Genomic DNA, 56,800 nt, shown 5'->3' on the forward strand with positions numbered 1-56,800 from the left:
CGTACCGGCGCACGGAGTTCTTCGTCCTGCCCGGAGCGGCGGCGAAGCTTCCGGATCTGCTGCGCGCACTCGGCTGGACGGCGTCGTCGCTCGACCTGGTCGTCCTGGGCGAGGGCTCGTACGTGGTCGCGCCGCCGACCCGGGTCGGGCGGCACGGGGCCGTGCAGTGGGCCCGCCGGCCGACCCAGGAGAACCGCTGGCTGCCGGACGCGGGGGAGCTGGTGCCGTCGCTGGCGTACGCCTGCGGCCGGGACCGGTGACGGGAGCGCCGCCCCGCTCCCCGGGCCCTCGTACCGAGGTCCGCCCCCCGTAGGCTCGGGAGTTGACGGAGGGAGACGTGGTGGGCGCTGTTGCCGTACGCGTGCAGGGGCTGTGGAAGCGGTTCGGGGAGCAGGTCGCCGTCGGCGGGATCGATCTGGAGCTGCCCGCGGGGCGGTTCATCGGACTGGTCGGGCCGAACGGCGCCGGGAAGACCACCACCCTGTCCATGGTGACGGGGCTGCTCCGCCCGGACCAGGGCACCGTCGAGATCGCCGGGCACGACGTGTGGCGCGACCCGGTGCAGGTGAAGGCCCGGATCGGTGTGCTGCCGGAGGGACTTCGCCTGTTCGAGCGGCTGTCCGGGCGTGAACTGCTGGCCTACACAGGCCGGTTGCGCGGGCTACCCGGCGAGGAGGTCGACAAACGGGCCACCCAGCTGCTCGACGTGCTCGACCTGGCGGGCGCCCAGCACAAGCTCGTCGTCGACTACTCCACCGGCATGCGCAAGAAGACCGGTCTCGCGGCGGCGCTGCTGCACAACCCCGAAGTACTGTTCCTGGACGAGCCGTTCGAGGGCGTCGACCCGGTGTCCGCGCAGACCATCCGGGGCGTCCTGGAGCGCTACACCGCCTCCGGCGCGACGGTGGTGTTCTCCTCCCACGTCATGGAGCTGGTCGAGTCGCTGTGCGACTGGGTGGCCGTGATGGCCGCCGGCCGGATCCGCGCCCACGGTCCGCTCGCCGAGGTGCGCGGCGACGCGCCGTCCCTGCAGCGGGCGTTCCTCGAACTGGTCGGCGCGGACAGCCGCGACGCCGGCTCCGACCTCGACTGGCTGGGCGGCGGTGCCCGGTGAGCGCGCCCGCCCTCACCCCGGTCGTCGTCCGGCTGAAGCTGTCCCTGTTGCGCAACGGCCTGCGTCAGTCCGGCGGCCGCCGCGCCGCCTGGATCGCCTCCGCCGTCGTCGCGTTGCTGTTCGCCGCGCTCCAGGTGCTCGGCCTTGTGGCGCTGCGCGGCGTCGACGGCGCGGAGTCGCTGGTGGTGCTGCTGGTGGCGGTGCTGGCGCTGGGCTGGGCGGTGATGCCGCTGTTCTTCCCCGGCGGCGACGAGACGCTCGACCCGACCCGTCTGGTGATGCTGCCGCTGAGTCCGCGGCCGCTGGTGCGGTCCCTGCTGGTGGCCTCCCTGGTGGGCATCGGGCCGCTGTTCACGGTGTGCCTGCTGGCCGGTTCGGTGATCGCCGTCGCCCGCGGCGCGGCGGCGTGGACGGTGGGCGCCGTCGCCGTGCCGCTGGCGCTGCTGGTGTGCGTGGCGCTCGCGCGGGCGGTGGCCGCGGCGAACGTACGGCTGCTGACCAGCCGCAAGGGGCGTGACCTGGCGGTACTCAGCGGCCTGGTCGTCGCGATCGGCGCTCAGGTGGTCAACTTCGGCGCGCAGCGGCTGGGTTCGGGGGGCCTGGACCAGCTCGACCCGGTCGCGGACGTGCTGCGCTGGCTGCCGGGCGCGTCGGCGATCGGCGCGGTGCACGCGGCCGGTGAGGGGGCGTACGGGGTTGCGGCGGCGCAGCTGGTGGTGAGCGCGGGGGCGCTCGTGGTGCTGCTCGCGCTGTGGTCGCGCACCCTGACCCGGCTGATGACCGCGCCCGACGGCTCCACCCTCCAGGCGGGCGACTTCACGGTCCGCGACCGCCCCTCCACGGGCCTCGCGCGCCTGCTGCCGCCGGGCAGGACCGGCACGGTGATGGAGCGCAGCCTGCGCTACATCTGGCGCGACCCGAAGACGAAGGCCGCGTGGGTGACGTCGCTGGCGATCGGCCTGATCGTGCCGGTGTTCAACGCCTGGCAGGGCACCGGCTCGGTGTACTTCGCCTGCTTCGCGGCCGGGATGCTCGGCATCCAGATGTACAACCAGTTCGGGCAGGACACGTCCGCGTTCTGGATGGTCGCGATGACCATCTCCTCCGCCCGCGACGCCTACGCCGAACTGCGCGCCCGCGCTCTGGCGCTGCTGCTGATCACCCTCCCGTACGCCACGCTCGTCACGGTGCTGACGGCGGCGATGCTGGACGACTGGGCGCGGCTGCCGGAGGCGCTGGGCCTGTCCTTCGCGCTGCTCGGCGCGATGCTCGCCACGGGCGCGTGGACCTCGGCGCGGTTCCCGTACTCCATCCCGCAGGAGGGCTACAAGAACGTGGCCCCCGGCCAGGTGGGCCTGGCCTGGATCTCCATCTTCGGCGGCATGATCGCGGCGGCCCTCCTCTGCCTCCCGGTCATCGCCCTCACCATCTGGCTGAACCTCGACGAGTCCGGTGAGACTCTCCGCGGGCTCCTCCTCCCCGCCGGCGCGGCCTACGGCGCCCTCCTCACCCTGGGCGGTCTCCGCCTGGCCGCCCCGCGGACGGCGGCCCGCCTGCCGGAGATCGTCACGGCGGTCAGCAAGGGGTGAGGGCCCCGGCGGCGACGGGGCTCCGGGGCTCACTCCCCGTCGAGGGCGTCCAGGAACGGTTCGATCGCGGCGAGCCAGGCCTCGGGCTGGTCGTAGTGGATGAGGTGACCGGCGTCGGCGACCTCGGCGTACCGGCCCCGGGGGAGCACGCGGACCATTTCCTGGGCCTCGGCGCGGCCCAGCTCGCCGTCGAGGCCGCGGACGACCAGGGCGGGGCAGCGGACCTGGGCCAGCTCCTCCCAGTGGGCGTCGTGGACCCAGGTCTCGCGGGAGCGGAGCATCTGGCCGGGGTCGAAGACGGGGCGCCAGCCGTCGGGGGACTCGGCCATCACCTCGGCGTAGAACTCGCCGCGGGCCGGGTTGGGGCGCTCCACCCAGGGGTCGTCCTCGCCGAACCACTTCCGCACGTCGGCGAGGGTGGCGAAGGGGAGCGGCCAGGACGTGAACCACTCCGCCCACTCGCGCTGCGAGGCGCCCCCGAGGGCGGAGGCCCGCATGTCGGAGATGACCAGGCCGCGGACCAGGTCGGGGCGTTTGGCTGCCAGCTGCCACGCGGTCAGCGCGCCCATCGCGTGGCCGATCAGGACGGCGGGGCCGAGGCCGAGCTGCTCCAGGGCGGCTTCCGCGTCGTCGACGTAGGCGTCGCGGGTGAAGGCGCCTTCCGGGGGCTTCTCGCTGCGGCCGTGGCCGCGCTGGTCGAGGGCGACCGCGCGGTGCCGCGCGGAAAGGCGGCGGGCGGTGGACGCCCAGTGCGAGGCGCGGCCCATGAGGCCGTGGAGTAACAGCACGCCGGGCGCGTCCGGCGCGGCCGCCTCCCCCGGGTCCGGTCCGGCCTTGGCCGGGTCGCCGAACTCCCAGGCGGCCAGGCGTACGCCGTCCGCCCCCGTCACATCGGTGCGTCGCGCCATGGTCTGGCACCCCCCAAGCTCGCTGCCTGCCCACTGCCACTGCCTGCCGCCGGTGCTCCGGCCCGTGCCGGCCGCCGGTCTCTGTCCCGTGCCACTGCCGCACGCTATCGAATGCGTATTCGAGATTGCTCTTCTGCCCGGCAACACCCCTCGTTCGAGTGACCCCGCGCGGGGATTGACCGGCGCGACCCGGGGGAGATCTTCAGTGGGAGGCGGACCGCTCGGGGAAACCGGTCCGAGGGGAATGACCCTGAGAGCTCGGGGCTCCGGGTCAGCACAGGGGAGGACAGGCCCCGGTGCCGTGCGGCGCCGGGGCTCCTCACATGGTCACGGCACATCGTCCCGCCCCTCCCCGGCCCGGGCGGCCTCCGCGCCACCGGGCCAAGAACCCCTCAGGTCATATGCCTCACGCGACAGCCTCGCACGCCGGCCGGGCGAACGCTGCGATTCGGCGCAACGCCGGCCGCGGCGGAGCCCGATTCGGCGCGTTCGCGTCCGGCGGGCGGAAAGCGTTCGCCCCCTGGGTCCCGGTGCCCCGCGGCCGCCGGCGTCAGGGCTTGGCGACGAAGACGTGCGAGGCGACCTCCGACTCCAGCTCCGCCGCCTCGCCGCTGCTGCCCACCAGCACCCCGCCCGCGGACTCCGTCACGCTCACCACCGAGCCGGGCTGCACGCCCGCCCGGCGCAGCGAGTACATCAGCTGCGCGTCCGTCTGGATGGGCTCGCCGATCCGGCGCACCACGACCGTCTTGCCCTCGGCGCCCGGGTCGAGGTCGGCCAGCGACACCATGCCCTCGTCGAGGAACGGCACCGAGCCGTCCGTCTCGCCCAGCTCCTCGAGCCCCGGGATCGGGTTGCCGTACGGCGACTCGGTCGGGTGCCGCAGCAGCTCCAGGACGCGGCGCTCGACGGCCTCGCTCATCACGTGCTCCCAGCGGCACGCCTCGGCGTGCACCTGCTCCCACTCCAGGCCGATCACGTCGACCAGGAGACACTCGGCGAGACGGTGCTTGCGCATCACGCGGGTGGCCAGCCTGCGGCCCTCCTCCGTGAGCTCCAGATGGCGGTCCGGGGCGACGGACACCAGGCCGTCGCGCTCCATCCGGGCCACCGTCTGGCTGACCGTCGGCCCGCTCTGGTCGAGCCGCTCGGCGATCCGGGCGCGCATGGGGACCACACCTTCCTCCTCCAGCTCGAGGATGGTGCGGAGATACATCTCCGTGGTGTCGATCAGTCCGGACATACGTGCCCCTCGATGAGATCTGCGGATTGGCTCTGCCGGAAGGCTGGACGGCTCACCGGCGTGTGCGCTGGCCCGAGACTCAATTCTTACGCATACGACGGACAACCGGGCCGTGCTCCGCAAACGCGCGGCCCGGCAGGGCGGCGCGGCGGCGTCCCGGACGCCGTATTGACACCGCAGTGGTCCAGACCGCACGGTGATCCGCGACATGTCCGCCCCGAAGGGAGCCGCATGAGCGACCGCACGCCCGCCGGTCAGTTCCTCGACGCCGCGATCGGGCTGCTGCGGCGGCTCCGCGACGAGGAGGCCGGGCCGATCGCGGCCGCGGGCACGATGATCGCGGACACGGTGGCCGGCGGCGGACGGCTCTTCGCCTTCGGCGCGGGCCACTCCTCGCTCGCCGCGCAGGACCTCGTCTACCGCGCGGGCGGGATCGCCCTGATGAACCTGCTCACCGTGCCGGGGGTCGTCGGCGTCGACGTCCGGCCGGCGACGCTGGGGTCCGCGCTGGAGCGGGTGGAGGGGCTGGCGGGCACGGTGCTGGACTCCTCCCCGCTGCGGGAGGGCGACCTCCTGGTGATCGTCTCCCTGTCCGGGCGCAACGTGATGCCCGTGGAGATGGCGACGAAGGCGCGCGCCAAGGGGGTGAAGGTGATCGGCGTCACGTCGGTGGCGTACGCGTCGCGGACGTCGCCGCGGAACCCCTCCGGGACGTTCCTCAAGGACCACTGCGACCTGGTGCTGGACTCCGGCATCGCGGTCGGCGACGCGGAACTGACCTGGGAGGGCGTGTCCGCACCGTTCGCGCCCGCGTCCACGGTCGTCACCTCGGCGCTGCTCCAGGCGGTCATGGCCACCGCCGCGGCCACCCTCGCCGGCCGCGGCATCGAACCGCCCCTGCTGCGCTCGGGCAACGTCGACGGCGGCCACGACTGGAACACCCACGTGATGACGGAGTACGGCGACCGGATCTTCTACCAGCACTGAGCCCGGTACGACCGCGGGTCGCCCCGGGCAGTTGCCCTCCGTGCCGGGCGCGGACGTCGGCTGCGGGTCCGTGGTGGTCGTTCGCGCAGTTCCCCGCGCCCCTTGAGGGTGACGGTGGGGCCGCATCCCCAGGGGCGCGGGGAACTGCGCGCCCCGCCCCCGCCGGGCCGCGGACAGAGTCGCGCGGCGCGGCCTCGCCTGCGATCGGTTCGCGGAGGGCGACGCCTCGGGGCACCCGCGCCCCGGCACGGCCGGCCCTCACCCCTCCTGGGGCAGCAGCGCCGCCAGGTCCAGCGCCGTGGCGATGTGCGCGGCCACGTCCTCCGCGTACATCGCGTCGGCGCGTTCGAAGGCGGTGCGGTTGGAGGTGCGCAGAAACGTCACGGCACCGAGCGTGCGGCCTCGGCTGCGCAGGACCGTGCACAGGGCGTGGACCGTGTCCCGCGGCCACTGGCGGGCCAGCGCCCACTCGCGCGCCGCGTCTCCCTTGAGCGAGCCCGCGCCGGCCCGCACCGATCCGGCGCGCTCCACGCACTGCAGGGCAGGGTGCCCGTCGGCGTACAGCACCGGGAGGCCCGCCCGGCCGTCGAGGCGGCTGGGGCCCGGGGCGCCGGAGGGGGTCTCGGCGATCCGCACCAGCCGGACCCGGCCGGTGTCCGCGCCGCCCTCGGCGACCCGGTCGATCAACGCGTGGTCGGCGAATCCGGCGAGCGCGAAGTCCAGGTGGACGGTGGCCGCCTCGGCCGGGTTCTCGCACTCCGCCGCCGCGCGGGCGGCCCGGTGCAGCTGCTGGGCGCGGAACCGCAGCAGCGACGCCTCCTGCTCGCCCTGCCGTGTGTCGGTCACGTCCTGGAACAGCCAGCCCACCCCGAGCGGCACCGGCTCCTCCGCGAGCGGCGACGACAGCCGCACGAACCCGTTCCGCCAGCAGCGCCTGCGCTCGCCCTCGGGCGTCCGCACGGTCACCCACAGCTCGGCCGGCGCGGGCGGGGCGCCCTCGGCGAGCACATGGGTGAGCGCGCTCTCCAGTTCCTCCACGCCCTGCGTCAGCAGCTCCCCCAGCGGCCGCCCCAGCACGGACGTACGGCCCGCGCCGAGCGCCCGCGCGGCGTACGCGTTGACGACGGCGGGCCGCAGGTCGGCGTCGACGAGGACGACGCCCCAGCCGGCGTCCTCCAGCAGCGCCTCGCTCAGCGCGATGGAGCGTTCCAGGTCGATCTGCGCGTGGACCTCGCTGAACGCGCAGTAGACCCCGGCGGGCTTGCCGTCGGGACCCCGTACGGCGGCGGACTGGGTGCGCACCAGGACCCGGCGGCCGTCCTTGGTGAGCAACGCGAACTCGTTGACCTGACGGCCGGGCGCGTCCATGGCCGACATCAGCCGGGCCTCGACCTCCTCGGCGTCCGCGCTGCGCACGGCCCATCCGGCGAAGCCGGCGCGGCCGACCGCCTCCTCGGCGGTCCAGCCGAGGACGCGCTCGGCCTCACGGTTCCAGTGGGTCACCACGCCGTCCGCGTCGAAGGCGCACAGGGCGGCGTCCATGCCGTCGAGCAGCGCCGCGAGCAGGTCGGAGCCGGCCGGCCCCTCCCGCTCGGGCTCGGGCCCCTCCGGGCCCAGCTCGTCGGTGGCCCCACTACGCCGGGATGCACTCACCTGAACCCCCTGCAGGCTGTGTCCGCACGTACGGCACGACGATTCGCTCACCAACAATCATTCAACTTGAACGTGACCCAGCGCACATCGAGTTCCCGACAAGATTGTGGGAATTGTTGCCTGCCCCTGGTACCCACCCTTTCCCGAGGCAAAAGACCTCATGCGGCGGCCGGGGGCACGGCGCGGACCGGCGAGGGGTTGAGGCGGGCGAACCCCTCCTGCCGCTGGTACGGGAAGTACGGGTACGGCGCCGCCTTCGCGCTCGCCGCGTCGAGCTTCGCCATGTGCTCGGGGTCGAGGGTCCAGCCGACGGCGCCCAGGTTCTGCCGGAGCTGTTCCTCCGTGCGGGCGCCGACGATGACGGACGAGACGGTCGGGCGCCGCAGCAGCCAGTTGAGGGCGATCTGCGGGACGGCTTTCCCCGTCTCCTCCGCGATGTCGTCGAGCGCGTCGGTCACGCGGTACAGCAGTTCGTCGTCGACGGGCGGGCCGTAGTCGGCGGTGCGGTGGAGCCGGCTGCGGGCCGGCAGGGGCCGGCCGCGGTGGATCCGGCCGGTGAGCCGCCCCCAGCCCAGCGGGCTCCAGACGACGGCTCCGAGCCCTTGGTCGAGGGCGAGCGGCATCAGCTCCCACTCGTAGTCGCGGCCGACGAGGGAGTAGTACACCTGGTGGGCGACGTAGCGCGGGTACCCGCGCCTCTCGGCGGTGGCGAGGGACTTCATGGCCTGCCAGCCGGAGAAGTTGGAGATCCCCGGGTAGCGGACCTTCCCGGCGCGCACCAGGTCGTCGAGCGCGGACAGCACCTCCTCGACCGGGGTGCCCGCGTCGAAGGCGTGCAGCTGGAACAGGTCGATGTGGTCGGTGCCGAGCCGGCGCAGCGCGTCCTCACAGGCCGTGATCAGCCGCGCCCGGGAGGTGCCGGCCTCGCCGGGGCCATCACCCATCGGCAGCCCGGTCTTGGTGGACAGGATCACCTGGTCCCTGCGGCCCTTGATCGCGGCGCCCAGCACCTCCTCGGACGCGCCGGCGGAGTAGACGTCGGCGGTGTCGAACATCGTGATGCCCGCCTCCAGGCAGATGTCCACGAGGCGGCGCGCCTCGCGCGCGTCGGTGTCGCCCCAGGCCCCGAACAGCGGCCCGCTGCCGCCGAAGGTGCCGGCGCCGAAGCTCAGCACGGGTACCTCGAGTCCGGACGCGCCCAGTCGCCTGTATTCCATGACCGCTCCTCCATGTCACCGTCGGCATGACTAATGGGCCTACAGTTCCATTAGCCTGAGGCGTGTCACGCTAGCAGGCATGGGTCGTTAATGGAACGGGAGTACCGTTATGAATACCGAGCCGGGAAGCGTACGCCCGGGAGGCCGCACGGCGCGGGTCCGGGCGGCGGTGCTGCGCGCGGCCGGGGACGTGCTGGCCGAGCAGGGGTTCGCGCACCTGGACCTCGCGGACGTCGCGCGCCGCGCCGAGGTCGGCAAGACCACCGTCTACCGGCGCTGGGGCACGGTGACCGGCCTGGTGGCCGACCTGCTGGCGGACATGGCCGAGCAGTCGCTGCCGCGCGCCGAGACCGGCTCCCTGCTCGGCGACCTCACGGCCAACGCCCGGCTCGTGCGGCGCACGCTCGCCGACCCGCGGCAGGGCGCGCTGTTCAAGGCGGTGATCGCTGCCGCCGCCTGCGACACCAGGACCGCCGAGGCTCTGCACCGGTTCTACGAAATTCGCGTCGCGGAGTGGGCGCCCTGTGTCGAGCGGGCCGTCGAGCGGGGCGAGGCGCCCGAGGGCACCGACGCCCACGAGGTGATCCGCGCGGTGTCGGCGCCGCTGTATTACCGCCTCCTGACCACCGGCGCGCCGCTCGACGAGGCGTCCGCGGACCGGGCGGCGCGGGCAGCCTCGGCCGCCGCGCGCGCCGGGGTGTTCGTGGCGCGCGGCTGAGGCGCGCCACGGCCGCCGGAAGGCCGGCACGGAAAAGTGGTTGATCCGGCGGCGGGCGGTTCTTAGGCTGGCGGTACTTCGGAAAGGAGGTGGTTCGGCAGATGTATGACAACCGGACGGAAGAGGTGGCTGCGGGCTAGTGGCCCGCCGCCGTACTCGGTTCGGCGCCGGACCGGCGTGCGCGAGACGCACGCGACCGGCCCAATCCAACGCAGTCACCCGACCCGCGAGTCGCCGGTAACGTCCGGCCGGCTCCCCCGAGGGGGAACCAGACTCGCGGGTCGTCTGCGTTTCAGCGGGCGAGGGACGCGTAACCCTCGACCTCGCGCGGGTCGCGCGGGCCCGGGCCCACGTAGCGGGCCGACGGGCGGACCAGCCGGCCCGTGCGCTTCTGCTCCAGGATGTGCGCCGACCAGCCCGCGGTGCGGGCGCAGGTGAACATCGAGGTGAACATGTGGGCCGGCACCTCCGCGAAGTCCAGCACGATCGCGGCCCAGAACTCCACGTTCGTGGCCAGCACGCGGTCCGGGCGGCGGGCGTGCAGCTCGGCCAGGGCGGCCTTCTCCAGCGCCTCGGCGACCTCGAAGCGCGGCGCGCCCAGCTCACGGGCGGTGCGGCGCAGCACGCGGGCGCGGGGGTCCTCCGCGCGGTAGACGCGGTGGCCGAATCCCATCAGGCGCTCGCCCTTGTCGAGGGTCTTCCGGACGTACGCCTCCGCGTCCCCGGTGCGCTCGATCTCCTCGATCATGTGGAGCACCCGCGAGGGCGCGCCGCCGTGCAGCGGGCCGGACATGGCGCCGACGGCCCCGGACAGGGCGGCCGCGACGTCCGCGCCGGTGGAGGCTATGACGCGGGCGGTGAACGTGGAGGCGTTCATGCCGTGCTCGGCGGCCGACGTCCAGTACGCGTCGACGGCGGCGACGTGCTTGGGGTCGGGCTCGCCGCGCCAGCGGATCATGAAGCGCTCGACGACCGACTCGGCCTTGTCGATCTCGCTCTGCGGCACCATCGGCAGCCCCTGGCCGCGCGCCGACTGGGCGACGTACGACAGGGCCATGACGGCGGCGCGGGCGAGGTCCTGGCGGGCCTGCTCGGCATCGATGTCGAGGAGCGGTTTCAGGCCCCACACGGGGGCCAGCATGGCGAGCGCGGACTGCACGTCGACGCGGATGTCGCCGGAGTGCACGGGAATGGGGAACGGCTCGGCGGGCGGCAGCCCCGGGGCGAACGCCCCGTCGACGAGCAGCCCCCAGACGTTGCCGAAGGAGATGTGACCGACCAGGTCCTCGATGTCGACGCCCCGGTAGCGGAGGGCGCCGCCCTCCTTGTCCGGTTCGGCGATCTCCGTCTCGAACGCGACGACTCCTTCGAGTCCGGGTACGAAGTCGGACATCAGGCGGCTCCCTCGATAGGTGGGTGACAGATGGTGTTGTGGGGTGGGACGACCATGTGTCGTGGCGCGGTCGGCGTGGGTCCCGGGGATCCGCGGTCGGCTCGTGGGACTCGCGGTCCGGACGTCACCCCTGTGATGCCCGGCTGGCGGTCACCCAACCGGATCAGTGCCAGCACGATATCCCTGAGTGCCAGTTTTGGGGAGGGTTCGCGGCACTGAGTGCCACCAGTGAGGTTGGGCACCGGCTGTCTGTGACGTGGGCCACCACGCCCTCGGGGCCTGGGCGGATACGGCAGGATGACGGCGTGACCGACCGAGACGCCGTTCCCCTCGATCTCGCCTCGATGCGCAAGCACTACCGGACCGAGGGGCTCTCCGAGACCGACCTCGCCGCCACCCCCGTCGAGCAGTTCGCGCGCTGGTTCGCGCAGGCCGCGCGGGAGGGCGGGCTGTTCGAGCCGAACGCCATGATCGTGTCGACCGCGGACGCGGCGGGCCGGCCCAGTTCGCGCACGGTGCTGCTCAAGCACTTCGACGCGGGCGGGTTCGTCTTCTACACGAACTACGAGTCCCGCAAGGGCCGTGACCTGGCCGAGAACCCGCACGTCTCGCTGCTGTTCCCCTGGCATCCGGTCGCCCGGCAGGTCATCGTCACCGGCACGGCCCGCCGCACCGGACGCGACGAGACGGCCGCGTACTTCCGCACCCGGCCGCACGGCTCACAACTGGGCGCGTGGGTCAGCGGCCAGTCGTCGGTGATCGCGTCCCGTGCGGAGCTGGACACGGCGTACGCCGAACTGGCGGCCCGTTACCCGGAGCACGAGCGGGTCCCGGTCCCCCCGCACTGGGGCGGTTTCCGGGTCGTCCCGGAGACGGTGGAGTTCTGGCAGGGCCGGGAGAACCGCCTCCACGACCGCCTGCGGTACATGGCCCTGCCGGGCGGGGGCTGGAGGGTGGAGCGGCTGGCGCCGTGAGGGCGGGCGTTCCGCTCGCGGCGCGGCCGTCGGTGAGCTGAGCCGGGGCCCCTCAGCCCAGCGCCTCGTCCATGAGGTCCGCCCACTGGGTGACGACCCGCTCGCGGCGGGCGGTGTCGTCGGTGAGGAGGGTGGCGAGGCCCAGGCCGCGGGCCATGTCGAGGAAGCCCTGGACCGTCTCCCGGACGCCGGGGCGGGACTCGTCGGCGCCGAGGAGTTCCACCGCGATCCGGTGCGAGTCGCGTCCGACCCGCAGCTCCAGCTCGGTCACCCGCGGCCGCAGCTGCTCCTCGTTGGAGGCGGCCACCCACAGGTGCAGGGCGGCACGGAAGAGGGGGCCGGTGTAGAGGCCGACGAGCGCGGCGACCACCGCCCGGCGGTCGTGGGCGGCGGCGCCGTCGGGGAAGAGGGCGCGCAGCGCGGTGGAGCGTTCCTCGGCGACGTACTCCACGGCGGCCGTGAACAGGTCCTCCCGTGTGGGGAAGTGGTGCTGGGCGGCGCCCCGGGAGACGCCGGCCCGTTCGGCGACGACGGAGACCGTGGAGCCCGCCCAGCCGTGTTCGGCGAGGCAGGCCACGGCGGCCTCCAGCAGCCGCTGCCGGGTGGCCCGGCTGCGGTCCTGCTTGGGGACGCGTCCGGCACGCTCGGCCGTGCTCACCTCACCCATGCCGCGCTCACACCACCCATTCCGGATCCCGTCGTTCGAGGAACGCCGTCATGCCCTCGCGCGCGGGCGCGGAGGCGAAGAGGCGGGCCGAGAGCGCGGTCAGGGCGTCCGCGTCCCGGTCGAAGGTCTCCAGCACCTTAGCCGTGAGCAGCCGCTTCGTCTCGGCGAGGGCCTCCGGGGCGGACCGGCGCAGTCCGTCGAGGACGGGCGCGAGGGTGTCGTCGGCGTCGTCACCGGCCACGGTGAGCAGGCCGATGCGGGCGGCCTCGTCGGCGTCGAAGCGTTCCCCGGTGAGGTAGTAGCGGGCGAGGGCGCGCGGGTCGGTGCGGGGCAGCAGCGGCAGGGAGATCACCGCCGGGGCGACCCCGATGCGCACCTCGGTGAAGGCGAACGTCGCCGCGCGGGAGGCGACGGCGATGTCGCAGGCGGCGAGCAGTCCGAGGCCGCCCGCGCGGACGTGCCCGGTGACACGGGCGACGACCGGTTTGGGCAGTTCGACGATCTGCCGGAGCAGCCCGGTCAGCGCGGACGGCGCGGGCGGGTCCTTCAGGTCGGCGCCCGCGCTGAACGTGTTGCCGGTGTGGGTGAGGACCACCGCGCGGACGCCGGTGTCCTTCCCGGCGTCGGTGAGCGCGGCGGCGAGGTCGCCGACGAGGGCGGCGGACAGGGCGTTGCGGCGCTCCGGGGCGTCGAGGGACAGGGTCTCGACGCCCCGGGTGCGACTGCGGCCGATCAGGGTCACGAGGGCTCCTTGTGCGCCGTCCGGAGTTCGCGGCGCAGGATCTTTCCGGAGGCGGCGCGGGGCACGCCGTCGATGAAGGTGACGTGCCGGACCCGCTTGTAGGGGGCGACGCGTTCGGCGACGTACATGATGACCTCGCCCTCGGTGAGTTCCGGGGCGGAGGGGTGGCGGACGACGAAGGCGTGCGGGACCTCGTTGCCGTCCTCGTTGTAGACGCCGATGACGGCCGCGTCGGCGACGCCGGGGTGGGTGAGCAGCAGCGCCTCCAGCTCGGCGGGCGCGACCTGGAAGCCCTTGTACTTGATCAGCTCCTTGACCCGGTCGACGACGAACAGCCAGCCGTCGTCGTCCACATGACCCACGTCCCCGGTGTGCAGCCAGCCGTCCTCACCGATCATCGCGGCCGTGGCGTCGGGGCGCCCGAGGTAGCCCTTCATCACCTGCGGGCCGCGGATGAGGATCTCCCCGGACTCGCCGGGACCGAGGTCCTTGCCGGGGTCGTCGAGGGACACGATCCGCATCTCGGTGCCGGCGATGAGCTTGCCGACGGTGCCGGGCGGGGCCTCCTCCATGAGGTCCAGCGGGACCACGTGGGTGCCGGGCGACAGCTCCGTCATGCCGTACGCCTGCCCGACCGGCGGCAGGCCGAGCCGCCGCGCGCAGGCGGCGGCGAGGTGCGCGTCCAGGGGCGCGGCGGCGCTGATGACGTGCTTCAGGGAGGAGAGGTCGTACGCGGCGACGAGCGGGTGCTTGGCGAGGGCCAGCACGATCGGCGGAGCGACGTACAGGGCGGTGATGCGGTGGTTCTGGATGGCCGCGAGGAAGGTCTCCAGCTCGAAGCGCGGCAGTACGACGACGGTGGCGCCCTGCCGGAGCGGGGCGTTCATCAGCGCGGTGAGTCCGTAGATGTGGAAGAACGGCAGCACCGCGAGGACGCGGTCGCCGGGCCCCGCCGTGATCGACGGCTGGAGCTGGGCGAGGTTGGTGGCGATCTGCCGGTGGGTGAGCATCACGCCCTTGGGTGTGCCGGTGGTGCCGGAGGAGTACGGCAGCGCGGCGACGTCCTCGGCCGGGTCGATGCCGACGACCGGCTCGGGGCCGGTACAGGCCAGCATGTCGATCAGCGAGCGGTGTCCGGGCGCGCTGTCGCAGACGAAGATCTCCTCGACGCCGCCCGCGAGTTCGGCGGCTCCGCGCGCGCTGTCCAGCAGGGGGGACACGGTGACGATCCAGCGGGCCGCGCAGTCCTTGAGCTGCTTGGCGAACTCCTCGGGTGTGGCGAGGGGATGCACGGTGGTGACGGAGGCGCCCGCGCGGGTCGCCGCGTAGAAGGCGGTGGGGAAGGCGATCGTGTTGGGGCTGTGCAGGGCGAGCACGTCGCCCTTGCGCACGCCCGCCTCGGCGAGTCCGGCGGCGACCCGCCGGTGGAAACGGTCGAGCTGTTCGTAGGTGAGGGTGGTGCCGTCGGTGCCGTCGATCAGGGCCGGGGTGCTCCCGAACTCGGCGGCGCGCGCCAGCACCGCCTCGTGGATGGGGAGTTCGACCGGAGTGACGTCTGCGTACTCGCTGCGGAACATGGTTCCTCCAAGACGGCCGCGAGGCGGGCCCGTCGCCTAGTACGACTTGGGCAGGCCCAGGGTCTGGTGGGAGACGTAGTTGAGAATCATCTCCCGGCTGACCGGCGCGATACGAGACACGCGCGCGGCCGTTATCAGCGAGGCGAGCCCGAACTCACGGGTGAGGCCGTTGCCGCCGAGGGTGTGCACGGCCTGGTCGACGGCCTTCACACAGGCCTCGGCCGCCGCGTACTTGGCCATGTTGGCGGCCTCCCCCGCGCCGATGTCGTCGCCCGCGTCGTAGAGATGGGCGGCCTTCTGCATCATCAGGCGGGCCAGTTCGAGGTCGATGTGCGCCTGCGCGAGGGGGTGCGCGATCGCCTGGTGGGAGCCGATGGGCGCCTTCCAGACGGTGCGGTCGCGGGCGTACTCGACGGCGCGGGAGAGGGCGAAGCGGCCCATGCCGATCGCGAAGGCGGCCGTCATGATGCGCTCGGGGTTCAGACCGGCGAACAGCTGGAGCAGGCCCGCGTCCTCGTCGCCTACCAGCGCGTGGGCGGGCAGCCGTACGTCGTCGAGGACCAGCTCGAACTGCTTCTCCGCCGCGCTGAGTTCCATGTCGATCTGGTGGCGCTGGAAGCCCGGGGTGTCGCGCGGGACGATGAACAGGCAGGGCTTCAGGCGCCCGGTGCGGGTGTCCTCGGTGCGGCCGACGATGAGCGTGGCGTCGGCGATGTCCACACCGGAGACGAACACCTTGCGGCCGGTGAGCAGCCAGTCGCCGGTGGCGGGGTCACGCCGGGCGGTGGTGGTGATGCGGTGGGAGTTGGAGCCGGCGTCCGGCTCGGTGATGCCGAAGGCCATGGTGCGGGTGCCGTCGGCGAGGGCGGGCAGCCAGTCCCGCTTCTGCTCCTCGGAGCCGAAGCGGGCGATCACCGTGCCGCAGATGGCCGGGGAGACCACCATGAGCAGGAGGGGGCACCCCGCGGCGCCGAGTTCCTCCAGGACGATGGAGAGTTCGGAGATGCCGCCGCCTCCGCCGCCGTACTCCTCCGGGAGGTTGACGCCGAGGTAGCCGAGTTTGGCGGCCTCCGCCCAGAGTTCGGTGGCCGGCCTGCCCTCCTCGACGGTGCGGGTGAAGTAGGCGCGGCCGTATTTGTGGCCCAGGGCGGACACCGCCGCGCGGAGGGCCTTGTGTTCTTCTGACTCGATCACCGGCATGTGGGCTCCTTGGAGGAGGGGAGGGGGCTTGAGTCGTCGGACGGGTGCGGGTGCGTTGGGGCTGGTCGCGCAGTTCCCCGCGCCCCTGAAGGGCCTGCGGGCCTCAGGGGGTTTCCTCCACCACCGCCAACAAGGTTCCGAGCTCCACTTGTCGGCCCTCGGTCGCGTGGAGGGTGGTCAGGGCTCCTGAGGCGGGCGCCGTGATCTTGTGCTGCATCTTCATCGCCTCCAGCCAGAGGAGGGGCTGGCCGGCCTTCACGCTCGCGCCCTCCGTGACGCCCTCGGCGACGCGGACCACCGTGCCGGGCATCGGGGCGAGGAGGGAGCCGGGGGCGTGGTCGGCCTCCGGGTCGGGGAAGCGGGGCAGGGCGGTGAGCGCCGTGGTGCCGACGTACACGCGGTCGCCGTGGCGGGCGACCTCGTAGCGGCGCCGTACGCCTTCGGTCTCCAGGATCACCAGGGACGCGTCCGCGTGCACGACCGTCACGCCGTCGGCCGCGAGGCCGGTGCGGGTGTGGCGGTAGCGGACCTCGTGCTCCTCGCCGTTCATCGCGTACCGCTTGACCTGCGGCTGCGAGGGCACGTTGCGCCAGCCGCCGAAGCGGGAGCGGCCGTGCGCGTCGGCGAGGGCGGCGGCGAGCGGGGCGTACGGGTCGGCGGCGGGCGTGGTGAGGGCGGGCAGGTGGCGGTCGTAGAAGCCGGTGTCCATGCGGCCCTGCGCGAACTCCTCGTGGCGCAGGGAGCGGACGAGGAGGTCGCGGTTGGTGACGGGGCCGTGGATCACCGCGCGTTCCAGGGCGGCGGCCAGCTTGCGCACCGCCTCCGCGCGGGTGGGGGCGTGGGCGACGACCTTGGCGAGCATCGGGTCGTAGTGGATGCCGATGTCGTCGCCGTCGGTGCAGCCGGTGTCCAGGCGTACGGCGCCGGGGACGGCGAGGCGGTGCAGGCGGCCGGTCTGCGGGGCCCAGTCGCGGGCGGGGTCCTCGGCGTAGAGGCGGGCCTCGACGGCGTGGCCGCGCGGGGCCGGCGGCTCGGGGTCCAGGGCGTGGCCCTCCGCCACCCGGATCTGCTCGGCGACGAGGTCGACGCCGAACACCTCCTCGGTGACGGGGTGTTCGACCTGGAGCCGGGTGTTCATCTCCAGGAAGTGCGCCCGGTCGCCGGCGACCAGGAACTCCACGGTGCCGGCGCCGGCGTAGCCGACCGCGCGGGCGGCGCGGACGGCGAGGGTGTGGAGTTCCTCGGTGAGCGCGTCGGTGAGGCCGGGCGCCGGGGCCTCCTCGATCACCTTCTGGTGCCGGCGCTGGAGGGAGCAGTCGCGGGTGCCGAGCGCCCACACCGTGCCGTGGGTGTCGGCGAGGACCTGCACCTCGACGTGGCGGCCGTTCTCCAGGTACGGCTCGACGAACACCTCCCCGTCGCCGAAGGCGCTCGCCGCCTCCGCGCGGGCGGCGGCGAGTTCGGCGTCCAGGCCGGCGAGGTCGCGCACCACGCGCATACCGCGTCCGCCGCCGCCCGCCGCGGCCTTCACCAGCACCGGCAGGTCGGCCTCGGTGACGTCGGTGAGCGGCGCGACGCCCATGAGCTGCTTGGCGCGCGTCTTGGACGCCATCGCCTCGATCGCCTCGGGCGGCGGGCCGATCCACACCAGTCCGGCGTCCTGGACGGCGCGTGCGAAGCCGGCGTTCTCGGAGAGGAATCCGTAGCCGGGGTGCACGGCGTCCGCGCCGGCCGCGAGGGCGGCCTTCACGATCAGGTCGCCGCGCAGGTACGTGTCGGCGGGCGCCGAGCCGGGGAGCCGTACGGCGGTGTCGGCGACGCGGGTGTGGAGGGCGCCCGCGTCGGCGTCGGAGTGCACGGCGACGGTCGCGATGCCGAGGTCGCGGCAGGTGCGGGCGATGCGGCAGGCAATCTCGCCGCGGTTCGCGACAAGCACGGAAGTAATCACTGGGGCCTCACATCCGGAAGACGCCGAAGCCGCCGCGCGCGCCCTCGTAGGGCGCGGTGTGGACGGCGGACAGGCACAGGCCGAGGACGGTGCGGGTGTCGCGCGGGTCGATGACGCCGTCGTCGTACAGCCGCCCGGACAGGAACATCGGCAGGGACTCGGACTCGATCTGCTGCTCCACCATCGCGCGCAGCGCCGCGTCCGCCTCGTCGTCGTACGGCCGGCCCTTCGCGGCGGCCGACTGGCGGGCGACGATGGACAGCACGCCGGCGAGCTGCTGCGGGCCCATCACGGCGGACTTGGCGCTGGGCCAGGCGAACAGGAAGCGCGGGTCGTAGGCGCGGCCGCACATGCCGTAGTGGCCGGCGCCGTAGGAGGCGCCCATGAGGACGGACAGGTGCGGGACGCGGGAGTTGGAGACCGCGTTGATCATCATCGCGCCGTGCTTGATGATGCCGCCCTGCTCGTACTCCTTGCCGACCATGTAGCCGGTGGTGTTGTGCAGGAACAGCAGCGGGATGTCCCGCTGGTTCGCCAGCTGGATGAACTGGGCGGCCTTCTGGGACTCCTCGCTGAAGAGGACGCCCCGCGCGTTGGCGAGGATGCCGACCGGGTAGCCGTGCAGGGACGCCCAGCCGGTGACCAGGCTGGCGCCGTACAGCGGCTTGAACTCGTCGAAATCGGAGGCGTCGACGATCCTCGCGACGACCTCGCGCGGGTCGAAGGGGATCTTCAGGTCGCCGGGGACGATGCCCAGCAGCTCCTCCGGGTCGTACTTCGGCGGCTCGGCAGGACCCGGATCCGGGTACGCCTTGCGGTGGTTGAGGCGGGCGACGATCCGGCGGGCCTGGCGCAGCGCGTCCGGCTCGTCCACGGCGAAGTGGTCGGCGAGGCCGGAGACGCGGGCGTGCATGTCCGCGCCGCCCAGCGACTCGTCGTCGCTCTCCTCGCCGGTCGCCATCTTCACCAGCGGCGGGCCGCCGAGGAACACCTTGGCCCGCTCCTTGACCATGATCGTGTGGTCGGACATGCCGGGCACGTACGCGCCGCCCGCCGTGGAGTTGCCGAAGACGACGGCGATCGTGGGGATGCCGGCCGCCGACAGCCGGGTCAGGTCGCGGAAGATCGCGCCGCCCGGGATGAAGATCTCCTTCTGGGACGGCAGGTCGGCGCCGCCGGACTCGACCAGGCTGATCAGCGGCAGCCGGTTGGCGAGCGCGATGTCGTTGGCGCGCAGGGCCTTCTTCAGCGACCAGGGGTTGCTGGCGCCGCCGCGCACCGTCGGGTCGTTGGCGGTGATCACGCACTCCACGCCCTCGACGACCCCGATGCCGGTGACGAGGGAGGCGCCCACGGTGTAGTCGCTGCCCCAGGCGGCCAGCGGGGACAGCTCCAGGAACGGGGTGTCCGGGTCGAGCAGCAGCTCGATGCGTTCACGGGCGAGCAGCTTGCCGCGCCCCCGGTGCCGCTCGACGTACTTCTCGCCGCCGCCCGCGAGGGCCTTCGCGTGCTCGGCGTCGAGTGCGGCGAGCTTGGCGAGCATGGCCTCGCGGTGCTCCCGGTGGTCCGGGTCGGACGGGTTCAGGGCGGACGCGAGGACCGTCACAGGAGCACCTCCGGGATGTCGGCGTGACGGGAGCGCAGCCACTCCCCCAGCGCCTTGGCCTGCGGATCGAAACGGGCCTGCGCGGCGACGCCCTCGCCGAGGATGCCCTCGACGACGAAGTTCAGGGCGCGCAGGTTCGGCAGCGCGTGCCGGGTGACGGGCAGCTCGCGGGCCTCGGGGATCAGCTCCCGGAACCGCTCGACGGTCAGCTCGTGCGCGAGCCACCGCCAGGCGTCGTCCGTCCGCGCCCACACGCCGACGTTGGCGTTCCCGCCCTTGTCCCCGCTGCGGGCCCCGACGACCCGTCCGAGGGGCGCGCGGACGGTCGGCCCCGGCGGCAGCGGCTCGGGAGGAGCGGGCGGCGGTACGTCGTCGAGTACGGCGGTGTCCTGGGGCGGGTCCACGGTGATCCTGCGCCCGTCGTCGAGGACGGCCACATGGCCGACGTCGCCCTGGGGGACGTACACATCCTCGAAGACCCCGTACGGGGAGCCCTTCCCCGGTGGCGCCACCACGTGGAACCCGGGGTAGCCGGCCAGCGCCAGCTCGATCGCGGCCCCGCTGAGCACCCGCCCGACCTTCTGCTGGTCGGGGTCCCGTACGACCAGCCGCAGCAGCGCGCTCGCGGTCTCCTCGGTGTCGGCGTCGGGCCGGTCGGTGCGGGCGAGGTCCCACCGCACGTCCGCGGGCGGGGACGCGGCGAGGGCGTCGCTCATCTGCTCGCGGACCAGCGCGGCCTTGGCCTCGATGTCGAGTCCGGTGAGCACGAAGACGACCTCGTTGCGGAACCCGCCGAGACGGTTGCGGCCGACCTTGAGCGTGGGCGGCGGGGCCTCCCCGCGCACCCCCTCGATCCGCACCCGGTCAGGCCCGTCCTGGGTGAGCCGTACGGTGTCCAGCCGCGTGGTGACGTCCGGCCCGGCGTAGCGGGCGCCGCCCGTCTCGTACAGCAGCTGCGCGGTGACCGTGCCGACGTCGACGAAACCGCCGGTGCCGGGGTGCTTGGTGACGACGCAGGAGCCGTCGGGGTGGATCTCGGCCAGCGGGAAGCCGGGCCGCCGCAGTTCGCGGGGGTCGCGCTCGGTGAAGAAGGCGTAGTTGCCGCCGGTGGCCTGCGCCCCGCACTCCAGCACGTGCCCGGCGACGACGGCGCCGGCCAGCCGGTCGTGATCCGTCGGCTTCCAGCCGAAGTGCGCGGCGGCGGGCCCGGTGACCAGGGCGGCGTCGGTGACCCGCCCGGTGACGACCACGTCGGCGCCGGCCCGCAGGCACTCCGCGATGCCGAAGCCGCCGAGGTAGGCGTGGGCGGCGAGGCTGCCGGGGTGGCGGGCGGTGAGGTCGTCGCCCTCGACGTGGGCGACCCGCACGGGGAGGCCGAGGCGTCCCGCCAGCTGTCGTACGGCGTCTGCCAGCCCCGCCGGGTTGAGCCCGCCCGCGTTGGCGACGATCCGGACGCCCTTCTCGTGGGCGAGGCCGAGGGTGTCCTCGAGCTGGCGCAGGAAAGTGCGGGCGTACCCGGCGGAGGGGTCCTTCAGCCGGTCGCGGGCCAGGATCAGCATGGTCAGCTCGGCGAGGTAGTCGCCGGTGAGGACGTCCACCTCGCCGCCGGTGAGCATCTCGCGCAGGGCGTCGAAGCGGTCGCCGTAGAAGCCGGAGAAGTTCCCGATGCGCAGCGTCACTGGGCGCCGCCCTTTGGCTCCCGGCCTTCGCCGGGCGGCCCGGCGAAGGCCTGCGCGATGTCCAGCCAGCGGTCGGCGTCGGGGCCGTCGGCGGTGAGGTCCAGGTCGGCGCGGTGGGCCCGCTGGGTGACCAGGAGACAGAAGTCGAGGGCGGAGCCGGTGACGCGCTGTGGGGCGTCCTCGGGGCCGAACGCCCAGACCTCCCCGCCGGGCGCGGTGAGCTCGACGCGGAAGGGGTCGGCCGGCGGGGTGAGCCCGTGCACGCCGTGCGCGAAGTCGCGGGTGCGGACGCCGAGCCAGGCGATGTGGCGGAGGCGGCCGGTGGGCGCGCGGGTGACGCCGAGCGTGTCGGCGACGTCCTGGGCGTGCGCCCAGGTCTCCATCAGACGGGCGGTGGCCACGGAGGCGGCGGACATCGGCGGCCCGAACCAGGGGAACCGCGCCCCGTCCGGCGCCTCCCGCAACGCCTTCTCCAGCGCCGCGCGCCCCTCCCGCCAGCGGGCGAGCAGCGCGGCGGGCCGGGCGCGGGCGTACTCCTCGGCGCCGTCGTCGACGTACGTGTGCGGGGCGGCGAGGGCCTGCTCGACGAGGGCGCGGAAGCCGTCGGGGTCGGTGACGGCGGTCCAGGCGCAGTGGTCGGTCCAGGCGAGGTGCCCGATCTGGTGGGCGACGGTCCATCCGGCGGCGGGCGTGGGCGACGCCCACCGCTCCGGCTCCAGCCCGGCCACCAGCCGGTCGAGCTCCTCACTCTCCTCACGCAGATCGTCGATCACAGGCGTCGGATCGGACACGAGGTCGCTCCCCTCGGGACGCGGACACGGCGGTGTGCGGCGCGGTTGGAGGGAGCATGGCAGCGGCGAAGAAAACAAGCAAGCGTGCTTGCATGCATTTTTTCGCCGGAACGATCCGGCGTCCGAGGCGATGGGGGTCACCCAGGGCAGGGTCAGTCAGATCGAGCGGGGTGCGGCCCGCCTCGACACCTCGACGATGGCGGCGTACCTGCACGCCATCGGCGGCGAGCTGCCGATAACGGCCACGGTCGGCAACCTCTCGGTTCGTCTCTGGTGGACGTCGTTCACCGGCCGGCGATCGTCCCCTTGACACGGGCGACGGCGACTCCTGAGCGGCGCGAACCGTCAGGGAAGAGGGTCGGGCGTCACCTGCCAGATGGTGAGGAGTTCCGAGCGCGGCGTGATCATGTAGACGAAGAAGCCACCGGCGACGAAGGCGTGCTTGGCGCCCTCGTCCGCGCCCTGGTACGAGGGCCCGTGCAGGTGCAGTACTTCGGCCGCCCGCACCAGTTCAGCGGCCGTCTTCTCCACCTCGGCGAGGAAATCGGCCGGGGCGCCGTCCGCCACGGTCTCCCGGTCGGGCTCGTACTCCCAGCGCCACGTCACTCGGCGCGCACCGCCTCGGCGGCCGCACGGTAGAGCGAGCTGGCCGTCCTCAGGTGCTCGCGCGCTTCCTCCGCCGTGGTGGCGATCTGGGCGAGGTACTCCGCGCGGTGGTACTCCCGCGCCATGGCCGGGTGACGCTCGATCTCCAGGAGGGCGGCCCAGTGGCTGAGGTAGGCGTGGATCGGCTTGAGCGACCCGAGTTCCACCGCCTCCGCGAGCGCCTGGTCCTTGGCCTGGTCGTAGGCCGCAAGGAGGCCGGGTGCGACGACCGTGCAGGCAGCCCGCAGGGCGCCCGGTGTCCGCTCCGGACGGGGGATCAGAGGACGGTCACCGGCGGTCTCACTGTGCTGCACGCTCATGGCGCTGTTCCCTTCGTGCCTCCGGGACGGACCGGTCACGCGAGAGGACCGGCTGCTTGGAGAGACGAGAGCGACTCTAGTCCCGCCGCGGCTCGACGCGCCCGGCGATCGTCAGGAGACACCTGCGGTCTTCTTCGCCCTCCCCCGCCCCACCTGCGTCCGCACCGCGCCCATGCTCGCCGCGATGACCAGGGCGATGGCGGCGGCCTCCGTCGCGGCGAGGGCCTGGTCGAGGATGAGGAAGCCGGCGGCGGCCGCGAGGGCGGGTTCCAGGCTCATCAGGATCGCGAAGGTCGACGCGGGCAGGCGGCGCAGCGCGAGGAGTTCGAGGGTGTACGGCAGGACGGACGACAGCACCGCGACCGCCGCGCCCAGGGCGAAGGTCGTCGGGTCCAGCAGCTTCGTGCCGGACTCCAGGACGCCCAGCGGCAGGAACAGCACCGCCGCCACCGCCATGGCGAGGGCGAGCCCGTCGGCCTGCGGGAAGCGGCGCCCGGTCCGCGCACTGAAGACGATGTACGCCGCCCACATCGCCCCGGCGGCCAGGGCGAAGGCGACGCCCAGCGGGTCGAGGCCGCTGAAGCCCCCGCCGCCGAGGAGGAACACGCCGGTGAGGGCGAGCGCGGCCCACACGAGGTTGACCGCGCGCCGGGAGGCCAGCACCGAGAGGGTGAGCGGGCCCAGGACCTCCAGGGTGACCGCGGGGCCGAGCGGGATGCGGGCGACGGACTGGTAGAAGAGCCCGTTCATCGCGGCCATGGCGACGCCGAAGACGATCACCGTGCCCCAGTCGGCCCGCGAGTGCCCGCGCAGCCGCGGCCGGCACAGCACCATCAGCACCAGCGCCGCGACCAGCAGCCGCAGCGTCACCACCCCGAGCGCGCCGGCGCGCGGCATCAGCGTCACCGCGAGCGCCCCGCCGAACTGCACGGAGATCCCGCCCGCCAGCACTAGTCCGACCGGCCCGAGGGCGCCGCGCCGGCCGCCCGGTGCGCCGGCCTGCGCGGGGGCGGGGCCGTGGACCTGCCCGGGTGCGGTGGACGGGGTGGCGGCGCTGGGGGTGGTCACGGTGCCTTCCAGGGACGTAGGAGACGCGAGCGGTGCGGGGTGATGCGCGACTGCACCGAGTGTGCACCTCGGTGGACTCACGGGTCCAGCGTATTGGACTACGTCAGCACCGTGAAGGGTTTATATGCCTGACGATGCGACCGGTGTCCCGTCCGGGTCAACTCCGTCCACGGTGCGGACGTCCTACCCGGTACGGTTCCCCGTGGTGACACCCCGTCCGCTCCCCCCTTTCGACTGAGGTTCCGTGCGACGACTCCTGGTCCGTGTCTGGCGGCTCCTGCGCCCGCTGCAGAGCCGCATCATGTGGCTGCTGCACGCCAAGTTCGTGGTCGGCGTGACGGGTGTGGTGCGCGACGACGAGGGACGGGTGCTGCTGCTGAGGCACCGGATGTGGCCGCCCGGCCGCCAGTGGGGCCTGCCGAGCGGCTTCGCGCGCAAGGGCGAGGACTTCCGGGCGACCGTGGTGCGCGAGGTCAAGGAGGAGACCGGCCTCGACGTGGAGGCCGGCCGCCTGGTCATGCTGAACAGCGGCCTGCGCACCCGCATGGAGGTCGCCTTCGAGGCCCGCCTCCTCGGCGGCGAGCTGCGCCTGGACCCCTTCGAGATCCTGGAGGCCCGCTGGTGCGCACCGGACGCCCTCCCCGAGGGCGTCCAGCCGGTGTGCCACCCCCTGGTCAGGGGCGAGACGACGCCCTGAGGGCGTGAGCGCACCCGCGCAGCGCTACCGCACCTCGATCCCGAAGTCCTGCACCAGTTCCTCGAGCCCGCCCCGGTACCCCTTGCCGCCGAGGACGAAGTCCCAGTCGCCGTTCGCGCGGCGGCGGAACGAGCCGAGGACCAGGGCCGTCTCCCCCGCCCGGCCGTCGGACACCTCGAGCTGTCCCAGCTCGGTCAGGCCCGGGTCGAGGAGGCGGATGCGGGCGTCCGTGAAGCCCGCGAGGTCCGCGTCCGGGTTCACCTCCGGGTCGACGGCGGCCACCAGCACGAAGCGGTCGGCCTCGTCGGGCAGGCCGTCGAAGGCGACGCGGATCGCGGCCTTGTCGGGTGCGGTGGCCTCCAGGGCGCGAACGGCGCCGTCCGGGGTGCCGGGGTTGTTGAAGAAGACGAAGTGGTCGTCGCTGAGCACACGGCTGCCGCGGCACACCAGCGCGCACACGTCCAGCGCGACGCCACCGGTCCAGCCCATGCCCAGGACGTTGTAGTCGTCGGGCAGCCGGTCCGCGTCCGGGTCCGCCGGGCGGGCCGTGCCCGTGCTCCCGTCGCCCAGCCGCCCCCGCAGTCCGTGCCGGTGGAGGAGGTCGACCAGCTCGGGGCCCGCGATGAGCTCCAGGGGCTTGCCGTTGGCGAAGGTGTGCGAGCCGGGGCCGAAACCGGACGTCGTCACGAGGACGCCCTTGTTGGCGCCGGCGTCCTGCACGGTGCCGTAGAGGTCGCGCACGGCGGTGGGCGGCACCGTGTTCCGGTAGCGCTTCACCTGGACGACGATCTTGCCGCCCCGGATCGGCGTCGGGTCCAGCGCGTCGACGTCCACGCCGCCGTCGTTGGAGCGCTGGGTGGTCACCGCCTGCATGCCCATGGCGCGGAAGAGGTCGGCGACCAGGTTCTCGAAGGCCACCGGGTCCATCGCGAACAGGTCAGGGTCCTCGTCGCCGCCGTGGGCGACGACCCGATTGCCGACGTCTTGCGGCCGCCTTCCGGGCCGTACGGCCGCGAGCTGGTCGGGGCGTGCCGAGACCTGGCCGCGCAGCGCGTCGGTGAAGCAGCTCTCCGGGTCCACCTGCGCAAGATGCAGCTCCTGGAACGCGGCGCGCTCCGCCATCACGGTGGCGAGGCAGATCTGCCCGGGGCGGCCCGTCGTCGGGTCGTGCCCGTCGACGAAGCCGTTGAGCGCCACCGACTCCAGGGCGCCCTGCTCGTCCGCGGCGAACAGCTCGTGCAGCACGAGCAGCATGCACTGGGCCAGGACCTCCTTGTACAGCGCACGCCGCTGGCCCACGGGGCGGGGCATCTCCTTGTCCTGGTCGACGCTCGCCATGTACCGGACCGCCTTGGTCTCCGGCACCACGTCGTACGCGGGCAGCTCCCAGTCCAGGACGAGCTGTCCCGCCGCCGGGTCGTAGGCCGCGGCCACCTGGCGCGGAAACCCCTCAGGCCAGGCTGTGGAGGAGTACAGGGCGGCGGAGAAGTACTCGATCACCGCGTCGGGCTCCCGGCGGCGCACGCCCTCGACGGTCGCGGTGACCTCGGCGTTGTGCCGGCGCACCTCGGCCAGCTGGGCGTCGGCCCACTCCTGGTACTGCCGCTGGTAGGCGGCGAGTTGCTGCTGCCGCCGCGCCTCGGCGGCCTGCGCCGCGTGCCAGTCCCGCTCGAATCGGGCCCGCGCCTCCGCCTGCGCCTGCGCCCGCCGGTTCGCCGTCCAGCCCCCGCCCTGCGGCTGGTAGTTCCTGGCCTCCGGCAGGGGCACGGGCTGCGCGAGCGGACCCGGCGCGAACGGCTGCACGGTCTCCGCCCGCATCAGCGTCGCGGCCCGGAACGGCGCCGCCCGGCACCCCGTCGCGAGCAGCGCCCGCAACGACGCGACCTGCGCGTCCAGCTCCTCCGTGCGCCGGAGAGCCTCCGCCTTCCGGTACTCACGGTGGTCCCGCTCCACGCGCCGCTGATGGGCCCGCGCCCGCTGCTCCTCCTGCCGGCGCCGCCTGGCGTCGGCCTCCTGCTGACGCTGCTGCTGCCGCTGCGTCTCGGCCCAGACACCGACAAAACCGGTGGAACGACGACTCATGCGCTGCGGGCCCTCCCCCCAAAGCACTCCGGTTGTCCCCTACAACCAGGTGTGACGCACGACTTTAACCAGCAACGGCTGCCCCGCACATCGACTTGGCAGAGGCCGGCCGCTTGTTAGGGTGCGCCCCGTGGCAGAGATCAGGCAGGTGCAAGTCACGTTCGACTGCGCGGACCCCGAGCGGCTGGCGCGGTTCTGGTGCGAGGTGCTGGGGTACGCCGTCGTGCCGCCGAAGGGGTACGAATCCTGGGACGCGTTCAACCGGGAGCGGTTCCCCGACGGGGACGGCGCCTGGTGTTCGGCGAGCGACCCGACCGGCGCGGGGCCCCGGCTGTTCTTCCAGCGGGTGCCCGAGGGCAAGACCGTCAAGAACCGCGTCCACCTCGACGTGCGCGTCGGCACCGGGATGACCGGTGAGGAGCGGCTGGCCGCGCTGGAGGCCGAGTGCACCCGGCTGGTCGCCCTCGGCGCGGTCCGGCAGCGGCTGCTCTACGACGGCACCGACTCGTGCATCGTCATGCAGGACATCGAGGGGAACGAGTTCTGCCTCGACTGAGGCGCCCGCTCACGCCTCCTCGCCCAGCGCCTGAGCCAGGATCTCCGCCAGGTGACGGCCCCGCACGCCCCCCAGCTGCTCCAGCTGCGTCCGGCAGGAGAAGCCGTCCGCCTGGACCACCGCGTCCTTCGGCGCCTCCCGTACGGAGGGCAACAACTGCTCCTCCGCGCAGGCGCGCGAGACGTCGTCATGCCCCCTCTCGAAGCCGAAGTTGCCCGCCAGGCCGCAGCACCCGCCCACCAGTTCTCCCGTGAGGCCGGCCGCCGCCCGGAGCCGGCGGTCGGGAGCGTCGCCCAGGACCGCGTGCTGGTGGCAGTGGGTCTGGCCGGTGACCGGGCGGTTCACGGCGGGCGGGGTCCAGCCGGGGGCGAGCCGTTCCAGCGCCTCCGCGAACGTCAGCACCCGGGAGGCCAGTTGAGCCGCTCGCGGGTCGTCGTGCAGGAGTTCCGGGGCGTCCGTGCGCAACGCGGCCGCGCAGCTCGGCTCCAGCACCACCAGCGGCGCGTCCGTGGCGAGCACCGGTTCCAGGAGGTCCAGGGTGCGCCGCAGCACCGCACGGGCGCGATCCAGCTGCCCGGTGGAGATGTACGTCAGCCCGCAGCAGACCCGCCCGCGCCGTGCCGTGAGCAGGGAGAGGGCGGAGCGTGAGCGGGCGTCGCCCACCCGCCCGCCGGGCCGCGGCCGCAGGGTCGGGGGCAGCGCCACCCGCAGCCCCGCCGCCTCCAGGACCCGTACCGCCGCCCGGCCCACCGACGGCGACAGGTGCTCGGTGAAGGTGTCCGGCCACAGCACCACCAGCGGGCCCTCACCCGCGGCAGGCGTCCGCCTCCGCCGCCACCAGCGGCTGAAGGGCTCCGCCGCCAGACGCGGGATCTCCCGCCCGCCCGCGATCCCGCCCAGCCGTTTCGCCAGGCGCGCGAGCGGGCGCACCGAGGCGAGCGCGTTCGCCGCTCCCGCCGTCCGGGTCCGGGCCGCCCAGGACAGCCACACGGGCAGCCACCCCATCGCGTAGTGGGCGGCGGGACGGCGGCGGCCCGCGTAGTGGTGGTGCAGGAACTCCGCCTTGTACGTGGCCATGTCGACGCCGACCGGGCAGTCGGAGCGGCACCCCTTGCAGGACAGGCACAGGTCGAGCGCGTCCCGCACCTCCGTGGAGCGCCAGCCGTCGGTCACCACCTCGCCCGCGAGCATCTCGTGCAGCAGCCGGGCGCGCCCGCGGGTGGAGTGCTCCTCCTCCCCCGTCGCCCGGAACGACGGGCACATCACGGCGGACCCCGACACGGACGTCGTACGGCACTTGGCGACGCCCACGCAGCGCCGCACCGCGGCCGAGAAGTCGCCGGCGTCGGCGGGGTAGCCGAAGACGACGTCGACCGGTTCGCGCGGGAGGGGGGAGAAGCGGAGGCCGGTGTCGAGGGGCGCGGGGCGGACCAGCATGCCGGGGTTGAGCAGGCCGTCCGGGTCCCACACGCCCTTCACCCGCTCGAAGAGGGCGACCGTCTCCGCGCCGTACATGCGCGGCAGCAGCTCCGCACGGGCCTGCCCGTCGCCGTGCTCGCCGGAGAGGGAGCCGCCGTGGGCGACGACGAGGTCCGCCAGCTCCTCCGAGAAGCGCCGGAAGCGCGCGACGCCCGGCTCGGTGAGCAGGTCGAAGTCGATGCGGACGTGGATGCAGCCGTCCCCGAAGTGCCCGTAGGGGGTGCCGCGCAGGCCGTGCTCGGCGAGCAGCGCCCGGAAGTCCCGCAGGTAGGCGCCCAGCCGGGCGGGCGGCACCGCGCAGTCCTCCCAGCCGGGCCAGGCCTCGCTCGAGTCCGGCATCCGGGTCGCCGTGCCGCTCGCGTCCTCCCGGATGCGCCACAGCGCGCGCTGCCGGGCCGGGTCGGTGACCACCAGCGCGTCCATGACGTCCGCCGCCCGCACGATCGCCTCGGCGGCCGCGCGGGCCTCCGCCTCGGTGTCCCCGCCGGCCTCGACGAACAGCCACGCCCCTCCGCGCGGCAGGTCCGCGGCGGACGGCACCAGGTCGGCCGCCATGCCCTCCACGGTCAGCGGGCGGTACGGCAGCAGCCCCGCCGCCGCCTGCGCGGCCCCGCTCTCGTCGGCGTACGCCAGCACGGCGAGCGCCCGTGCGCGGGGCGCCCGTACGAGGGTCAGCTCCGCCTCGGTGAGCACGGCGAGGGTGCCCTCCGAGCCGCAGAGGGAGCGGGCGACGTCGGCGCGGTTCTCCGGCAGCAGGGCGTCCACCGCGTACCCGGAGATACGGCGTGGCAGGTCGGGGAAGCCCGTGCGCAGACGCGCCAGTTCGCCCTCGGCCAGCTCGCGCAGGCCGGCCGGGGCGCCCGCCCAGCCGGGTCCGGGGCGCAGCCGTTCGCCGCGTGCGGTGATCACGGACAGGGTGCGCACGTTGTCGGCGGTGGTGCCCCAGGCGACCGAGTGGGAGCCGCAGGAGTTGTTGCCGATCATGCCGCCGAGGGTGCAGCGGCTGTGGGTGGACGGGTCCGGGCCGAAGCGGAGCCCGTGCGGGGCGGCGGCCTCCTGGAGGCGGTCGAGGACCAGGCCGGGCTGGACGACGGCGGTGCCCGCCTCCGGGTCCAGGGACAGCAGACGGTTCATGTGGCGTGTGAAGTCGAGCACGATGCCCGTGCCGGTCGCCTGCCCCGCGATCGACGTGCCGCCGCCGCGCGGCACCACGGGCACCCCGTGCTCCCGGCACACCGACAGCGCCGCCGCGACGTCGTCGGCGTCCCGGGGCGCGACCACGCCGAGCGGAATCCGGCGGTAGTTGGAGGCGTCCATCGTGGTCAGCGCCCTCGCGGTGACGCCGAGGTCCACCTCGCCGCGTACCGCCTCGCGCAGCGCCGCCGCCAGTTCCCGCTGATCCGTCATGCCCTCAGGATGCCTCCGCGGGGGTGCGGCGCGGGCGGCGGCGCACCCGCCTCTGGACGGGCCCGGGACGCGCTGCCGGACCGTTCAACCAAGAACGGAAGCAGAATCTTCCCAAGCCGATCACGAACTCCCATATAGTGACCGCGAGTTGCGCGCAGTTGTCGGACCTCGTTCGCGAAGCGACCCCAGAATCAGGTCCGGCGTCCCATCGAACCGCCCGAGGGCCGCGCAGCCATGACGGTGCACGCCCGCGGACCCGACCGAGGACCCGACCGAGGACCTGATTGATGACCTCTCCCCTGCTCCCCGGCGACCGCCCCACCCCCCGCAGCCTGCTGCCCGCCCCCGTGCTCACCGCCGCGTGCTGCGCGGTCGCCGTCGTGGCCGCCTTCTTCCTCGCCCCGCAGGCCGCGATCGGCGCGGTCCTGGTGACCGGCGTGATCGCGTCCGTGCTGCTGTGCGCCGCCGTCACGGCCGCCGCGTACGCCCAACTGTCGGCGCGCGCCGCCCGGGCGCGGCTCGAGGCCGTCACCCAGGACGTCGGGCGGCTGCTCCAGGAGCGGTCCCGGCTGACCGAGGACGCCCGCCGCCGGCACGAACTGCTGACCGGTGAACTCACCCGGGAACGCGCCCGGTTGTCCGCGGAGCTGGACCAGGAGCGGGCCCATCTCGCCGAGGCGCTGGCCGACGAGCGCGACCGGCTCGCCGAGCAGCACGCGGCCGAGCTGGCCCGGCTGGCGCACGAGCGGGCCGAGGAGCGGACCCGGACCGACGACGCGCACACGGCGGAGCTGGCCCGGTCCGCCGAACGGCACACCGCCGAACTGGACCGGCTCACCGCCCAGCACGCGGACGAGCTGGCCAAGCTGACCGAGGAGCACACCGAGGAGCGCGACCGGCTGGAGGAGGAGAGCGACCGCCTGGCGCGCGAGCGGATCCGGCTCGCCGGGGAGAACGCGCGGCTGACCACCCGGCTGCGGGAGGCCGAGGGGGCCCGCGCGGCCGCCCTGGCCGCCACCGCCAACGCGGCCGGACGGATGCAGGCCCTGTCCACCGGCATGCTCGCCGACCTGCGCGCGATGGAGGAGAAGCACCACGACGAGGAGGTCCTCGCCGACCTGCTCCACCTCGACCACCGCACCGCCCAGGCGGGCCGCCTCGCCGACTCCGTCGCCGTCCTCACCGGCGCCCGCTCCGGCCGCCGCTGGGCCCGCCCCATCCCGATGGAGTCGATCCTGCGCGGCGCGATGGGCCGCATCGCCGGGTACCAGCGGGTCCGCGTCCACTCCGCCAGCGACATCTCCGTCGCGGGGCACGCCGCCGAGGGCGTGATGCACGCGCTCGCCGAACTCCTCGACAACGCCGCGAACTTCTCACCCCCGACCGCCGAGGTCCACGTCTACGTGGAGGAGGTCCCGGCGGGTGTCATCGTGTCCGTCGAGGACAGCGGCCTGGTGATGGGCGAGGCACAGCTGCGCCGCGCCGAACGGGCCGTCTCGGGCGAGTCCACCGAGCTGGGCGGTCTCACCGGCACCCGGCTGGGTCTCGCGGTCGTCGGCCGACTGGCCCGGCGGTACGGGCTGCGGGTGTCGTACCGGCCCTCCGCGCGCGGCGGCACGGGCGTGCTGGTGCTGCTGCCGCAGGACATCCTCGTACCGGCGGACGCGGCGCCCGTGCGGCCGGTCACGGCCCCGGCCACGAACGGCGCGGCCACCCCGGCGGCCCGCCCCCGCACGCTCACGGCGGCGGCGACGGGCCGGGAGGCCGGCCCGCGGGACCACGAGGCGTCCGGCGCGAAGGCCGCGGAGCCGTCCGGCACGCACGGACATGAGACGCCCGGCGCGAGGGACGACCAGCCATCCGCCACGAAGGCCGCGGAGGCGTCCGGCACGCACGGAGATGAGACGCCCGGCGCGAGGGACGACCAGCCATCCGCCACGAAGGCCGCGGAACCGTCCGGCACGCACGGACATGAGACGCCCGGCGCGAGGGACGACCAGCCGTCCGCCACGAAGGCCGCGGAACCGTCCGGCACGCACGGACATGAGACGCCCGGCGCGAGGGACGACCAGCCGTCCGCCACCGAGGACGAGCCGCAGGACCTCCCCCGGCGCCGCGGCCTGACCGGGAGAGACCCCGAGCCCGAACCCCGCCACGGCGCCACCGACGACACCGCCGCGTCCCCCGCCTCCCCGGAGACCGGGCGCCCGACCGCCCCCGCCCCCGCGTCCATCCTTTCCGCGCCCTCCTACGCCGCCGCCCGCTCCGGCGGCGACGTGGACGCCGACCCGGTGCCGGCCCACGCGTCCGCCGACGGCGACGCCGCGCCCCTGGTGCTGCCCCGCCGGCGCCGCGGCCGCACGCTCGCCGCGGCGGAGCGCCGGGCGGGCGCCGGCAGCCGTGCCGCGGAGTCCCGGCCCGCCCCCACGGCCGAGGAGACCCGGGCCCGCACCGCCCGCTTCAGCAGCTTCCGCCAGGCCGTGCGCACCCCCACCCCGGACGACACGGCCGACCCGGACGCGGGCGCCGTCCCGGCCCGCGAGACCACCCCCGACCCCGAGACCTCACCTCAGCCCACCCCCGTGACTTCGGAAGGCGACACCACCTCATGACCGGCACGACCACCGCGGACGAGAAGCTCACCTGGCTCATCGAGGGCCTGTTGGAGCGCACGCCGGGCGCGCGGCACGCGCTCGTGCTGTCCCGTGACGGCCTGAAACTGTGCCGCACGACCGAGCTCTCCACCGACCAGGCCGACCAGCTCGCCGCCATCGCGGCCGGCATCCAGTCGCTGTCGCACGGCGCGTCCGTCGAGTTCGGCGACGGCACCGGCGGGGTGCGCTCGGCGATGACCGAGTTCTACGGCGGCGTGCTGTTCATCGTGGAGGCCGGCGAGGGCGCGCACCTGGCCGTCGTCACCACGGAGGACGCGGACGCCGGGCTCGTCGGGCACAACATGAGCGAGCTGGTGGAGCAGCTCGGCGAGCACCTGACCGCGCAGCCGCGCACCTCATGAGCCGGCCCGGCAGGGACGACGCGCCCGACCGGCTGTACACCCTCACCGGGGGGCGCAGCCGGTCCGGGCCCGACAACCCCTTCGACCTGGTGACCCTGGTCGTCGCCGAGTGCGACCCGGTGCCCGGCATGCAGTCGGAGCACGCGGCGATCCTGCGCCTCACCGGACGGCCCACGGCGGTCGTGGAGATCGCGGCCGAGCTGAAACTGCCGGTGAGCATCACCCGGATCCTGCTGTCCGACCTCCTCGCGGCGGGCCGGGTCAGCGCCCGTCACCCCCGAAGAGCCGCCGTACCCGACCCCGACATCCTGGAGCAGGTGCTCGTTGGACTCCGCAACCTCTGAGACGCCCACGGCGTCCGAGACGCGCACCCCGCTGGGCGCGTCGGCCGACAACGGCCTGAAGATCGTGGTCGTGGGCGGCTTCGGCGCCGGCAAGACGACGATGGTCCGCTCCGTCAGCGAGATCCGTCCCCTCAACACCGAGGAGACGATGACCCAGGCCGGCGAGGGCGTCGACGACGTGAGCGGGGTGCGCGGCAAGACCGCGACCACCGTCGCCTTCGACTTCGGCCGCATCACGCTGGACGAGCACAACGTGCTGTACCTGTTCGGCGCGCCGGGGCAGGAGCGGTTCTGGTTCCTGTGGGACCGGCTGTTCTCCGGCACGCTGGGCGCGGTGGTGCTGGTGGACACCCGGCGCATCGACGACTCCTGGTACGCCATCGACCGGCTGGAGCGGCACGGCACGCCGTTCATCGTGGCCTGCAACGACTTCGGCGGGCCCACCTTCACCCCGCAGACGATCCGCGAGGCCCTCGACCTGGACCCGCATGTGCCGCTGGTGAACTGCGACGCGCGGTCCCGCGAGTCCAGCAAGATCGTGCTGATCACGCTGGTGGAGCACATCAAGGAGCTGTACGCCGATCAGGCCCGAGCCCCCCGTCAGGAGCTGGTGTGAGTCCCGCCTCCGTCCCCGACGCCGTCCCGTTCAGCGGCCCCCTGCTGCAGGACGACCCGGCCCGCGTCTACCGCGAGCTGCGCCGCGAGCACGGCAGTGTGGTGCCGGTCGTGCTCGACGGCGACGCCCCCGCCTGGCTGGTCCTCGGCTACCGCGAGCTGCACCAGGTCACCGGCGACCCGGTGCTGTTCAGCCGCGACTCCGAGCTGTGGAACCAGTGGGAGAACATCCCCGACGACTGGCCGCTGCTGCCGATGATCGGACGCCGTCAGCCGTCCATCCTCTACACCGTCGGCGAGCGGCACCGGGAGCGGGCCGCGATGCTGGGGAACGCGCTGGAGGCGGTCGGCCCGACCGAACTGCGCGGCCATTCCGAGCGGTTCGCGGACGAGCTGATCGACGCGATCTGCCCGCGCGGGTCCGCCGACGTGATCGGCGAGTTCGCGATGCTGCTGCCGGTGCGGGTGCTGGCCCGGCTGTACGGGTTCCCCGACGACAAGGGTCCCGCGCTGGTCACCGCGCTCAACGACATGATCGACGGGCGGGAGCGGGCGCTCGCAGGCCAGACGCATCTGTTCACGTCGATGACGGAGCTGGTGGCCCAGCGGCGCAAGGAGCCCGCGGAGGACGTCGCCTCCCGGATGCTCGCCGACCCCTCGGGGTTCACCGACGAGGAGATCGTCCAGGACCTGATGGTGATGATGGCGGCCGGGCACCAGCCGACCGCCGACTGGATCGGCAACTCGCTGCACCTGATGCTCACCGACTCCCGGTTCGCGGCCTCGCTGTTCGGCGGCCGCAACAGCGTCGCCGAGGCGATGAACGAGGTGCTGTGGGAGGACACCCCGACGCAGAACGTGGCGGCGCGGTGGGCGTCGCGCGACACGCAGCTCGGCGGACGCCGCATCCGGGCCGGCGACATGGTGCTGCTGGGCCTCCAGGGCGCCAACTCCGACCCGCAGGTGCGCACCGACGGCTCGCTCACCGGCGGCAACGGCGCGCACTTCTCCTTCGGTCACGGCGAGCACCGCTGCCCGTTCCCGGCGCAGGAGATCGCCGAGGTGATCGCCCGGACCGGCATCGAGGTGGTCCTGGACCGGCTGCCGGACATCGACCTGGCCGTGCCGGCCTCCTCCCTGACCCGCCGCCCGTCGCCCTGGCTGCGCGGCCTGTCCGAGCTCCCGGTCACCTTCACACCCACCCCCGCCCTTGGAGGCTCGCTCGCATGACGGCTGGTACGGACCTCACCGCGACCGACACCGAAGAGACCCGCATCCCCCTCGACCCGTTCGTCTCCGACCTGGACGCCGAGAGCGCGGCGCTGCGGGCCGCCGGGCCGCTGGCCGCCGTGACCCTGCCGGGAGGCGTGCCCGTGTGGGCGGTGACCCATCACGCCGAGGCGAAGAGGCTGCTGACCGACCCGCGGCTGGTGAAGGACATCAACGTCTGGGGCGCCTGGCGGCGCGGGGAGATAGCCCCCGACTGGCCGCTGATCGGGCTGGCCAACCCGCCGCGCTCGATGCTCACCGTGGACGGCGCCGACCACCGGCGGCTGCGCACCCTGGTCGCCCAGGCGCTCACCCCCAGACGGGTGGAGCGGATGCGGGACCGGATCACCGAGTTGACGGAGTCGCTGCTGGACCAGGTGGCCGCGCAGCCCGGCGACCGTGTGGACCTGAAGGCGGTGTTCGCCTATCCGCTGCCGATGTTCGTGATCGCCGATCTGATGGGGCTGGCCGAGGAGCGGCTGCCTCGGCTGAAGGAGCTGTTCGAGAAGTTCTTCTCCACGCAGACCCCGCCGGAGGAGGTCGTGGCCACGCTCACCGAGCTGGCCGGGATCATGGCCGAGACGGTGGCGTCGAAGCGGGAGAACCCGGGCGACGACCTGACGTCGGCGCTGATCCAGGCGTCGGAGGACGGCGACCGGCTGACCGACGAGGAGATCGTCGCCACGCTCCAGCTGATGGTGGCGGCCGGGCACGAGACCACGATCTCGCTCATCGTCAACGCGGTGGTCAACCTCTCCACCCACCCGGACCAGCGCGAGCTGGTGCTGTCCGGGAAGGCGGACTGGTCGGCGGTGATCGAGGAGACGCTGCGCTGGTCCACGCCGACCTCGCACGTGCTGATCCGGTTCGCGACCGAGGACGTACCCGTAGGGGACAAGGTGCTGCCCGCCGGGGACGCGCTGATCGTGTCGTACGCGGCGATCGGACGGGACGAGCAGGCGCACGGGCCGACGGCCGGCGTCTTCGACATCACCCGCGAGGACCCCCACCGGCACATCTCCTTCGGGCACGGCCCGCATGTGTGCCCCGGCGCCGCCCTGTCCCGTCTGGAGGCGGGCGTCGCCCTCCCGGCGCTGTACGCGCGCTTCCCGAAGCTGGACCTGGCGGTCCCGGCGGGCGAGCTGCGCAACAAGCCGGTGGTCACCCAGAACGACCTGTACGAGCTGCCCGTGACGCTCGGCGGGTGAGGGACGCGGGTGGCGGACGGCCCTCCCCCCGGTCCGTCCGCCACCCGTACCGGTGATGTGTCTCAGCGGCGCGTCTCAGCGGACGGACGATGTTGCGCCCGTGTTTCCCCCAGCCGCTAGGCTCCGGTCGTGGCTGAGATCCGGATTCCTGCTGACATCAAGCCCGCCGACGGTCGTTTCGGTGCGGGTCCCTCCAAGGTGCGGACGGAAGCGCTGGACGCGCTGGCCGCGACCGGCACGTCCCTGCTGGGCACCTCCCACCGCCAGGCCCCGGTGAAGAACCTGGTCGGCCAGGTGCGTGAGGGCGTCCGCGAGCTGTTCCAGCTCCCCGACGGCTACGAGGTGATCCTCGGCAACGGCGGATCCACCGCGTTCTGGGACATCGCGACCCACGGCCTGATCGAGAACAAGTCGCAGCACCTCAGCTTCGGCGAGTTCAGCTCCAAGTTCGCCAAGGCGGCCAAGCTCGCCCCGTGGCTGGCCGACCCGGACGTCATCTCCGCCGACCCGGGCACGCACCCGGAGGCGGTCGCCGAGGCGGGCGTGGACGTGTACGCCCTCACCCACAACGAGACCTCCACCGGCGTCGCCATGCCGATCAAGCGCGTGGCGGGCGCCGACGAGGGCGCGCTGGTCCTGGTGGACGCCACCTCAGGCGCGGGCGGCCTGCCGGTCGACATCGCCGAGACGGACGTCTACTACTTCGCCCCGCAGAAGTCCTTCGCCTCCGACGGCGGCCTGTGGATCGGCGTGTTCTCCCCGGCCGCGATCGAGCGCGCCGAGCGGATCCACGCGAGCGGCCGGCACGTCCCGGAGTTCTTCTCGCTGCCGACGGCGATCGACAACTCCCGCAAGAACCAGACGTACAACACCCCGGCGCTCGCCACCCTGTTCCTGCTCAACCAGCAGCTGGAGTGGATCAACGGCCAGGGCGGCCTGGACTGGGCGGTCCGCCGCACCGCGACCTCCGCGCGCACGCTGTACGGCTGGGCCGAGGACATCAAGTACGCCAGCCCGTTCGTCACCGACCCGGCGAAGCGCTCGGCCGTCATCGGCACGATCGACTTCACCGACGAGGTGGACGCGGCCGCCGTCGCCAAGGTGCTGCGCGCCAACGGCATCGTCGACACCGAGCCGTACCGCAAGCTCGGCCGCAACCAGCTCCGCATCGCGATGTTCCCGGCGATCGACCCGGCGGACGTCGAGGCCCTGACGAAGTGCGTCGACTACGTCATCGAGCAGCTGTAGTCCCACCTGCCTACGACACGGAGAGGGCGCCCGGCGGATCCCGCCGGGCGCCCTCTCCGTCTCACCGGCTCAGCCGCCGGAACCTCCGTACCGCGAGCGGCAGGAAGACCGCCGTCAGGATCACCGGCCACACCCCCGCCATCAGCAGCGCGTGCCGTTCCACCCAGGAGTCGCCGCCGCCGACCGGGGTGCCGAAGAGTTCACGGGTCGCCGCGGCCGTGGAGGAGATCGGGTTCCAGGCGGCCACCCGGCCGAGCCAGTCGGGCATGAGCTGGGGGGCGACGAAGATGCTGGAGATCATCGTCAGCGGGAAGGCCACCGCGAACAGACCGCCCGCCGCCTCCGGGTTGGGCACCAGCAGACCCAGCCAGACCCCGAGCCAGATCAGCGCGAACCGCAGCCACAGCAGCAGCCCGAACGCGGCGACGAACTCCCAGCCGCCGTCCGGGCGCCAGCCCATGACCAGGGCCGTCAGCATCAGGATGGCCAGCTCCGCGCAGGCGACGATCAGGTCGGTCACCCCGCGCCCGGCCACCACCGCCGAGGACGCCATCGGCATCGAGCGGAAGCGGTCGATGACGCCCTTGGTGGAGTCGTACACCACCACCGTCGCGGTGTTGATGAAGCCGAACGCCATGGTCATCACGAACATGCCCGGCATCAGGAAGTCCTGGTAGTCCCCGCCGCCCGGCACCCGCATCGCGCTGCCGAACACATAGCCGTACAGCAGGACGGAGAGGATGGGGAACCCCAGCTGCCAGGCGATGTTGACGGGCTGGCGCTGGTAGTGGGTCAGGCCGCGGCGGACCACGTTCCAGCAGTCCGCGAGCGCCCAGTACACCCGGCCGCGCCCGGCCGGTCCGGTCAGGTCGAACGCGCTCATGCCGCCGCCTCCTTCTCCGTGCGGTGTCCGGTCAGGCGCAGGAACACGTCGTCGAGGCTGGGCCTGCGCAGCCCGATGTCCTCGACCCGGACGCCCTCGTCCTGGAGGGTGCGGGCGACGTCCGTCAGCGCGCCCACCCGGTCGGTGACGGGCGCGTGCACCCGCAACTCGGTCTCGTCCGCCTCGGGTTCACCGTCGGAGACCCGGGCGACCACCTTCACCACGCGCGGGATGTCGGACCGTTCGGCCACGACGACCTCGACGCGGTCGCCGCCGACGCGGTTCTTCAGCCCGTCCGGGGTGTCGTCGGCGATGGACCGGCCCCGGTCGATGACGGTGATCCGGGAGGCCAGCCGGTCGGCCTCCTCCAGGTACTGCGTGGTCAGCAGCACGGTCGTGCCGCCCGCCACCAACGCCCGTACCGAGTCCCAGACTTCACCGCGGCTGCGCGGATCGAGCCCCGTCGTGGGCTCGTCCAGGAACAGCACGGCCGGCGTGAGGATCATCGACGCCGCCAGGTCCAGCCGGCGCCGCATGCCGCCGCTGTAGTCGCCGACGCCCTTGTCGGCGGCGTCGGTCAGGTCGAACTGCTCCAGCAGTTCCGATGCCCGCCCCTTGGCGCGCCGCCCGCCGAGGTGGAACAGCCTGCCGAACATCTCCAGGTTCTGCCGCCCGGTGAGCACCTCGTCCACCGCCGCGTACTGCCCGGTGAGCCCGATCCGCGCCCGCACCTCGCGGGCCTGGCGCGCCACGTCCAGCCCGGCCACGGTCGCCCGCCCGCCGTCGAGCCGGATCAGCGTCGACAGGATCCGCACGGCGGTGGTCTTGCCCGCGCCGTTCGGTCCCAGCAGTCCGTGCACCGTGCCCGCCCGCACGGTGAGGTCGAAGCCGTCCAGGGCGCGCTTCTCGCCGTAGCGCTTCTGAAGCCCCTCGGCCAGCACCGCGTACCCGTCGTCGTTCATGGGTCCCCCTTCCAGAAACCGAGTACACCGTACCCGATTGTGCGTACGTCGTACCCAGTTTTTGCGCGCGGATCTAGACTGCCTCCATGAGCAGCGGCGGAAGCGGTACGGAGACCAGCGGCAGCGGCGACATCGCCCGCACCCTCGACCTGCTCTGGGGCACCGGACAGCGGCCCAGCCGCGGCCCGAAGCCGGGGCTGACCCTGGAACGGATCGTGGAGGCGGCGATCGAGGTCGCCGACCGGGACGGCATCGGCGCGCTGTCGATGCGCCGGATCGCCACGGAGCTGGGCACCGGCACGATGTCCCTGTACCGCTACGTCCCCGGCAAGGCCGAGCTGCTCGACCTGATGCTGGACCGGGTGCAGCGCCCCTCGGAGAACCCCGCGGACCCCGGCGACGGCGGCTGGCGCCCGGCCCTGGAGGCACTGGCCCGGGCCACCCTGGCCCTCTACCGGCGCCACCCCTGGCTGCTGGAGGTCAACCAGTCCCGCCCGATCCTCGGCCCGAGCGCCCTGGACGGCATGGAGAAGGTGTTCTCCCGGATCAAGCCGATGCGCCTGTCCGACCCCGAACTGCTGTCGGTGATCGTCATGATCGACGGGTACGTGGCCGGGGCCGCCCGGACACAGCTGTACCAGGAGCAGGCCGAGCACAGCTCGGGGCTGACGGACGCGGAGTTCTGGGAGGCCCAGCGGCCCGCCCTGGAGAAGGCGATGAGCAGCGGGCGCTATCCCGTCATGGCCGGGCTCTCCGAGGACACCTTCGACGCCGGCTTCGACCACTTCGAGTTCGGGCTCCAGCGCATCCTGGACGGCCTGGAGGTTCACGTCGCCCGGCGCGCGGCCGAAGAGGGGCGCTGACGCCCGCGGTTCAGCCCCTGCGCCGGCGCCTGCCCAGCCCGAACAGGGCCGCGACCACCACGGCGACCACGACGGCTCCCCCGACCTTCACGGAGGCGCCGTTCCCGTCGCCGGAGGCGCTGCCGCCGCCGTCCGCGCGGGAGCCGGTACCGCCGCTGGACCCGCCCTCGTCCGCGCCGGGCGCCGGGCGGCTCACCACCCCGCTCTGCTCCCCCTCGCTGCCGAACAGCAGCCGGGAGCCGTCGGCGGAGTAGGTCACCGACTCGCCCTGCCCCTGGAGCGGCACGCTCAGCCGCCCCTCGCGCTCCAGCTTCCCGCCGTTCCACGCGTAGTGGATGCCGCCGAAGTAACCGCGCACCGCGAGGTGTTGCCCGTCCGGGGAGAGCGCGGCGTCGGTCGTCCACAGCTCGACCGGGGCGACCGGCCTGAACACGTTGTCGCCGGACGGCGAGAGCTTTTCCGGGCCCTCGTAGAGGTGCCCTCCGTCCTCGTGCTTGTCGATGAGGTACACCCGCCCGGTCTTCGGGTGGACGACCATCGCCTCGGCGTCGCGCGGGCCGTCGGCGTACTTCACGACGTACTGGGTGGCCCGCACGGTCGCGTCCTGGAGCCGCTCCGGCTCGGGGAGTTCGTAGATCCACACGTACGGCCAGGTGCCGCCCAGGTTGTCGCCGACGTCGGCGACGAAGAGGCGGTCGCCGGGGCCGACGGAGATCGCCTCGACGTCCCGGGGCGTGCCGATGCCGGTGAGGGTGAGACGGGCGACCGTGTCGCCGGTGCTGCCGTCGACGGCGTAGAGGTGGGGGCCGTCGTCGCTGTCGTTGTGGGTCCAGTAGACGCCGGGGTGCTGCCGGGAGGCGGCGAGCCCGCTGGACTCGGTGACGCGCGGGTCGTTGATGGTGAACCCCTCGTCCCCGCCGTCGTTGTCGGCGGCGGAGGCGGGCACGGCGAGCGCGGCCGTCAGCAGGGTCGCGGCGAGCAGAACGAAGGGTCGGCGCATGAGCCAAGACTGCCATCAGCGCGGACCGCCGGGTGCGGGTGTCCGGGCTCACATCGCGGTGAACGCGCTGATCCACCATGATGATCGGGTGCTCAGGTTCATGCCCGTAGGTGACTCGATGACGATCGGGAGCGCGGGTGAACACACCTGGCGCTACCGCCTGTGGCAGCACCTGTGCACCGCGTACGGCGGCCCCTTCACGCTGGTCGGCCCGCGCGAGACGCTCCACGACCCGTCCACGGACGCCCCCACCTCGTACGCGTACGCCGACCCGGAGTTCCCCCGGGCCCATCTGGCCGGCTGGGGCGAGGGCTGGTGCCACATGGCCCCGCTGATCGGCGACGCCGTGCGGTCCTGCCGCGCGGACGTGCTGCTGGTGTCGCTGGGCCTGATCGACCTGGGCTTCTACACCAACGCCGAGCAGACCGCGGACAACGTGCGCGCGTTCGTCGCCGAGGCGCGGGCCGCGAGGCCTCGCATCCGCACGGCCGTCCTGCCGGTGATCCGCAACATCCGCGTGGAGGCCGACCCGACCTTCGCCGACCAGGTCGCCCACTTCAACGAACTCCTGGCGAAGACGGCCGCCGACCTGGACGACCCGGCCTCCCCCCTCCTCCTGGTCCCGCCCCCACCGTCGTACGACTTCCACACGGACACCTACGACGGCACGCACCCCAACGAAACAGGCGAACACAAGATTGCGGCGGCGTTCGCGGAGGCGCTGTGGCGGGAGTGGGACCTGGGCGGGCCGTACGAGGAGGCGTAGGGATCGGGGACGTGGCATATGCGCCCAGCCTCGTGTCCTGCTCACCGTGCGTATCGTTGTACCGCGCGGCCGCTCTCGTCCGTGGGCGGCCGGGGAGGAGCGCCACGATGACCGTCCTTGAAGACAGGATCGCCATGGCCGACGTCGACACGCAGCGCTTGGACGAGTGGTTCGAGCGGCTGGAGCGGATGCCCGTCCCCGAAGGATTCAGGGTCGAGATCGTCGGGGGCAGCGTCTTCATGACACCGCAGCGGGACACGCATTGGGCCATCATCCGTCGCATCGTGCGGGCCGTCGAGGACAGGTTCGGGATGGACGTGAAGGTGTTCTCGGACGTCCGCATCGACTTCCCGGGCCACGAGAACGGTCTCTGCCCCGACGTGGCCGTGCTCCGGGATTCCGCCGAGAAGGACGAAGGAGGCCACTGGCGCTACGAGGACGTCCAGTTCGTCTTCGAGGTCATCTCCGAGGGCACCGCCGCCAACGACTACGGCCCGAAGAAGGCCGCCTACGCGACCGCCGAACTCCCTCTCTACGTCATCGTCGACCCCTACCAGGGCCGCTGCTTCGTCTACACCGACCCGAAGAACGGCGACTACGTCACGCGGACGCGGGTGGACTTCGGCGACGACATCGATCTGACGGGCACCGCGGCCGACCTGACCGTGAGCACCAGCGCCTTCCCCCGCGACTGAGCCTCCTCCCCTTGCATCGAGCGCACTCCAACACGTTGGCTGGACGTCCATGAGGTACACGCAGCTCGGACGCACAGGACTCAAGGTCAGCCGGCTCGTCCTCGGGACGATGAACTTCGGCCCGCAGACGGACGAGGCCGACAGCCACGCCATCATGGACGCCGCTCTGGACGCGGGTCTGAACTTCTTCGACACCGCCAACGTCTACGGCTGGGGTGAGAACAAGGGCCGTACCGAGAAGATCATCGGCAGCTGGTTCGCCCAGGGCGGCGGCCGCCGCGACAAGGTCGTCCTCGCGACGAAGGTGTACGGCAACATGGGCCCGGACGGCGAGGCGTGGCCCAACCACGACAAGCTGTCCGCGGTGAACATCCGGCGCGCGGTGGACGCCTCGCTGAAGCGGCTGGGGACCGACTACATCGATCTCTACCAGTTCCACCACGTCGACCGGGCCACCCCGTTCGAGGAGATCTGGCAGGCGATCGACGTCCTGGTCCAGCAGGGCAAGATCCTCTACGCCGGCTCGTCGAACTTCCCCGGCTACAAGATCGCCCAGGCCAACGAGATCGCCGCCCGGCGCGGCGGGACCATCGGCCTGGTCAGCGAGCAGTGCCTGTACAACCTCGCCGAGCGGCGCGCCGAGATGGAGGTGATCCCGGCCGCGCAGGACTACGGGCTCGGGGTCATCCCCTGGTCGCCGCTGCACGGCGGTCTGCTGGGCGGGGTCATCAAGAAGGAGGCCGAGGGCGGCCGCCGCGCCTCCGGGCGGGCCGCGGACACCCTGGCCGACCCGGTGGCGCGCAAGCAGATCCAGGCGTACGAGGACCTGCTGGAGAAGCACGGCCTGGAGCCGGGCGAGACGGCGCTGGCCTGGCTGCTCACCCGTCCCGGGGTGACCGGCCCGATCGTCGGCCCGCGCACGCGCGAGCAGCTCGACTCGGCGCTGCGCGCGCTGGAGCTGGAGCTGAGCGAGGAGCTGCTGGCCGCGCTGGACGAGATCTTCCCGGGCCCGGGTCCGTCCCCGGAGGCCTTCGCCTGGTGACGGCGGACAACAGGCCGTGACGGCCCGGCGGCGGCGCTACTTCCCGAGCGCCGCCGCCAGGGCCACCACGACGAACATCAGCACGAGCGCACCGGCCATGATCCGGTTCCGGGTCTTCGGGTCCACGCCGTCGAGCCTAACCGGCCGCGCCGAGCGGCCGGCGGGCGACCGCCTCGTAACGGGGCTGCTCGCCCGGAACGCCCGACGTGGGCAGGTGGCTGCGCACCAGCACCAGCTCCTCCACGGTCCAGGTGCGGCTGCGGAAGTCCTGCAGCGCCGCCAGGTACGGCCGTGCGTCGACGGCGTCCCGGCTGCGCGCCACGGTCAGGTGGGGCTTGTAGCGGCGGTGCTCGTCCATCTCGACGCCCGCCTTGCGCCCGGCCGCCTCGGACCGCTCGGCCAGCAGCCGCATGGTCCGCAGGTCGCCCGACGCCCCCGCCCACAGCGCGCGTCCCCGGCCGAACTGGCCGCCGCCGGAGAGCGCCAGCGGGAACGGCTCGGTCCGCGCGGCGGCCCGTCCCAGCCGCGCGGTCAGCTCGGGCACGGTGGGCTCGTCCACCTCGCCGTAGAACGCGAGCGTGAAGTGCCACCCGGCCCGCTCGGTCCACCGCATCCCGTCGGCCCCGTCCAGTGTCCGCAGCTCACCCACCTCGGCGGCCAGCGCCCTGATCACGTCCTCGGGCGGCAGCACGGCGGCGAAGAGTCTCATGCCTCCAGTCTCCCGCGCGCCCTCGTCACCGTGCGTATCGTTGTACCGCGCGGCTGTACGCATCGAGCGTCGGCCGGGGAGGAGCGCCACGATGACCGTCGTCGACGTCCGTCGGACTGGTGCTCAGGACCGACGAGTTCCCGAGGGACTGACGAGCGGCCGGCCCCGCCCGGCGGCTCACGCCGCCGGGGCCAGGGCCTTCGGGTGGTCGCGGGGGACGAAGCGGACGACCGGGTGGCCGCGGTGCCAGCCGACCGCGAGGCGCAGGCCGCCGGCGCGGGCCAGGATCAGGCCGATGACGGCCGCCGCGGTCATCGCGATCGCCCCGCCGGCCGCGAAGCCGACGCGGGCGCCGTAGGTGTCGGTGACCCAGCCGACGATGGGCGCGCCGACGGGGGCGCCGCCGAGGAACACCATCATGTAGAGGGCCATGACGCGGCCCCGCACCGACGGGTCGGTGGACATCTGCAGGCTGGTGTTGGTGGTGACGTTGACCGTCATCGACACCAGGCCCAGCGGCACCATGATCAGGGCGAACATCCACAGCTCGGGTGACGCGGCGGCGAGGATCTCCAGCGCGCCGAAGGCCACCGCGGCCGTGATCAGCAGCCGCAGCCGGGCGGTGCCGCGCCGGGCGGCGAGCAGGGCGCCGGAGACGGAGCCGACCGCCATCAGCGTGTTGAACAGGCTGTAGACGCCCGCGTCCCCGTGGAACACGTCGTCGGCGAAGGCCGACAGGTAGACCGGGAAGTTGAAGGCGAACGTGCCCATGAAGCCGACCAGCACGATGGGCCAGAGCAGGTCGGGCCGTCCGGCCACGTAGCGCAGGCCCTCGCGGAGCTGTCCCTTGCCGCGCGGGGCGCGCTCCACGGGGTGCAGCTCGCGGGTGCGCATCAGCATCAGGCCGGTCAGCGGCGCGACGAAGGACAGGCCGTTCAGCAGGAACGCCCATCCGGTGCCGACGCCGGTGATCAGCAGGCCCGCGACGGCGGGGCCGACCAGCCGGGCGGACTGGAAGTTCGCGGAGTTCAGGCTGACCGCGTTCTGCAGCTGTCCGGGGCCGACCAGCTCGGACACGAAGGACTGGCGGGCGGGGTTGTCGACGACGGTCGCGAGGCCGAGGGCGAGGGCGGCGACGTAGATGTGCCAGACCTGGACGAGGCCGGTCAGGGTGAGGACGGCGAGCGCGATCGACGTGAGGGCCATCGCGGACTGGGTGACCATCAGGGTGGGCCGCTTGCGCAGCCGGTCGACGAGGACTCCTCCGTAGAGGCCGAACAGCAGCATCGGCAGGAACTGCAGCGCCGTGGTGATGCCGACGGCGGCCGAGGAGCCGGTGAGGCTGAGCACCAGCCAGTCCTGGGCGATGCGCTGCATCCAGGTGCCGATGTTGGAGACGACCTGGCCGAGGAAGAACAGGCGGTAGTTCCTGATCCTCAGCGAGGAGAACATGGAGTTCTTGCGGGCGGGGGCGTCGAGGGCGGTCTTGGTGTCGTAGGGGTCAGGTGCGGGGGCGGAAGCTGCTCCGGATCCCGTACTCAAAGGTTCGCCTCCTGTGGCTGCCGGGGGTGGTTCAGATGTGCGCCAGTTTCTCCAGCACGGGGGCGGCGGCGCGCAGGGTCGCCCACTCGTCCTCGTCGAGCTCCTCGACCAGCGTGGCGAGGAACGCGTTGCGCTTGCGCCGGCTCTCCTCGAGCATCGCCTCGGCCCGCTCGGTCTGCGTGACGACCTTCTGGCGCCGGTCGTCGGGGTGCGGCTCGAGCCTGACCAGGCCCTTGGCCTCCAGCAGCGCCACGATGCGGGTCATCGACGGCGGCTGGACGTGTTCCTTGCGGGCGAGCTCGCCCGGGGTGGCGCTGCCGCAGCGGGCCAGGGTGCCGAGCACCGACATCTCGGTGGGGCTGAGCGACTCGTCGACCCGCTGGTGCTTGAGCCGACGGGACAGCCGCATCACGGCGGAGCGAAGGGCGTTCACGGCGGCGGCGTCGTCGCCATGGCTGAGGTCCGGCATGTTCTTTAGCGTAACTCATTACTCTCGCTAAAGACCACTCGGTACGCGGCGCCCGCCCGTGAGTCGCGCCACTCCCGCCCCAGAGGTCTCCCCGCGGGAGCCGAGATCACCCATATGAGTGATCGATGCGCGAAATGCCACGCGCCGCGCCGGGAGGTGCGGCGACTCTCGTGGGCATGGGGACCGACGTGCTCAGCCTGCGGATAGACCACGAACTGCTCGAACGGCTCCGCGACCATGCCGCCAAACGCGGCATGAGCGTCCAGGACTATGTCGTCCGGACGCTCATGCGCGATGACTTCGACCAGCGGTTCCGCACCGCCGTCGAGGAGACGGAGAAGTTCTACGGGGTCACCTGATCCCGCACTCCGTCATCGGGGATCAGGTCAGACCCAGCGCCGGCATCAGGTAGTAGAAGCCGAAGACCGCCGCCACCACGTACATCGCCGTCGGGACCTCCCGGCCGCGGCCCGCCGCGAGGCGCAGCGCCACGAAGGTGAGGAAGCCCATCCCGATGCCGTTGGTGATCGAGTAGGTGAAGGGCATCATCACCATCGTCACGAAGGCGGGGATGGCGATGGTGTGGTCCGCCCAGTCGATCTCCTTGATCCCGTTGGCCAGGATCAGGAAGCCCACCGCGAGCAGCGCCGGGGTGGCCGCCTGGGACGGGACCATGGTGGCGACCGGCGTGAGGAACAGCGCCGCGGCGAACAGGCCGCCGGTGACGACGTTGGCGAAGCCGGTGCGCGCGCCCTCGCCGACACCGGCGGTGGACTCCACGAACGCGGTGGTGGCGGAGGCGGAGCTGGCCCCGCCCGCGGCGACCGCGACGCCGTCGATGAACAGCACCTTGTTGATGCCGGGCATCTGGCCCTCGCCGTCGGTGAGCTTGGCCTCGTCGGAGACGCCCATGATCGTGCCCATCGCGTCGAAGAAGCACGACAGCAGCACGGTGAAGACGAACAGCACGCCGGTCAGCACGCCGACCTCGGAGAATCCGCCGAACAGGCTGACCTGGCCGATCAGTCCGAAGTCGGGGGTGGCGACCGGGTTGCCGGGCCACTCGGGCGAGGTCAGCCCCCAGGAGGGCACGTCGGCGACGGCGTTGATCAGGACGGCGACGACGGTCATCACGACGATCGAGATGAGGATCGCGCCGGGCACCTTGCGCACGATCAGCGCCAGCGTGAGCAGCGCGCCGAGCACGAAGACCAGCACCGGCCAGCCGTTGAGGTGGCCGTCGGCGCCGAGCTGGAGCGGGACGGTGGTCTGGGCGGCGTCCGGGATGCGGGAGACGAAGCCGGAGTCGACCAGGCCGATCAGCATGATGAACAGGCCGATGCCGATGGCGATGGCCTTGCGCAGGCTGTAGGGCACGGCGTTCATCACACGTTCGCGCAGGCCGGTGGCGACCAGGAGCATCACCACGAAACCGGCCAGCACCACCATGCCCATGGCGTCCGGCCAGGACATGCGGGGCGCGAGCTGGAGGGCGACCACCGAGTTCACGCCGAGGCCGGCGGCCAGGGCGATCGGGACGTTGCCTATGACGCCCATGAGCAGCGTGGTGAACGCGGCGGTCAGGGCGGTCGCGGTGACCAGCTGGCCGTTGTCCAGCTGGTTGCCGTACATGTCCTTCGCGCTGCCCAGGATGATCGGGTTCAGCACGATGATGTAGGCCATCGCGAAGAAGGTGGCGAAACCGCCCCGGATCTCGCGGGGCAGGGTGCTGCCGCGCTCGGTGATCCGGAAGTAGCGGTCGAGGGCGCCGGACGCGGCACCGGACCCCGGCTGCTCGGGGGTGGGCGCCTTGGCGGGGGCCGACGTGGACATGTGCAGGGACCTCATCACCGGCGGGCTCCCCCCGGAGCCGAGCCTTTGGTGTTTTCTACGAATAAAAGTGGTCAGGAGCAAACGGATTCAGTATGAACATATAACGTCGTCGACACCATCTCCGCGCGTAGACCGCTCGCGGCCGGTGTGATCCCCGCTCCATCGCCGGGGCCGTCCGGTGCGGGGCGCCGCGCCCTCGGCGCTCCTCGTAAGCTGTCCGCATGGCGAAGTGGACCCCCAAGCACGAGGCGCCGGAGCCCCTGGAGGGCCCCGTGGTCGCCACCATCACCGGCGGCACGATCGTCTGGTTCGTCCTCTTCCTGGTGCAGCTGCCGTTCTACGGCTGGTTCGACGAGCACGGGCACACCTGGTGGGTGTGGACCTGCCTGGCCGGCGGCGGCCTCGGCCTCATCGGCATCTGGTACGTCCGCAGGCGCGACGCCTCGATCAAGCGGGCGCGGGCCGAGGAGGCCGACGCGGAGGCGGGCCGTGCCTCGACGGCGCACACCGACTGAATCACGCCAACCCGATTCCGTGAGTAGAGAGTTGACGGGACTCCGCCCGCGGTAGGACCCCGGTACGACGGCCGTCCTTCCCTGGTCGGATCTTCCCCGCTCCGGTGGGTGCGGCGCAGGATCCGCACGTACTGTCGAATGCATGACGCATCTCGACGCGGGCGACCGGACCGATGCCGTCCGGCCCGCCACGGCCACGTCGCCGGTGACCGGTCTGACCGCGGCGGAAGTGGCCGAGCGGGTGGCGCGCGGACAGGTCAACGACGTACCCGCGCGCAGCAGCCGGTCGGTCGCGGAGATCGTCCGCGCGAACGTCTTCACCCGGTTCAACGCGATCATCGGCGTGCTCTGGGTGATCATGCTGATCGTCGCGCCGGTCCAGGACAGCCTGTTCGGCTATGTGATCCTCGCCAACACCGGCATCGGGATCATCCAGGAGTGGCGGGCGAAGAAGACGCTGGACTCCCTCGCGCTGATCGGCGAGGTGCGGCCGACGGTGCGCCGCGACGGGGTGGCCGCCGAGATCGGCACCTCCGAGATCGTGCTGGACGACCTCATCGAGATCGGGCCGGGGGACAAGGTCGTCGTCGACGGGGCGGTCGTCGAGGCGGACGGTCTGGAGATCGACGAGTCGCTGCTCACCGGTGAGGCCGACCCGGTGGTGAAACAGCCCGGCGACCAGGTCATGTCCGGCAGCTTCGTCGTCGCGGGCGGCGGCTCCTTCCAGGCGACCCGGGTGGGCCGCGAGGCCTACGCGGCGCAGCTCGCCGAGGAGGCGTCCCGCTTCACCCTGGTCCACTCCGAGCTGCGCAGCGGCATCTCCACCATCCTCAAGTACGTCACGTGGATGATGGTGCCGACCGCGATCGGCCTGGTCATCAGCCAGCTCGTGGTCAAGGACAACGAGCTGAAGAACTCCATCGCCCGCACGGTCGGCGGGATCGTGCCGATGGTGCCCGAGGGGCTGGTGCTGCTCACCTCCGTCGCCTTCGCGATCGGGGTGATCCGGCTGGGCCGCAAGCAGTGCCTGGTGCAGGAGCTGCCCGCGATCGAGGGCCTGGCCCGTGTGGACACGGTGTGCCTGGACAAGACCGGCACGCTCACCGAGGGCGGCATGGACGTCACCGAGCTGCGGGTGCTGGGCGACGCCGACGAGCCGTACGTACGGAAGGTGCTGGGCGAGCTGGGCTCGGCGGACCCGCGGCCGAACGCGTCGTTGCGGGCGATCATCGAGGCGTACCCGGACGCCACCGACTGGCGGCTCACCGACACGCTGCCCTTCTCCTCGGCCCGCAAGTACAGCGGCGCGACCCTCGACGAGGGCGACGGGCGGCCGGTCACCTGGCTGCTGGGCGCCCCGGACGTGCTCCTCGCGCACGACGACCCGGCGCTGGCCGAGACCGAGCGGATGAACCACGAGGGCCTGCGGGTGCTGCTGCTCGCCCGCGCCCGCGACGGCGTGACCGCCGACGACCTGGCCGGCCCGGCCGCCGTGGACGGCGTACGGGCGGTGGCGCTGGTGGTGCTGGAGCAGCGGCTGCGGCCCGACGCCGCCGACACCCTGCGCTACTTCGAGGAGCAGGACGTCCGCGCGAAGGTGATCTCCGGCGACAACGCGGTGTCGGTCGGGGCGGTCGCCGGCAAGCTCGGCCTGTCCGGCACGACGGTGGACGCGCGCCGGCTGCCCGCCGAACCGCATGCCATGGCCGACGAGCTGGAGGCCGGCACGGTCTTCGGTCGGGTCACGCCCCAGCAGAAGCGGACCATGGTGGGCGCGCTCCAGTCGAAGGGCCACACGGTCGCGATGACCGGCGACGGCGTGAACGACGTGCTGGCGCTGAAGGACGCGGACATCGGCGTGGCGATGGGCTCCGGCTCGGAGGCCACCCGGGCGGTCGCGCAGATCGTGCTGCTGAACAACAGCTTCGCCACGCTGCCGTCGGTGGTGGCCGAGGGCCGGCGGGTGATCGGCAACATCACACGGGTCGCCACGCTGTTCCTGGTGAAGACGGTGTACTCGGTGCTGCTGGCGGTGCTGGTGGTGGCGACGCAGGTGGAGTACCCGTTCCTGCCGCGCCATCTGACCCTGCTGTCCACGCTGACCATCGGCGTCCCCGCCTTCTTCCTCGCCCTCGCCCCCAACAAGGAGCGGGCGAGGCCGAACTTCGTGAAGCGGGTCATGCGGTACGCGATCCCGGGCGGGGTGCTGGCGGCGCTGGCCACCTTCGCCACGTATCTCCTGGCCCGCAGCCACTACAGCGGCACGGGCGCGCTGGGCGCGGAGACGAGCGCGGCGACGCTGACGCTGTTCCTGATCTCCCTCTGGGTCCTGGCGATCATCGCCCGGCCCTACACCTGGTGGCGGATCGCCCTGGTGGCGGCGATGGCCGGCGCGTTCCTGCTGGTCCTGGCGGTCCCCTGGCTCCAGGACTTCTTCGCCCTGCGCCTGGTCGGCATGACGATGCCCTGGCTCGCGGTCGGCATCGCGGCGGTCACGGCGGCGGTCCTGGAGTTCCTCTGGCGCTGGGTGGACCGCAGATTCCCCGTCTGAACGGGTCGCGCGGGCGTTATGCCCGGTATGTGGGTGACCATGGGAGTCTGCCGCCGCAGGTGATCGGAGACGGACGACCTCATGAAGCTGCTGTCCCGGAAGAAGTCCGCGGACTCCCAGTCCCGGTCGAGCAGGGGTGAGCTCGCGGCTCAGCTGGCCGCGCCCGTGCGCACCTTCCTGGCGACCGAGGCGGGCAGCTCCGGGCTGCTGCTGCTCGCGGTGGCGTTCGCCCTGATCTGGGCCAACTCCCCCTGGTCGGAGTCGTACTTCTCGCTGTGGCACACCGAGGCGTCCGTCGCGGTGGGCGACGCGGAACTGGCGATGGACCTGGGGCACTGGGTCAACGACGGGCTGATGGCGCTGTTCTTCTTCGTCATCGGCCTGGAGGTCCGCTACGAGCTGTCCGTCGGCTCGCTGAACGACCGCCGCCGCATCATGATCCCAGGCCTCGCCGGGATCGGCGGCATGGTCGTGCCGGTCCTGTTCTACCTCTTGATCGCGCCCGGTTCGGAGGCCGCGGGCGGCTGGGGCATCGTCATCGGCACCGACACGGCGTTCCTGCTGGGCGCGCTCGCCGTGGTGGGCCCCCGTTTCGTCACCCAGCTGCGGATCTTCCTGCTGGCCATCACCGTCATCGACGACATCGTCGCGGTCACCGTGATCGGTGTCGTCTACTCCGGGGCGATCCAGGTGCCGGAGCTGATCGCCGCCCTGGTGCTCGGCGCGGTCCTGTCGTCGCTGTCCCGCTTCGACGTCTGGCGGGCCGTGCCGTATGTGCTGATCGTGCTGGTGATGTGGTACCTGACCCTGAACGCCGGGCTGCACGCGTCCATCGCCGGCATGCTCGGCGGCCTGCTCATCCCCGCACGCGAGCCGTCCCGCGAGGGCGTCGAGCAGGCGACACGGCTGTTCCGGGCCTTCCGCCAGTCGCCCCGCGCGGACGTGGGCAAGACCGCGCGCAAGGGCCTCCAGAAAGCCGTCTCGGTCAACGAACGCCTCCAGATGTATCTGCACCCCTGGTCCAGCTATGTCGTCGTCCCGGTGTTCGCGCTGGCCAACGCGGGCGTCGACCTGCGCGACGGCGTCCTCACCGACGCGCTGGGCTCCGCCCTCACCTGGGCCGTGGTCGTCGGTCTCGTCGGCGGCAAGCTCCTCGGCATCTGGGGCGGCGCGCGGTTCGGCACCCGGTTCGGCCTGGGCGAGCTGCCCGGCGGGGTGGGTCAGGGCCATGTGCTGGGCGGCGCGGCCCTGTCCGGCATCGGGTTCACCGTGTCCCTGCTGATCGCGGGACTCGCCTTCGAGGACGAGCCGGAACTGCTCGCCCGGGCGACCGTCGGCGTGCTGCTCGCGGCGGTGATCGCCACCCTGACGGGCTGGCTGGTGTTCCGGCTCTCCACCGTCTTCGGCGGCAGGACGGACGCGGACCTGCCCCGCTACCTGGACCGGCTGGTCGACCCGGAGACGGACCACATCCTCGGCCCGGCCGACGCGCCGCTGACCCTGGTGGAGTACGGCGACTTCGAGTGCCCCTTCTGCGCCCGCGCCACCGGCGTCACCAAGGAGCTGCGGAACCGCTTCGGCGACCGGTTCCGCTACGTCTTCCGGCACCTTCCGCTGCCCGACGTCCACCCGCACGCCGAGCTGGCCGCGCGGGCGGCGGTCGCCGCGGACGCCCAGGGCCGCTTCTGGGACATGCACGACCTGCTCTACCGGCACCAGGACGAGATGGAGTACGAGGACACCGTCGTCTACGCCATCGACCTCGGCCTCGACATGGAGAAGTTCCTCCAGGACCTCGACTCCGACTGGGCGGCCGAACGGGTCCGCCGGGACGCCCGCAGCGCGGAGGCGAGCGGCGTCCAGGGCGCCCCCACGTTCTTCATCGGCAACCGCCGGCACACGGGCCCCTACGACGCGGAGACGCTGGCGCGTGAGCTGGAGCAGCTCGAGTTCGAGGGGTCGGGGGCGACGCCCACGGAGCCGTAGTCCGTCCGGAGGGGCCGATGTCAGCCCCTCCGGCGTTTGAGCAGCGGGGTCCGGGGCGGAGCCCCGGGCGGGTCAGTCGAACCACCGGTCCCGGGCCAGTTCCTCCGTCCGCGACGGATCCTCCAGCAGCGCCGCCACCTCGAAGCGCCGCGGCCACTGCCCCGCCGCCCAGGCGAGGCCCGCGGCGACGCCCTCCAGGGTGGCCGCGTGCAGCACCCCGTCGTCGGTGAGACGCCAGTCGATCTCCACGCCGTCCACGACGAGCTCCTCGTGCTCGACGTAGGAGGCCGGGGTCCGCGGACCCAGCAGCACCCGCACCGACTCCGGCACCTCGTGCTCCGTGCCCTCGGAGTCCACGCGCCCGGTGACGGACTCGCTGAGCCGCCGTACCTGGAACAGCTCCGCCAGTTCGGCGGCCCGTGCCGGCCGGACCGGCAGCAGCGGGACCCCGGCGGTGAACGGCAGCAGGTCGGGCGAGTCCACGACCACCGCCTCGGAGGCGTCCACCACCTCCACCCGCCCGTCGACCACCGCGCGCAGCTCGTCCGGCAGGGTCACCTGCTCGGGGTCCAGCTCCGCCAGCGCCCCGTACAGCCCGTGCAGCTGGGCCGCCGTGACCGGCCGGCCGGGGTCGGCGAGGCGTTCCAGCAGCTCGGCCGCCCCGCCCGGCTCGTCCAGCAGCGCGGCGACCGACGTGCGCACGCCCAGCGCGCGCAGCACCTGCTCGTCGTCGAAGCCGGTCGCGTCGGCCTCGTCGTACAGGCCGCGCAGCAGCGGGTCGCCGCCCGCCGCGCGCAGTCCGGCGGGGCGCCGCCCGCCGAGCACGGGATGGCCGCGCAGCCACCACGCGGTGTACGGCCGTACGGTCTCGTGGGTGCCGTCGTGGAGCAGGATCCGCACCGGCTCGACCAGCGCGTCCCGCAGCGGGGGCCGGGAGAGCAGCGCGAGCGCCTGCGGCCAGCGGTCGTCGTCCACCAGGTCCAGGTCGCGTACGGCGACGATCTCGGTGGCGACGGGCGGGACGGGCGCGTCGGGGAAGCGGTCGAGGATGTCCTCGGCCCACACGTCGACGGCGTCCAGCAGCCCCGGGTCGTCCGGCTCGGCGTAGTCGCTCTCGCGCGGCTCCAGCTCGTCCGGGTCGAGGACGACGTCGGTGGCCCGTACCAGCGCGAAGTCGACGAGCACCCCGCACGCCGCCAGCGGCTGCTCGCCCCACTTCCCGGCCAGCTCCGCGTCCACGGCGGCCAGCTCGCCCTCCCTCATGACCTGCGCGAAGGGCCCGCCGGGGAAGACGAGCTCACAGGCCGGGGAGAGTTCGCCGTCCTCGTCGGGCAGGGCGAGCGCGCCCAGCCAGGGCTCGTCGCCCGGCTCGAGGCCGGCGTCGCGGACCAGCGCGAGCACGGTGTCGGCGAGTTCCTCGGCGTCCGGGGCGTCCTCCTCCCAGGTGACTCCGCCCTCGTCGTCGAGGGACGCGGCGACGGCGGCCCGCACCTGCGGGGTGGTGAGCACGGCGCGCGGGGTCGCGGGCAGTGCGCCCAGCTTCTCCAGCAGCGGGTGCGCGGCGTCCGGGTGGGCGACCTTCAGGCCGAGCCGGGACAGCAGCCCGGCGTCGACGGCCGTGTCCGGGGTGGGCAGCAGCACCTGCCGGGGGCCGATGGTGGTGCGCCCGCCCCCGGATCCGAAAGCCTGGGAGGCGTCCCCGGCGAGCGGCACCGGGAGTCCGGTGAGCCGGTCGGGGTCGACGCCGGCGAGGCTGTCGTAGAGCCGCCGCCACCAGTCGGGGGACTTCTCCAGGCCGGCGAGCCGGTCGACCGCGTCGGTCAGCGGCACCCGCGCGACCCCGAGGGTGCGCAGCTCGGCCCGCCGCTCAAGACCGGCGGGCAGCAGCGTGGGCAGCACCTCCGCCAGCACCCGTACGGTGTCGGCGCCCGCGCCCTCGACGATCTCGGCGTCGCGCGGGCGCAGCGCCTCGGGCAGCTCGAAGTCGTCGTCGGCGACGGGCGCGGCGGCGGGCGGCAGGAAGGCGGTGCGCGGCAGCCGCTCCAGGATGGCCGCGCGCAGGGCGCCGTCCAGCTCGCCCTTGCCGAGCGGGCCCGGCACCAAGTCGAGGGCGCCCGTGGTCACCGGACGCCAGTCGGCGAGCAGCCCGGCGTAGGCGTCGGCGGCGCGCTGCACGAGGAAGTCGGTGAGCGGGCCGGGGGCCGCGTGCCGGCGGGTGGAGTCCAGCGGCAGGGAGGCGATGAGCAGGGCGGGCACGCCGAGCGGTTCGTCGCTGGGGGTGGGCGCGTGCACGACGGCGGCGGTGCGCGGCCGGGCGGGTGCGCCGTCGGCGCCGACGGGGACGGCCCAGGTGACCGACCAGTGCGGGCGCAGCCGCTCCTCAACCGGGCGGTCGGCGAGCAGGTCGGGGGTGAGCGCGCCGTGCGCGGCGGCGGTGCGCCAGCGGGTGACGCCGTCGCGGGAGTCGGTGACCACGGTCAGGTCGCCGTCGGTGCCGCGGATCAGTGTGCGGGGCGTGTCGTCGCCGGTCTCGACGACGACCTCCTCCAGGCCGGGCAGGGCGAGCAGCAGGGCGTCGTCGACGGCGTGCAGCAGCCGCTCGGCGAGGTCGGCGGCGGCGGTGTCGCGCAGCGGCAGGATGACGGCGGTGTCGTACGGGTCGGGGGCGGTGCCCTCGGCGGCGAAGGGGAGCCGCAGCAGCGGTACGTGCCCGTCGCGGCGGCGGATCTCGTCGCCCAGGCCGGGGCTGTGCCGGGCGGTGTCCCGCGCGAGGTCCCGCGCCTCGGCCAGCGACCAGCGCACCCCGCCGTGCCGGCCGACGACGGCGGGCTCGTCGGTGACGGCGAGCACGGCCGCGAAGCCGACGCCGAACCGTCCGACGGCCCGGTCGGGCGCGTCCCGCTTGGCGGAGGCGCGCAGCGTGGACAGCGACTCGACGCCGGCCGCGTCCAGCGGGGCGCCGGTGTTCGCGGCGACGAGGACCCCGTCGCGCAGGGTGAGCCGGAGACGGCCGGGCACGCCGGC

Annotated in this window: 50 protein-coding genes (2 of these 50 running past the window's edge); 24 read left to right on the forward strand and 26 right to left on the reverse strand. The window is 73.3% G+C overall.

The window, feature by feature from the left end; all coding sequences use genetic code 11:
* From ACP7TJ_RS13870 to ACP7TJ_RS13880, 3 genes are all read left to right on the forward strand, one after another.
* Positions 1–260, forward strand: the 3' portion of a protein-coding gene (locus ACP7TJ_RS13870) for a bifunctional DNA primase/polymerase (RefSeq protein ID WP_189911041.1). The gene continues 403 nt to the left of window position 1, outside the view; only the last 260 of its 663 coding nucleotides appear in the window; the start codon falls outside the window, past its left edge; it ends in the stop codon at positions 258–260.
* Between the two features lie 62 nt (positions 261–322).
* The gene (locus tag ACP7TJ_RS13875; RefSeq protein ID WP_093768951.1) at positions 323–1,114 is read left to right on the forward strand and encodes an ABC transporter ATP-binding protein; all 792 of its coding nucleotides are present in this window, start codon (positions 323–325) and stop codon (positions 1,112–1,114) included.
* A complete protein-coding gene (locus ACP7TJ_RS13880; RefSeq protein WP_427763346.1) occupies positions 1,111–2,703 on the forward strand; it encodes a transporter in 1,593 nt (530 codons plus the stop codon). The genes ACP7TJ_RS13875 and ACP7TJ_RS13880 overlap by 4 nt, the downstream gene beginning before the upstream one ends.
* A 29-nt stretch (positions 2,704–2,732) precedes the next feature.
* On the opposite strand, the gene ACP7TJ_RS13885 is transcribed toward ACP7TJ_RS13880, so the two are convergent.
* Together ACP7TJ_RS13885 and ACP7TJ_RS13890 are read right to left on the reverse strand one after the other, a co-directional pair.
* Positions 2,733–3,611 (reverse strand): alpha/beta fold hydrolase, encoded by an 879-nt coding sequence (locus ACP7TJ_RS13885; protein ID WP_427763348.1) that lies wholly within the window; start codon positions 3,609–3,611, stop codon positions 2,733–2,735.
* A 550-nt stretch (positions 3,612–4,161) separates the two neighbouring features.
* Positions 4,162–4,854 (reverse strand): metal-dependent transcriptional regulator, encoded by a 693-nt coding sequence (locus ACP7TJ_RS13890; RefSeq protein ID WP_093768954.1) that lies wholly within the window; start codon positions 4,852–4,854, stop codon positions 4,162–4,164.
* Positions 4,855–5,085: 231 nt separating this feature from the next.
* On the opposite strand from ACP7TJ_RS13890, the gene ACP7TJ_RS13895 reads away from it, so the two are divergent.
* Positions 5,086–5,841: an SIS domain-containing protein gene (locus ACP7TJ_RS13895; RefSeq protein ID WP_093768955.1), complete on the forward strand. Its 756-nt coding sequence runs from the start codon at positions 5,086–5,088 to the stop codon at positions 5,839–5,841.
* 258 nt (positions 5,842–6,099) lie between these two features.
* Here ACP7TJ_RS13895 and ACP7TJ_RS13900 read toward each other — a convergent pair whose 3' ends face one another.
* Positions 6,100–7,494, reverse strand: coding sequence for a PAS domain-containing protein (locus tag ACP7TJ_RS13900; RefSeq protein ID WP_093768956.1), 1,395 nt, complete (start codon positions 7,492–7,494; stop codon positions 6,100–6,102).
* Positions 7,495–7,652: 158 nt separating this feature from the next.
* The gene (locus ACP7TJ_RS13905; RefSeq protein WP_093768957.1) at positions 7,653–8,711 is read right to left on the reverse strand and encodes an aldo/keto reductase; all 1,059 of its coding nucleotides are present in this window, start codon (positions 8,709–8,711) and stop codon (positions 7,653–7,655) included.
* 109 nt (positions 8,712–8,820) lie between these two features.
* Here ACP7TJ_RS13905 and ACP7TJ_RS13910 point away from each other — a divergent pair, with 109 nt between their 5' ends.
* The gene (locus ACP7TJ_RS13910; RefSeq protein WP_427763352.1) at positions 8,821–9,429 is read left to right on the forward strand and encodes a TetR/AcrR family transcriptional regulator C-terminal ligand-binding domain-containing protein; all 609 of its coding nucleotides are present in this window, start codon (positions 8,821–8,823) and stop codon (positions 9,427–9,429) included.
* 292 nt (positions 9,430–9,721) lie between these two features.
* Here the strand turns inward: ACP7TJ_RS13910 and ACP7TJ_RS13915 are convergent, their stop codons facing one another.
* Complete coding sequence (locus tag ACP7TJ_RS13915; RefSeq protein WP_093768959.1) at positions 9,722–10,822, reverse strand: citrate synthase 2; 1,101 nt, start codon at positions 10,820–10,822, stop codon at positions 9,722–9,724.
* Between the two features lie 305 nt (positions 10,823–11,127).
* On the opposite strand from ACP7TJ_RS13915, the gene pdxH reads away from it, so the two are divergent.
* Positions 11,128–11,796, forward strand: a complete 669-nt coding sequence (gene pdxH / locus ACP7TJ_RS13920) for a pyridoxamine 5'-phosphate oxidase (RefSeq protein ID WP_266398170.1) — start codon at positions 11,128–11,130, stop codon at positions 11,794–11,796.
* 52 nt (positions 11,797–11,848) lie between these two features.
* On the opposite strand, the gene ACP7TJ_RS13925 is transcribed toward pdxH, so the two are convergent.
* The 8 genes from ACP7TJ_RS13925 to ACP7TJ_RS13960 form a co-directional block, all read right to left on the reverse strand.
* Entirely contained in the window at positions 11,849–12,463 is a 615-nt protein-coding gene (locus ACP7TJ_RS13925) for a TetR/AcrR family transcriptional regulator (RefSeq protein ID WP_189910967.1), read from the reverse strand.
* 7 nt (positions 12,464–12,470) lie between these two features.
* Complete coding sequence (locus tag ACP7TJ_RS13930; protein ID WP_266398173.1) at positions 12,471–13,205, reverse strand: enoyl-CoA hydratase family protein; 735 nt, start codon at positions 13,203–13,205, stop codon at positions 12,471–12,473.
* Positions 13,202–14,782, reverse strand: a complete 1,581-nt coding sequence (locus ACP7TJ_RS13935) for a 4-coumarate--CoA ligase family protein (RefSeq protein WP_167743421.1) — start codon at positions 14,780–14,782, stop codon at positions 13,202–13,204. The genes ACP7TJ_RS13930 and ACP7TJ_RS13935 overlap by 4 nt, the downstream gene beginning before the upstream one ends.
* A 36-nt stretch (positions 14,783–14,818) precedes the next feature.
* Positions 14,819–15,982 carry an acyl-CoA dehydrogenase family protein gene (locus ACP7TJ_RS13940; RefSeq protein WP_189910972.1) on the reverse strand — a complete coding sequence of 388 codons (1,164 nt, stop codon included), beginning with the start codon at positions 15,980–15,982 and terminating at the stop codon, positions 14,819–14,821.
* Between the two features lie 103 nt (positions 15,983–16,085).
* Complete coding sequence (locus tag ACP7TJ_RS13945) at positions 16,086–17,930, reverse strand: acetyl/propionyl/methylcrotonyl-CoA carboxylase subunit alpha (protein ID WP_427763356.1); 1,845 nt, start codon at positions 17,928–17,930, stop codon at positions 16,086–16,088.
* Positions 17,931–17,937: 7 nt separating this feature from the next.
* Positions 17,938–19,536 (reverse strand): acyl-CoA carboxylase subunit beta, encoded by a 1,599-nt coding sequence (locus ACP7TJ_RS13950; RefSeq protein ID WP_404715823.1) that lies wholly within the window; start codon positions 19,534–19,536, stop codon positions 17,938–17,940.
* Positions 19,533–21,215 carry an acyclic terpene utilization AtuA family protein gene (locus ACP7TJ_RS13955; protein WP_427763358.1) on the reverse strand — a complete coding sequence of 561 codons (1,683 nt, stop codon included), beginning with the start codon at positions 21,213–21,215 and terminating at the stop codon, positions 19,533–19,535. The genes ACP7TJ_RS13950 and ACP7TJ_RS13955 overlap by 4 nt, the downstream gene beginning before the upstream one ends.
* Complete coding sequence (locus ACP7TJ_RS13960) at positions 21,212–22,006, reverse strand: TIGR03084 family metal-binding protein (RefSeq protein ID WP_093768968.1); 795 nt, start codon at positions 22,004–22,006, stop codon at positions 21,212–21,214. The genes ACP7TJ_RS13955 and ACP7TJ_RS13960 overlap by 4 nt, the downstream gene beginning before the upstream one ends.
* 88 nt (positions 22,007–22,094) lie before the next feature.
* Between ACP7TJ_RS13960 and ACP7TJ_RS13965 the strand changes: the two genes are divergently transcribed.
* Positions 22,095–22,316, forward strand: coding sequence for a helix-turn-helix domain-containing protein (locus ACP7TJ_RS13965; RefSeq protein WP_427763360.1), 222 nt, complete (start codon positions 22,095–22,097; stop codon positions 22,314–22,316).
* 35 nt (positions 22,317–22,351) lie between these two features.
* Here the strand turns inward: ACP7TJ_RS13965 and ACP7TJ_RS13970 are convergent, their stop codons facing one another.
* The 3 genes from ACP7TJ_RS13970 to ACP7TJ_RS13980 form a co-directional block, all read right to left on the reverse strand.
* Entirely contained in the window at positions 22,352–22,612 is a 261-nt protein-coding gene (locus tag ACP7TJ_RS13970) for a hypothetical protein (RefSeq protein ID WP_189910980.1), read from the reverse strand.
* On the reverse strand, positions 22,609–22,971 hold the full coding sequence (locus tag ACP7TJ_RS13975; protein WP_427763363.1) for a DUF6247 family protein: 363 nt from the start codon (positions 22,969–22,971) through the stop codon (positions 22,609–22,611). Before ACP7TJ_RS13975 ends, ACP7TJ_RS13970 begins: the two co-directional genes overlap by 4 nt.
* Positions 22,972–23,082: 111 nt before the next feature.
* Complete coding sequence (locus ACP7TJ_RS13980) at positions 23,083–24,039, reverse strand: EamA family transporter (RefSeq protein ID WP_367471496.1); 957 nt, start codon at positions 24,037–24,039, stop codon at positions 23,083–23,085.
* A gap of 244 nt (positions 24,040–24,283) precedes the next feature.
* Here ACP7TJ_RS13980 and ACP7TJ_RS13985 point away from each other — a divergent pair, with 244 nt between their 5' ends.
* Entirely contained in the window at positions 24,284–24,736 is a 453-nt protein-coding gene (locus ACP7TJ_RS13985) for an NUDIX hydrolase (RefSeq protein ID WP_093768970.1), read from the forward strand.
* A gap of 24 nt (positions 24,737–24,760) precedes the next feature.
* On the opposite strand, the gene ACP7TJ_RS13990 is transcribed toward ACP7TJ_RS13985, so the two are convergent.
* Complete coding sequence (locus tag ACP7TJ_RS13990; RefSeq protein WP_427763365.1) at positions 24,761–26,818, reverse strand: restriction endonuclease; 2,058 nt, start codon at positions 26,816–26,818, stop codon at positions 24,761–24,763.
* 130 nt (positions 26,819–26,948) lie between these two features.
* On the opposite strand from ACP7TJ_RS13990, the gene ACP7TJ_RS13995 reads away from it, so the two are divergent.
* Entirely contained in the window at positions 26,949–27,374 is a 426-nt protein-coding gene (locus tag ACP7TJ_RS13995; protein ID WP_193459140.1) for a VOC family protein, read from the forward strand.
* Between the two features lie 9 nt (positions 27,375–27,383).
* Here ACP7TJ_RS13995 and ACP7TJ_RS14000 read toward each other — a convergent pair whose 3' ends face one another.
* Positions 27,384–30,260: an FAD-binding and (Fe-S)-binding domain-containing protein gene (locus ACP7TJ_RS14000; RefSeq protein WP_427763368.1), complete on the reverse strand. Its 2,877-nt coding sequence runs from the start codon at positions 30,258–30,260 to the stop codon at positions 27,384–27,386.
* A gap of 287 nt (positions 30,261–30,547) precedes the next feature.
* On the opposite strand from ACP7TJ_RS14000, the gene ACP7TJ_RS14005 reads away from it, so the two are divergent.
* The 7 genes from ACP7TJ_RS14005 (at position 30,548) to serC (ending at position 37,960) form a co-directional block, all read left to right on the forward strand.
* On the forward strand, positions 30,548–32,872 hold the full coding sequence (locus tag ACP7TJ_RS14005) for an ATP-binding protein (protein ID WP_427763369.1): 2,325 nt from the start codon (positions 30,548–30,550) through the stop codon (positions 32,870–32,872).
* Positions 32,869–33,276, forward strand: a complete 408-nt coding sequence (locus ACP7TJ_RS14010; protein WP_093768975.1) for a roadblock/LC7 domain-containing protein — start codon at positions 32,869–32,871, stop codon at positions 33,274–33,276. The genes ACP7TJ_RS14005 and ACP7TJ_RS14010 overlap by 4 nt, the downstream gene beginning before the upstream one ends.
* On the forward strand, positions 33,273–33,620 hold the full coding sequence (locus ACP7TJ_RS14015; RefSeq protein WP_048460105.1) for a DUF742 domain-containing protein: 348 nt from the start codon (positions 33,273–33,275) through the stop codon (positions 33,618–33,620). Before ACP7TJ_RS14010 ends, ACP7TJ_RS14015 begins: the two co-directional genes overlap by 4 nt.
* A complete protein-coding gene (locus tag ACP7TJ_RS14020; protein ID WP_228917805.1) occupies positions 33,601–34,236 on the forward strand; it encodes a GTP-binding protein in 636 nt (211 codons plus the stop codon). The genes ACP7TJ_RS14015 and ACP7TJ_RS14020 overlap by 20 nt, the downstream gene beginning before the upstream one ends.
* Entirely contained in the window at positions 34,233–35,465 is a 1,233-nt protein-coding gene (locus ACP7TJ_RS14025; RefSeq protein WP_093768976.1) for a cytochrome P450, read from the forward strand. The genes ACP7TJ_RS14020 and ACP7TJ_RS14025 overlap by 4 nt, the downstream gene beginning before the upstream one ends.
* Positions 35,462–36,712, forward strand: coding sequence for a cytochrome P450 family protein (locus tag ACP7TJ_RS14030; RefSeq protein ID WP_427763373.1), 1,251 nt, complete (start codon positions 35,462–35,464; stop codon positions 36,710–36,712). Before ACP7TJ_RS14025 ends, ACP7TJ_RS14030 begins: the two co-directional genes overlap by 4 nt.
* Before the next feature lie 129 nt (positions 36,713–36,841).
* The gene (gene serC, locus ACP7TJ_RS14035; RefSeq protein WP_093768978.1) at positions 36,842–37,960 is read left to right on the forward strand and encodes a phosphoserine transaminase; all 1,119 of its coding nucleotides are present in this window, start codon (positions 36,842–36,844) and stop codon (positions 37,958–37,960) included.
* 61 nt (positions 37,961–38,021) lie between these two features.
* Here the strand turns inward: serC and ACP7TJ_RS14040 are convergent, their stop codons facing one another.
* On the reverse strand, positions 38,022–38,843 hold the full coding sequence (locus ACP7TJ_RS14040; protein WP_167743429.1) for an ABC transporter permease: 822 nt from the start codon (positions 38,841–38,843) through the stop codon (positions 38,022–38,024).
* Positions 38,840–39,805 carry an ATP-binding cassette domain-containing protein gene (locus ACP7TJ_RS14045; protein ID WP_189911000.1) on the reverse strand — a complete coding sequence of 322 codons (966 nt, stop codon included), beginning with the start codon at positions 39,803–39,805 and terminating at the stop codon, positions 38,840–38,842. Before ACP7TJ_RS14045 ends, ACP7TJ_RS14040 begins: the two co-directional genes overlap by 4 nt.
* A gap of 86 nt (positions 39,806–39,891) precedes the next feature.
* Between ACP7TJ_RS14045 and ACP7TJ_RS14050 the strand changes: the two genes are divergently transcribed.
* Positions 39,892–40,668, forward strand: a complete 777-nt coding sequence (locus ACP7TJ_RS14050; RefSeq protein WP_093768980.1) for a TetR/AcrR family transcriptional regulator — start codon at positions 39,892–39,894, stop codon at positions 40,666–40,668.
* Between the two features lie 10 nt (positions 40,669–40,678).
* Here ACP7TJ_RS14050 and ACP7TJ_RS14055 read toward each other — a convergent pair whose 3' ends face one another.
* Entirely contained in the window at positions 40,679–41,668 is a 990-nt protein-coding gene (locus ACP7TJ_RS14055; protein ID WP_093768981.1) for a hypothetical protein, read from the reverse strand.
* Positions 41,669–41,756: 88 nt separating this feature from the next.
* On the opposite strand from ACP7TJ_RS14055, the gene ACP7TJ_RS14060 reads away from it, so the two are divergent.
* The 3 genes from ACP7TJ_RS14060 to ACP7TJ_RS14070 all read left to right on the forward strand — a co-directional run bounded on the left by ACP7TJ_RS14060 (position 41,757) and on the right by ACP7TJ_RS14070 (position 44,171).
* Positions 41,757–42,434, forward strand: coding sequence for a GDSL-type esterase/lipase family protein (locus ACP7TJ_RS14060; RefSeq protein WP_323137447.1), 678 nt, complete (start codon positions 41,757–41,759; stop codon positions 42,432–42,434).
* Positions 42,435–42,541: 107 nt separating this feature from the next.
* Positions 42,542–43,129, forward strand: a complete 588-nt coding sequence (locus ACP7TJ_RS14065) for a Uma2 family endonuclease (protein WP_093768983.1) — start codon at positions 42,542–42,544, stop codon at positions 43,127–43,129.
* 49 nt (positions 43,130–43,178) lie between these two features.
* Complete coding sequence (locus ACP7TJ_RS14070; RefSeq protein WP_093768984.1) at positions 43,179–44,171, forward strand: aldo/keto reductase; 993 nt, start codon at positions 43,179–43,181, stop codon at positions 44,169–44,171.
* Between the two features lie 136 nt (positions 44,172–44,307).
* Here ACP7TJ_RS14070 and thpR read toward each other — a convergent pair whose 3' ends face one another.
* The 3 genes from thpR to ACP7TJ_RS14085 form a co-directional block, all read right to left on the reverse strand.
* Complete coding sequence (gene thpR, locus ACP7TJ_RS14075) at positions 44,308–44,880, reverse strand: RNA 2',3'-cyclic phosphodiesterase (RefSeq protein ID WP_367548123.1); 573 nt, start codon at positions 44,878–44,880, stop codon at positions 44,308–44,310.
* 177 nt (positions 44,881–45,057) lie between these two features.
* On the reverse strand, positions 45,058–46,422 hold the full coding sequence (locus ACP7TJ_RS14080) for an MFS transporter (RefSeq protein WP_189911010.1): 1,365 nt from the start codon (positions 46,420–46,422) through the stop codon (positions 45,058–45,060).
* A gap of 31 nt (positions 46,423–46,453) precedes the next feature.
* Entirely contained in the window at positions 46,454–46,891 is a 438-nt protein-coding gene (locus tag ACP7TJ_RS14085; RefSeq protein WP_019524522.1) for a MarR family winged helix-turn-helix transcriptional regulator, read from the reverse strand.
* A 176-nt stretch (positions 46,892–47,067) separates the two neighbouring features.
* Here ACP7TJ_RS14085 and ACP7TJ_RS14090 point away from each other — a divergent pair, with 176 nt between their 5' ends.
* Positions 47,068–47,250 (forward strand): hypothetical protein, encoded by a 183-nt coding sequence (locus ACP7TJ_RS14090; RefSeq protein WP_033276586.1) that lies wholly within the window; start codon positions 47,068–47,070, stop codon positions 47,248–47,250.
* A gap of 22 nt (positions 47,251–47,272) precedes the next feature.
* Here the strand turns inward: ACP7TJ_RS14090 and ACP7TJ_RS14095 are convergent, their stop codons facing one another.
* Positions 47,273–48,724 carry an NCS2 family permease gene (locus ACP7TJ_RS14095; RefSeq protein ID WP_093768988.1) on the reverse strand — a complete coding sequence of 484 codons (1,452 nt, stop codon included), beginning with the start codon at positions 48,722–48,724 and terminating at the stop codon, positions 47,273–47,275.
* Positions 48,725–48,945: 221 nt separating this feature from the next.
* On the opposite strand from ACP7TJ_RS14095, the gene ACP7TJ_RS14100 reads away from it, so the two are divergent.
* The 3 genes from ACP7TJ_RS14100 to nhaA all read left to right on the forward strand — a co-directional run bounded on the left by ACP7TJ_RS14100 (position 48,946) and on the right by nhaA (position 53,776).
* Positions 48,946–49,239, forward strand: a complete 294-nt coding sequence (locus ACP7TJ_RS14100; protein ID WP_093768989.1) for a DUF2530 domain-containing protein — start codon at positions 48,946–48,948, stop codon at positions 49,237–49,239.
* Positions 49,240–49,381: 142 nt separating this feature from the next.
* Positions 49,382–51,790, forward strand: coding sequence for a cation-translocating P-type ATPase (locus ACP7TJ_RS14105; protein ID WP_189911012.1), 2,409 nt, complete (start codon positions 49,382–49,384; stop codon positions 51,788–51,790).
* 81 nt (positions 51,791–51,871) lie between these two features.
* On the forward strand, positions 51,872–53,776 hold the full coding sequence (gene nhaA, locus ACP7TJ_RS14110) for a Na+/H+ antiporter NhaA (protein ID WP_266547005.1): 1,905 nt from the start codon (positions 51,872–51,874) through the stop codon (positions 53,774–53,776).
* Positions 53,777–53,848: 72 nt separating this feature from the next.
* On the opposite strand, the gene ACP7TJ_RS14115 is transcribed toward nhaA, so the two are convergent.
* On the reverse strand, positions 53,849–56,800 hold the 3' portion of the coding sequence (locus ACP7TJ_RS14115) for a sacsin N-terminal ATP-binding-like domain-containing protein (protein ID WP_427763380.1). It continues 204 nt past the right edge of the window; 2,952 of the gene's 3,156 nt are visible here — the last part of the coding sequence; its start codon lies off the right edge, out of view — the gene reads right to left on this strand; the stop codon is at positions 53,849–53,851.

Source organism: Streptomyces sp. DSM 41931 (genome assembly GCF_050271085.1).
Classification (GTDB): domain Bacteria; phylum Actinomycetota; class Actinomycetes; order Streptomycetales; family Streptomycetaceae; genus Streptomyces; species Streptomyces albogriseolus.

Bases quoted from the DNA above. Each gene is read 5' to 3' on its own strand.
- ACP7TJ_RS13885 (WP_427763348.1), bottom strand. From the start codon at position 3,611: ATGGCGCGACGCACCGATGTGACGGGGGCGGACGGCGTACGCCTGGCC.
- ACP7TJ_RS13890 (WP_093768954.1), bottom strand. From the start codon at position 4,854: ATGTCCGGACTGATCGACACCACGGAGATGTATCTCCGCACCATCCTC.
- ACP7TJ_RS13895 (WP_093768955.1), top strand. From the start codon at position 5,086: ATGAGCGACCGCACGCCCGCCGGTCAGTTCCTCGACGCCGCGATCGGG.
- ACP7TJ_RS13905 (WP_093768957.1), bottom strand. From the start codon at position 8,711: ATGGAATACAGGCGACTGGGCGCGTCCGGACTCGAGGTACCCGTGCTG.
- ACP7TJ_RS13910 (WP_427763352.1), top strand. From the start codon at position 8,821: ATGAATACCGAGCCGGGAAGCGTACGCCCGGGAGGCCGCACGGCGCGG.
- ACP7TJ_RS13915 (WP_093768959.1), bottom strand. From the start codon at position 10,822: ATGTCCGACTTCGTACCCGGACTCGAAGGAGTCGTCGCGTTCGAGACG.
- ACP7TJ_RS13925 (WP_189910967.1), bottom strand. From the start codon at position 12,463: ATGGGTGAGGTGAGCACGGCCGAGCGTGCCGGACGCGTCCCCAAGCAG.
- ACP7TJ_RS13935 (WP_167743421.1), bottom strand. From the start codon at position 14,782: ATGTTCCGCAGCGAGTACGCAGACGTCACTCCGGTCGAACTCCCCATC.
- ACP7TJ_RS13940 (WP_189910972.1), bottom strand. From the start codon at position 15,982: ATGCCGGTGATCGAGTCAGAAGAACACAAGGCCCTCCGCGCGGCGGTG.
- ACP7TJ_RS13975 (WP_427763363.1), bottom strand. From the start codon at position 22,971: ATGAGCGTGCAGCACAGTGAGACCGCCGGTGACCGTCCTCTGATCCCC.
- ACP7TJ_RS13990 (WP_427763365.1), bottom strand. From the start codon at position 26,818: ATGAGTCGTCGTTCCACCGGTTTTGTCGGTGTCTGGGCCGAGACGCAG.
- ACP7TJ_RS14000 (WP_427763368.1), bottom strand. From the start codon at position 30,260: ATGACGGATCAGCGGGAACTGGCGGCGGCGCTGCGCGAGGCGGTACGC.
- ACP7TJ_RS14005 (WP_427763369.1), top strand. From the start codon at position 30,548: ATGACCTCTCCCCTGCTCCCCGGCGACCGCCCCACCCCCCGCAGCCTG.
- ACP7TJ_RS14010 (WP_093768975.1), top strand. From the start codon at position 32,869: ATGACCGGCACGACCACCGCGGACGAGAAGCTCACCTGGCTCATCGAG.
- ACP7TJ_RS14015 (WP_048460105.1), top strand. From the start codon at position 33,273: ATGAGCCGGCCCGGCAGGGACGACGCGCCCGACCGGCTGTACACCCTC.
- ACP7TJ_RS14030 (WP_427763373.1), top strand. From the start codon at position 35,462: ATGACGGCTGGTACGGACCTCACCGCGACCGACACCGAAGAGACCCGC.
- ACP7TJ_RS14040 (WP_167743429.1), bottom strand. From the start codon at position 38,843: ATGAGCGCGTTCGACCTGACCGGACCGGCCGGGCGCGGCCGGGTGTAC.
- ACP7TJ_RS14045 (WP_189911000.1), bottom strand. From the start codon at position 39,805: ATGAACGACGACGGGTACGCGGTGCTGGCCGAGGGGCTTCAGAAGCGC.
- ACP7TJ_RS14050 (WP_093768980.1), top strand. From the start codon at position 39,892: ATGAGCAGCGGCGGAAGCGGTACGGAGACCAGCGGCAGCGGCGACATC.
- ACP7TJ_RS14055 (WP_093768981.1), bottom strand. From the start codon at position 41,668: ATGCGCCGACCCTTCGTTCTGCTCGCCGCGACCCTGCTGACGGCCGCG.
- ACP7TJ_RS14065 (WP_093768983.1), top strand. From the start codon at position 42,542: ATGACCGTCCTTGAAGACAGGATCGCCATGGCCGACGTCGACACGCAG.
- ACP7TJ_RS14070 (WP_093768984.1), top strand. From the start codon at position 43,179: ATGAGGTACACGCAGCTCGGACGCACAGGACTCAAGGTCAGCCGGCTC.
- thpR (WP_367548123.1), bottom strand. From the start codon at position 44,880: ATGAGACTCTTCGCCGCCGTGCTGCCGCCCGAGGACGTGATCAGGGCG.
- ACP7TJ_RS14085 (WP_019524522.1), bottom strand. From the start codon at position 46,891: ATGCCGGACCTCAGCCATGGCGACGACGCCGCCGCCGTGAACGCCCTT.
- ACP7TJ_RS14090 (WP_033276586.1), top strand. From the start codon at position 47,068: ATGGGGACCGACGTGCTCAGCCTGCGGATAGACCACGAACTGCTCGAA.
- ACP7TJ_RS14095 (WP_093768988.1), bottom strand. From the start codon at position 48,724: ATGTCCACGTCGGCCCCCGCCAAGGCGCCCACCCCCGAGCAGCCGGGG.
- ACP7TJ_RS14100 (WP_093768989.1), top strand. From the start codon at position 48,946: ATGGCGAAGTGGACCCCCAAGCACGAGGCGCCGGAGCCCCTGGAGGGC.
- ACP7TJ_RS14105 (WP_189911012.1), top strand. From the start codon at position 49,382: ATGACGCATCTCGACGCGGGCGACCGGACCGATGCCGTCCGGCCCGCC.
- nhaA (WP_266547005.1), top strand. From the start codon at position 51,872: ATGAAGCTGCTGTCCCGGAAGAAGTCCGCGGACTCCCAGTCCCGGTCG.